This window comes from Vibrio sp. 1978 (assembly GCF_033344345.1).
The window spans coordinates 57,672-114,063 of record NZ_JAWPOP010000017.1; the positions used below are offsets into that span (position 1 = coordinate 57,672).

The following is a 56,392-nucleotide window of genomic DNA, read 5'->3' on the forward strand; positions in this document are numbered from 1 at the left end:
AGCTGATTTTACAACAGGCGCGAAAGTATCTTCGTCATCGTCCATACCCGCCATACTCATCATCGAGTGTTCCGCGTCTTCACGAATAACGTCAACCACGTCATCGATGGTGATACGACCGACCAAATGCAAGTTTTCATCAACAACAGGTGCAGATACCCAATTACGGCGTTCGAACAGACTCGCAACATCTGAGTCGCTAGTATCGACGGTGATGGCCTCGTCCGCGTCTTCCATTACATCAATGATTTTTACGTCTGGCTGAGTGGTAATAAGCGTCGTGATCGGCAGTTCACCGATGAGCTTACTCTCTTCATCGATCACATACAGGGCATCCGTAGCTTCTGGAAGCTCGCCTTTCATACGTAGATAACGCAAAACTACGTCCACATCTACGTCACCACGAATTGTGATGACGTCGGTGTTCATCAGTCCACCCGCGGTGTCTTCTGGGTAGGATAGGGCGGTTTCGACCCGTAGGCGGTCAGATGAGTCCATTTGCGACAGGACTTCGCGTGACAGGTTGTCAGGCAAGCTACGCAGTACGTAAGCCACGTCATCGGTATCCATGCCTTCTGTCGCTTCTGCAAGCGCTTCTGGTGCCATTTTGGATACGAGGCTGTCTTTGACGTCTTCGTTCAGCTCGTCAAGGATTTCACCATAATCTTCAGGGTCGGTGAGTTGCCAAAGAACTTCACGGCTCTTACGTGGGGAGGCTTCTAAAAGGTGAGCGATATCCTCAGGTTCCATGTCCTGTAATTGACGACGAACATGGACGAAGCGGCCATTTTCTAGCGCTTCTGTGACTTCTTGGAGGGCTTGGTGAGCTTGGTCGAATTCAATTTGCTCTGCCATTCATTCCTCCCAATTCCTGATATTTACAATGCGTTGAATAATAACTTAATTCTAGGCGCCTTTTAATAACAACTTATGATACTAAGCAAATTTATTTATTAGGTCAGGGAAGAGAAAGATAATGGGAGGTAAGAAAAAAGCGAGTAAACTACTCGCCTTCATCAAATTTATCTTCGATCAAATGGCAAACGGCATCCAGTGCTTCTTCCGCTTGCCCACCCGTTGCGTGGATCGTGACGTATTGTCCTTGAGCGGACTCTAGCATTAACAGGCCCATTACGCTGTCTGCTGTGGCGGTTTTGTCTTCTTCATTGTCGATGGTGATGACCGCTTCAAAGCTCTGTGCCAGTTCGACCAGTTTGACTGCTGCACGAGCATGTAAGCCAAGGCGGTTTTGAATCAATACTTTACGACTTAACTCCACGGCTACTCCTTAGCGTTTTTCTCTAGTGAGGTATGGCGAATTTGTACTTGGTGTCCTTTGTTGGCGAAGTATTCACCGATTTGCTGAGTTAAGTACACCGAGCGGTGCTTACCACCAGTACAACCGATTGCAACGGTCAGGTAGCTGCGGTTGTTTTTCTCAAGCAGAGGTAACCAATTCTCTATAAAGCTTTCAATTTGATATTTCAAACTTAACACCGATTGGTGTTGCTCTAAAAATGCGGCGATAGGAGCATCCAGACCTGTAAGCGGGCGTAGTGCTGGTTCCCAATGTGGGTTAGGTAAGAAGCGAACGTCGAATACGTAATCGGCATCGGAAGGCAGGCCGTATTTAAAACCAAAAGACTCAAATACCATAACGAGCCCTTTGCGATCTCTGCCTTCAACGCGCATACGCACGGTTTCACTCAATTCATGCAAAGACTGCCCACTACTATTTAGGACCAGATCTGCATGCGCTTTGAGTGGCGTCAAAATTTGCTTCTCACGCTCGATGGCTTGATCGAGCGAGAGGGAGGTGCCACCTAAAGATAACGGGTGAATTCGGCGTGTTTCGCTGTAGCGTTTGAGTAGCGTTTCTTTATTGGCGTCCAAGAAAAGCACGGTCACATCAAGCTCAGTTTTTAACTGTTCTAGTGTACTCGTCAGTTCTTTTAGCTTTTTAGGAATATTACGAATATCAATGCTGACTGCAACATTCTGTTTGCTGTCAGCAACAGAATGAACAAATGCGTCCAGCAAGTTAACTGGCAGGTTATCAACACAGTAGTAACCTAAGTCTTCCAGTACACGAAGCGCAATACTTTTACCGGCACCTGAGTGCCCGCTAACAACGATTAGTCGCATGGAGTTAGTCCTGCTTATTGGTGAATCATGATGTCGTAAAGTTCTTCATCACTCTGAGCATTACGCAGTAGTTTTAATACTTGCTTATCGCTCAGACGTTCTGCCATAGAGGATAGAGTCTTGAGGTGCTCTTTGCACTGTTCTTCTGGTACAAGGAGCGCAAAAAGAAGATCGACAGGTCGATTGTCAATCGCATCAAATTCGATTGCTTCATCACATTGCAGTAAGACAGCAATGGCCTTGTCGCTTGATTGCATTCTCGCGTGAGGGATCGCAATACCGTTTCCGATACCGGTACTGCCCATTTTTTCTCTATTGAGCATGCATTCGAACAGCTCGGTAGAATCTTGGCCCGTTTGATCAGCCACGATACGGCTGATCATTTCAAGGGCGCGTTTTTTACTCGTGCAGTGGACCGCACTTTTGGTGCAGTCCAATGACAGTATTTCGCTCAGTTGCATGATTAATGACTGTTTAGTTTTTCTTTGTGCTTATTAAGTTGGCGAACCAATTTATCTACCAGCGAATCGATCGCGGCATACATATTTTCGTCATCGGCTGATGCGTGGATTTCGCCTTGATTTATGTGAAGCGTAGCTTCCGCGATTTGAGTAATTTTTTCAACTTTTAGTACAACATGCACTTGATTGATATGGTCGAAGAACCTTTCGAGCTTCTGAAACTTAGAATTTACATAGTCTTGCATTGAATCGGTAAGATCAACGTGATGGCCTTGAATATTGATTTGCATAGACTTTCCTTTTCAGTTAGTGCCTTATAATAGGCGTTTACGCTGACTTGAAGGGGCAATTCCCAAGGATTCGCGATATTTGGCTATCGTACGTCTTGCGACCTGAATCCCTTGGTCAGCCAGAAGAGCAGCAATCTTGCTATCACTCAGTGGTTTGGCAGTATTCTCTGCTGCGACCAGTTTTTTAATGAGTGCACGAATTGCTGTTGACGAACATTCTCCGCCGTTGTCAGTACTAACATGGCTAGAGAAGAAGTACTTCAATTCAAAAATACCACGTGGTGTATGCATAAACTTTTGCGTTGTTACACGAGAAATCGTGGATTCATGCATGTCCACAGCCAAAGCGACATCATTGAGTACCATTGGCTTCATGGCTTCCTCACCATACTCGAAGAAATCTTGTTGATGTTCAACAATACATCTTGCAACTTTGAGTAGCGTCTCGTTTCTACTCTCTAAGCTCTTAATTAACCATTTTGCCTCTTGCAAATTGCTGCGGATGTACTGGCTATCCGCGCTATTACCTTTGCCTAATTGAGCATATTGTTGATTTACTTTTAATTTTGGCACGCTATCCGGGTTTATAGAAACGGTCCATTTGCCATTGTCTTTAAAAACGGATACGTCTGGGATTACGTACTCGGTATCATCAGGAGTGATGCGACTACCTGGACGAGGATCTAACTGTTGGATAAGCTTTAAGACTTCACGAAGATCTGCTTCTTTCAGCTTAGTCTCTTTGATGACGAGCTTGTAGTCTCGGTTGCCTAGGTGATCAATGTGATCCGCAAGTATCATTTTGGCTTCAGCAAGCCACGGCGTGTCTTCTGGGAAGGTCGTCAATTGCAGTAACAAACATTCTTGTAAGTTACGCGATGCTACGCCAAGAGGATCGAATTGTTGAATGCGTTTACGAACGGCTTCTACTTCGTCTAACTCTATCTCTTCATTATCGAAGCTCTCATGAATCTCTTCAGGCGACAAAGTTAAATAGCCGTAGTCGTCAACAGCGTCAATAATCGCTAATGCAATCGTGCGGTCGGTTTCACTGAATGGTGTTAGGTCAAGCTGCCACATGAGGTAATCATGTAATGATTCAGTGGTTTCGCCCTGGTAGACGGGCATATCATCATCAAGAGCTAAGCCGGTGCTACCAGTATTCGCGCTGTAGACGTCATCCCAAGTCGTGTCGATTTCAAGTTCAGAGCTAATTTCTGATTTCTCTATCACATCGGAGCTATCTGGAACGTCAATTTCTGTTGGTTCGCTAGCACTGTTGCTATCAGCTGCCTCGACCGCTGACTTATCTTCACCGTTTGCTAGAGGCTCGTCTTGGCCTTCTTCAACTTCCAATAATGGGTTTGAGTCCAACGCTTCTTGGATTTCTTGTTGAAGATCGAGTGTCGACAATTGCAATAAGCGAATCGCTTGCTGCAACTGTGGCGTCATGGCTAACTGCTGACCTAGCTTGAGTTGTAATGAAGGTTTCATTCAGTGTTACTTACCTTGTAATGCTCAGAATCTTACCGTTCCTAATATAATCATAGACGGAATTGTTCGCCGAGATAAACTTGTTTCACCTGTTCATTATTGAGAACTTCTGCCGGAGTTCCCGATGCAATTAGGTGCCCTTGGCTCACGATATAGGCTTTTTCACATACGTCCAGTGTTTCACGTACATTATGGTCAGTGATTAACACTCCGAGACCACGATCGCGCAGATGCTCAATGATTTTCTTGATGTCATTAACCGAAATTGGGTCAACACCAGCGAAAGGTTCATCCAATAAAATGAACTGAGGGTTGGCCGCTAAAGCTCGAGCGATTTCCACCCTGCGTCGCTCACCCCCTGATAGTGCCATACCAGCACTGGTTCTGATGTGCTGGATGTGGAATTCTTCCAACAAATCTTCCAGTTTATCTTGGCGCTCTTCCCTCGTCATTTCTTGACGAGTTTCAAGTACGGCCATGATGTTATCTTCTACTGAAAGCTTACGGAAAATCGACGCTTCTTGCGGAAGATAGCCAATGCCAAGTCGTGAACGGCTATGCATCGGCAAAATACTGATGTCATTGTCGTCAATGGTAATGGTGCCTTCATCGCGAGGTACTAAGCCGACAATCATGTAAAACGAGGTGGTTTTACCCGCACCGTTTGGACCGAGCAGCCCAACAATCTGACCAGATTCAACTTCTAAGCTAACATCAGTGACGACTTTGCGTTTTTTGTAGCTTTTCGCCAAGTTTTTCGCACTCAGTACTGCCATATTAGTTCTCTATCTGATTGGGTTGCAAAATGGTCGTAACGCGCTCTTCCTTAGAGCTATCTGCGACTAGCTTTTGTTTACCAATTTGGTAACGAATCGAAGAACCTTTAATGGTGTTGTTGTCTTGCGCCAGCTGCGCTTGACCTTTCATGGTCAGTTCGTCTGTAGAAATACGGTAATCCAACTCCGTAGCTTGACCGCTAAGTGTTTTACCATCGTCCATCAGCTGAGAAAACTTCGCAGGTTTACCAAATGCTTGAATCTGTTTAATTGCTTCGGTTTTAGGATCGCGAGTTACCACGATTCTATCAGCATCGATATTGATGCTCCCTTGCTTAAGAGATACATCGCCTTCAAAAACAACCTGGTTACTCTTCATGTCCACCTGTTGGGTGTCAGAGTTTATGTAAACCGGCTGTTGAGTATCCGACTTGAGTGCCAGCGCTTGAGGCGCCGCCAATACCAGTGCCAGTAGGCTAAGGTGTAACGGTTTCATATCGACCTTGAACTTCATCTGTCAGAGTCGCAGTATGCTGTTTTAAGTTGCCTTGCATTGCGCCTCCAGTAGTTTCAAATTGTGGTCCAACCAACATCACTTGTTGGTCAGCTTTAAAATCACGATTGGTTAGATTAATGACCAATTTGTCTGTTGCCATGGTATCAAAACTCGCACCAGGCAGAAGGTTTTGCATTAAGACTTTGTCATATAAAGTCAAAACTTGGTCTTCATCTAACACTGCTCTTGTGGCAGTCACCTTCCATTCAATGACGCTACCTTCACGGTAAACCATCAAAGTCGGGTTATTAAAAATAGTATCTCCACTCTTAGCATAATGGTCTAAGTTAGTGGAGCGAATGATGTAACTGCGGACACCATCTTCACCGTAGGTGATGTTTTCTAATCCAGAACCACTGAACATGGGCAGTTCAGAATCTGGTGCTACTTGAATTGCGTCGTTGCCTTTAGGGGTTAGTAGGTAATAACCGCACCACGCTACAACGAAGATCAAGAGCAAATAAATAAGGCGAGTAAAACTCATATAATGAAGGCCTATCGTTTAGCTCAGTACTTCCCTGACCATTGCCTTTATTCGTCTAATAAATGATTTAAATGTTTGTGCTGATATTACATCACGCCAGCTTTTAGTAAATCGTGCATGTTCAGTGCACCCACAATTTTTTCGTCTTTACATAAAATCAGAGCGTTAATGTTTTTATTCTGCATCAAGTTCAAACCTTCAACCGCCAGCATATCAGGGTGTGCTGTGGTTGGGTTTGTCGTCATGACCTCGCCAATTGCCGTCGTATGAATATCGATACGCTTGTCTAAGGTACGACGTAAATCACCATCGGTGAATATACCAAGCATAGCATCGTGCTCATCGACGATGGCTGTCATGCCTAACCCCTTTTCTGAAATTTCAAGCAGGGCATCACGAATTAATGCGTCAGGAGAAACTTTAGGTAACGCTTCTCCAAAGTGCATAATATCAGACAACTTAAGTAGCAGTTTTCTCCCCAGTGCACCACCTGGGTGAGATAGGGCAAAATCTTCGGCAGAAAAACCACGAGCTTGAAGCAGAGCTACGGCTAATGCATCTCCCATCACTAATGTGGCAGTCGTACTGCTAGTTGGCGCCAGGCCTAACGGACAAGCTTCTTGAGGTACCGTAATTTGCAGGTGTAAGTCAGACAGCTTGGCCATATTTGATTCTGGCTTACCTGTCATGCTGATGATCTTAATATTCAGGCGCTTTAATACTGGAAATAGAGACAGAATTTCGTTTGATTCACCAGAGTTAGAAATTGCCAGCACAATGTCACCAGGGCTAATCATACCCAAGTCACCATGTGCGGCTTCGCCTGGATGAACGAAAAACGCCGAAGTCCCAGTGCTTGCCAGAGTGGCGGCAATCTTGTTACCAATATGGCCTGACTTGCCAATACCCATAACGACAACTTTGCCGTTGTTGGAAAGGATAAGTTCACACGCTTTTTCAAATTGATCATCAAAGTAGGTATCTAGCTCTTGCAGAGCAGCAACTTCGATATCAAGAACTTGTTTAGCAGCAGCGCGAAAATCAAATTGATTGGACATATCAGATCTCTACTTATTGATCGTGGTAATTAAGCGGTCATGTTTGCGAATAAGTACACTTGGTAACCTAAGAAGCACACAAACAAGATGGCACCTTCAATACGGTTAATACTGCGTGATTTACCCAAACACATCGCGACAAGTAACAATGAAACGCCTAACATGACCCAGAAGTCACGTCCCATCGCGTACTCACTGAGCACCGATGGATTAATGATGCCAGGAATCCCCATTACCGCCAGAATGTTAAACACATTCGAACCGATAATGTTACCGACAGCCATGTCGTCTTCACCCTTTAAAACTCCCGCAAGTGATGCGGCTAGTTCTGGCAGGCTAGTGCCAATGGCGATAATAGTTAGACCGATAACAAGGTCGCTCATACCAAAGTGTTTAGCAATAATTACCGCGTTATCAACCAGCATGCTGGCTGCCAAAGGAAGCAGTATCAAGCCAATAACCACCCACATGATTGCTTTAGGGTTACTGACGCCTTCTGGGATCTCTGACTCTTGGTCATCAAGAAAAACATCACCTGATTTTTGCTCTTTGCGGCTGATTTGCAACATAGCAAATAAAAATGCCCCAAAGAGTACAAACAATAAGACACCCTCATAAAAACCGAGATGGCTATTCCAAAGCAGAATACCAGCGAGTACGGTTACGGCTATCATGAGTGGAAGTTCTCGGCGGATGACGGCGGAGCTAATCGACAAAGGCTTGATCAGCGCTGTAATACCTAGGATTAACGCAATGTTCGCTATGTTTGAGCCTAATACGTTACCCACCGCTGTATCTGTTTTGCCATCCCAAGCAGCGGTTGCAGATACCATCATCTCAGGGGCGGATGAGCCCATCGCGAGGATTGTCATGCCAATGACAAGCGGGGAAATACCGACGTTGCGGGCTATCGCTGCAGAGCCAAAAACAAGTTTATCTGCACTCCAAACAAGCAAAACAAGACCGACTATAAGCAACGCAACGGCTTCGAGCATGAGAATTCCTAAGTATTAAATAAGTAAAATGAATAACCGCTAATTTTGACCTTTTGCGGCCTAAAATGGAAGATAAACGAAGAATAAATTAAAGGTTAGTAACGAAAATGTATGTAAATCTCACTCATTTAAATGAGCAATTCTGGTCTAGGATTTAAACACTTCGTGCTAATTCGGTCATAAACCATGAGAAATTGCAGGGATATACTCGACTTTATTTAATTGAACAGTGCTTTAAATTCAACGCCAATGTGCTTATGATTGCAGCCTAATAAATGTACCGACGTTACTTTATTAAACGTAGAATTCAACTCCGATGAGTATCTGCTTGATGATTCCGTGAGTTGCAACGCTCCTACAGTAGAAGAGATGATATGTCGAACAACGATTTAGTCACCGTGAACAACCTCACTTTTTCACGGGGAGAACGCATGATCTTTGATGATATTGATCTGCATGTTCCTGAGGGCAAAGTGACGGCCATTATGGGACCATCGGGAATTGGTAAAACAACACTGCTGCGTTTGATTGGTGGTCAGTTGTATCCCGAGCAAGGAGAGATCTGGTTTGATGGCGACAATATTCCCTCTCTCTCGCGTAAAAAACTCTACCATGCTCGAAAGAAAATGAGCATGTTGTTCCAGTCAGGGGCTTTATTCACTGATTTGAATGTTTTTGATAATGTCGCCTTTCCATTGAGAGAGCATACCGATTTATCGGAAGATTTGATTCGCACCATGGTGTTACTCAAGCTCGAAGCTGTCGGTCTGCGCGGCGCGGCGCAATTAATGCCGAGTGAGCTTTCAGGTGGTATGGCAAGACGCGCTGCTTTGGCTCGTGCAATCGCACTTGATCCTGACCTGATCATGTACGATGAGCCGTTTGTGGGGCAAGACCCAATCACTATGGGCGTTTTGGTTGAGCTAATTAGCAATCTAAACCAAGCGTTAGGTTTGACCTCTATTGTGGTTTCTCACGACGTACCTGAAGTCATGAGTATTGCTGACTGGGTATACCTGATGGCCGATGGAAAAATCATCGCCTATGGTACGCCAGAAGAGCTGACTCAAAACTCTGATCCTCGTGTCCAGCAGTTCTTACAAGGTGATGCCGACGGTCCTGTACCGTTTCGTTTCCCTTCTCAAAGTATCGAAAAGGACTTATTTGATGGTCGATAACTTCATTCACTTTGTCGCCTCGCTGGGTCGACGCACGCTTTCTATTTGCGGAGCATTTGGTCGTGCGACTTTCATGTTGATTGGGGCGCTATTTTCTAAGCCACAACCGATCAGAAGCTTTCCTCTGCTTGTTAAGCAACTTTATTCTGTTGGTGTTCAGTCGCTGGCGATCATCGTCGTATCTGGTCTGTTCATTGGAATGGTTTTGAGTCTACAAGGCTATGTTGTGTTGGTGGATTACGGCGCAGAAGGCAGTTTGGGGCAAATGGTAGCGCTTTCGTTACTCCGTGAATTAGGACCCGTTGTTACTGCACTTTTGTTTGCTGGTCGTGCCGGTTCTGCGTTAACCGCAGAGATAGGTCTAATGAAAGCAACGGAACAACTGTCTAGCCTTGAAATGATGGCGGTAGACCCATTGAAACGAGTGATTGCACCACGGTTTTGGGCTGGGGTTATCTCAATGCCTTTACTGGCTATGATTTTCATGGCTGTGGGAATTTGGGGCGCTCAGCTTGTTGGTGTTGACTGGAAAGGCGTTGATCACGGCAGTTTTTGGTCAGCGATGCAGTCCTCTGTTGAGCTAGGGCAAGACATTGGTAACAGTATGATCAAATGTTTTGCGTTTGCAATTACGGTTACTTGGGTCGCTCTATTTAACGGTTATGATGCTATTCCAACATCGGAAGGGATCAGCCGAGCAACTACGCGCACTGTTGTGCATTCTTCTTTAGCAGTACTAGGATTAGACTTTGTACTGACCGCATTGATGTTTGGGAATTAATCATGCAACAAACACGTAAAACTGAATTATGGGTTGGCAGCTTTGTATTAGCGGGAATTTGCGCGATTCTTGTGATGATTTTTCAAGTTGCTGACGTAAAAAGCATTGGCTCTGGTGATACTTATACCCTCAAAGCCGAGTTCGATAATATTGGCAGTTTAAAAGTTCGTTCGCCCGTAAAAGTGGGGGGCGTTGTGATTGGTCGAGTAAGTAGTATTTCGCTTAACCCAGACAACTTATTGCCAGTTGTAACACTATCTATCAATAGCAAATACAATCAGTTCCCAGAAACGTCGAGCGTACAAATTTTGACATCTGGCCTGATTGGTGAGCAATACATTGGTTTAGTACCTGGCTTCGTTTTTGATGATGAAGTCATGCTGGTGGATGGTGATACCATCGAAGACACCAAATCGGCGCTTGTGCTTGAAGACTTAATTGGTCAAGTACTATACAGCGTAGGTGGTTCAGACGACTCAAGTAAGGAATAACTATGTTAGCGAGATTACTACTTTCAGTTTGTGCTGTGTTTAGCGTCTTTGGAACAACAGCAGCAGAGGTGGATAAAACTGAACCTTATAAGATGATGAAGCAGGTAGCTGAAGTCACGTTCGAAAGATTGAAAGCCGAACAGCCGAAAATCAAACAAGATCCAAATTTACTTAAAGTGATCGTTGAAGAAGAGCTAATGCCTTACGTCAACTACCGCTATGCAGGGTTAAAACTTCTTGGTCCAAACTTAAAAGGTGCTAAGCGTGAAGATGTACTTGAGTTTATCGATGCATTTCGTGCGTACCTAATTGCGTCTTATGCACAAGTGTTGACGCAATACTCTGACCAAAAAATTGAGTTTGGTCCTGAGCCTAGCATTGATGACTCTAAGCGTATTACAAGCATTAAAGTTGATATCATCGATACTCCGCGTCCAAACATCAAACTTGAGTTTAAACTGCGTAAAGACAACCAGTCTGGTGAGTGGGAAGCATTCGATATGATTGCAGAGGGCATTAGTTTGCTTTCTAGTAAACAATCCGAATGGAACAGTAAAATTCGTCAAGAAGGTATTCTATCTGTTGCTAAAGACCTAGAAAAATTGGCCGCAGAACCGATCCGCTTCGAGGCGAAGAAATAATGGCCCAGACTCCCGCTCAGTGGCAATTGGATCAAAACATTCTTAAGCTAACAGGGGCACTTGATAGAGATACAGTGCCTTCATTGTGGGCGTATGCACAGCAATGGCAACCTGCTCAATCGGAGCTGGAATGCTCGCTAAAAGAGATAGAGCGCGTCGACTCTGCAGGAATGGTGATGTTAATCCACTTATTAGAGCATGCAAAAAAGCAAAACTGTCATATAATGCTCAGTTTCGTGCCGGCGCAACTGCGCACTTTGTTTCAACTGAGCAATGTTGAATCTTTAGTGGCCAAACACATACAGAATTATCAGGGGTAAATTGTGGATAGCGCAAAAGTACAACAGTTATTAGAAGAAGCACTAAACCTTCAAGAAGTGCATGTGAAAGGTGAAGGTAGCCACTATGAAGTGGTTGCTGTTGATGCTTGTTTCGATGGAATGAGCCGCGTTAAGAAGCAGCAGCTAATTTATGCTCCTCTGATGGAATACATCCAGCGTAACGACATTCACGCATTATCAATCAAAGCGTTCACACCAGAAGAGTGGGCTCGTGATAAGAAATTGATGTCGCTTTAAGGTTTATTGATGGAAAAGTTTCGAGTTATTGGGTCAGATAAACCACTAGTTGGTGAAGTGACCATTTCAGGTGCAAAAAACGCAGCACTGCCGATTTTATTTGCGTCTATCTTGGCGGAAGAGCCAGTAGAAGTGGCAAACGTACCACACCTTCGTGATATCGATACAACCATGGAATTGCTTAAGCGTTTAGGCGCGAAAGTAAGCCGCAATGGCTCTGTTCATGTTGATCCAAGCAGTATTACAGAATACTGTGCGCCTTATGACTTGGTGAAAACCATGCGTGCTTCTATTTGGGCTTTGGGTCCTTTGGTGGCGCGCTTTGGTCAAGGTCAGGTTTCTTTACCAGGCGGTTGTGCTATTGGCGCTCGTCCTGTGGATCTGCATATTTCTGGTTTAGAGCAGCTTGGCGCAACCATTACATTAGAAGATGGTTATGTGAAAGCAGAAGTGGATGGTCGTCTAAAAGGCGCGCACATCGTGATGGATAAAGTCAGCGTAGGCGCGACGATCACCATCATGTGTGCCGCTGCGCTGGCGGAAGGCACAACAACACTAGATAACGCTGCGCGTGAGCCTGAAATCGTCGATACCGCTGATTTCCTAAATAAGCTTGGCGCAAAAATCTCTGGCGCTGGCACAGATACCATTACGATTGAAGGTGTTGAGCGCCTAGGCGGTTGTAAACACAACGTGGTTGCTGACCGTATTGAGACGGGAACATTCCTTGTCGCAGCAGCAGTATCTGGCGGTAAAGTGGTATGTCGCAACACTAATGCTCATTTGCTTGAAGCGGTTCTCGCCAAGCTGGAAGAAGCTGGCGCGCTTGTCGAAACGGGTGAAGATTGGATCTCCGTTGATATGACCGACCGCGAGCTAAAAGCGGTAAGTGTACGTACTGCGCCACATCCTGGTTTCCCGACGGATATGCAAGCTCAATTTACGCTACTGAACATGATGGCGAAAGGTGGCGGCGTAATCACTGAGACTATCTTTGAAAACCGCTTTATGCACGTACCAGAACTCATGCGTATGGGCGCTAAAGCTGAGATCGAAGGCAATACGGTTATCTGTGGTGATGTTGAGTCACTCAGCGGTGCGCAAGTGATGGCAACCGATCTACGAGCTTCGGCTAGTTTGGTTATTGCAGGTTGCATTGCTAAAGGCGAAACCGTCGTTGATCGTATTTACCATATCGACCGTGGTTACGACAAAATCGAAAATAAACTGGCTGCACTTGGCGCAAATATTGAGCGAGTGAGCTAGGCAAGTTAAACTGCACCGCAGGTAACTTGGATATCAAGAGAGCCGAAACCTGAGTTTCGGCTTTTTTATATCACTCTCATGACCATATTTTCCCTTTATGGAAAGAGAGATATTAATAGCTGTATCTGGCAAAAGCCGGTTCCTGGAGAACAAGAATGATTGCACTGTTACGTGTATTTGCTGTCGCTATCTTTGCGATTGTTATGTTTATTGGTGGTTGTGGTTACTGCCTATTAAGCCCTAGAAACCCTAAGCACGTTTTCACTTTTGGCCGTTTGTTTGCCAAGATGTCTCGTGTGTTTGGGATTAAGTTAGAGTTGCGTATCCCTGAAGATGCGTATTCACGCGGTCAACATGTTTACATTGCTAACCACCAGAACAACTGGGACATGTTTACTGTTTCTGCGGCTGTGACTCCGAAAGTTGTGACAGTAGGTAAAAAGAGCTTGGCTTGGATGCCACTGTTTGGTCAGCTTTACTGGCTTACGGGTAACATTCTGATTGACCGAGCGAATCGTTCTAAAGCAAAAGGTACTATCGATCAGGTCGTGAGCAGCATGAAAGAAAGTGATGTTTCGGTGTGGATGTTCCCAGAAGGCACGCGTTCTCGTGGGCGTGGTTTGCTTCCATTCAAAACAGGTGCTTTTCATGCGGCAATTGGTGCAGGTGTGCCAATCATTCCTATCGTATGTAGCTCGACGAATAAAATTAAGCTGAACCGTTGGAACAATGGTCATGTGATTGTTGAAATGCTACCTCCAATCAGCACTGAAGGCTATGGTAAAGAGGGCATTCGCGAGTTAGCGAATATCTGTCGTGAACAGATGAAAGAGAAGCTTGAATCGTTAGATGAAGAAGTCAAACAGCGCAACGCTGCTTAAGTTTTACTGCGATATCATCACGAAAAGACAATAAAAAACGGGTAGCCTGAGCTACCCGTTTTTTTATGTTTGTCAGCAAGTGCAATTATTTGCGAACAGCGATTGCTTCAATCTCGATGCCAACATCTTTTGGTAGGCGAGCCACTTCTACACAAGAGCGTGCAGGGTAGTTTGCTACGCCGTGCTCATCAAAGAACTTGCCGTAAACTTCGTTCACTGTGCCAAAGTCATTTAGGTCTTTAACAAAAACCGTTAGCTTTACAATATCAGATACTTTAAGACCTGAAGATTCAACTACAGCCTTTACGTTTTCTAGAGACTGACGAGCTTGTTCTGCGATATCAGCAGACACTTCACCTGTCGCTGGGTTTACTGGGATTTGGCCTGAAGTAAGAACCATGTTACCTAGATCTACGCCTTGAACGTAAGGACCGATTGCTGCTGGTGCAGACTCAGTGTGAAGTACTTTCGTCATTTGATTTTTTCCATCAGTTGTAGGGAATAAAGATTCTCAGTTTGCCTCTAAACCCTCGGTAGGTAAAGAGCAAAATACCCTGACATTACAGGGTATTTTAAACGTATCACAGCCTAGTCGTGCGGCGTGTTTATCGCTCGGTTACGATCTCGCGTGAGAACACTTTCTCGCAGTATTTACACTTTAGGCGGATTTCTTGTTTCTTCTCGAACACGCTAAAGCTGCTTTCTACTGGTTCATTATGAGAAATACAGTTTGAATTCGGGCATTCAAATACATCATTGATGCGCTCAGGAAGCTCTAATGCGAGCTTTTTCACCACTTCATAATTCTCGATTTGATTCACGGTCGCGTGAGGAGCATACAACGCTAGCTTGCTCGCTTGCTCTTCATTGATAAACACATTTTCGATTTTGAGTAGATCTTTATGACCGAGTGCTGATGATGGCAAGTTCAGTCCAATCGTTACGCGTTGTGATGAATTGTGCATATCGAACAGTCTTAATACTTTGATGCCGATTTGCGCAGGGATGTGGTCGATGACCGTACCATTTTTGATTGCTTCTACCTGCAATTGAGTTTCTTTAGCCATGATTTCTCCCCTCGATTACAGTGTTTCGTTTAGAACAAGCGCCAGCAGTGCTTGGCGAGCATACACGCCATTTTGAGCTTGCTGGAAGAAGTAAGCATGAGGCGTTTTATCAACATCAGTTGTAATTTCATCCACACGTGGTAGTGGGTGCAGTACTTTCAAGTTCTCACGCGCGCCTTCTAGTAGTGCCGCCGTTAGGATGTAAGCCGACTTAATATGTGCGTATTCCGATTCGTCAAAGCGTTCTTTCTGTACGCGTGTCATGTACAGAATATCCAGTTCAGGAATCACACTTTCCATGTCTGTGTGTAGGCTATATTGAATGCCAGCTTCGTCTAGTTCTTCGCAGATGTAATCTGGCATTGCCAGCGCATCTGGTGCAACAAAGAAGAAGCGGATGTTGTTAAACTTTGCTAAGGCTTGAGTCAGTGAGTGCACTGTGCGGCCATATTTTAGGTCACCTACGAATGCGACGTTCAGGTTGTCTAGACGCCCTTGTGTTTCCGCGATGGTGTATAGGTCGAGTAGCGTTTGAGTTGGGTGTTGGTTTGCACCGTCGCCCGCGTTGATCACTGGCACGCCATTTGAAAATTCAGATGCCAAGCGAGCGGCGCCTTCTTGTGGATGACGCATCACAAAGGCATCGACGTAAGAAGAGATGACTTGTACTGAATCTGCGAGTGTTTCGCCTTTCTTCGCCAGAGAGGTATTACCATCATTATCAAAGCCAATCACGTCACCACCAATGCGCTGAATCGCTGTTTCAAACGATAAACGTGTACGTGTTGATGGTTCAAAGAAACAACTTGCAACGACTTTGTTTTTAATCAGTTCTGGTCGAGGTGCTTTTTTAAGGCTACCTGCTGTTTCTACGATAAGTTCCAGTTCTTCGCGTGAAAGCTCTGGAATAGAGATGATGTGCTTCTGGTAAAGCGAGTTCGCCATGATCTTCTTCCCTATAACATTGATGACTACATCCAAATAACCGAAAGGAATTTTGGACATAAAAAAACCTCCCCAATGGGGAGGTTTTAAAATTCAATAGAATTAACGAAAATAACACCACGTAAGCGTAGTCGCTTAGCGAGAGCAAATCGCGTTTTTACGTCAGCAATCAGCGTGGTCATTTCTTAATCCTCAGACAAATTGCCGAGCATTATACGCTTAACTTTCGTGAGCGCAAGCGATTACATCATGGTTTTTATCGGCTGTTTTTGCGCACTGGTTTAGCTTCCTAGCGTCGCAACCATCACGGCTTTGATGGTATGCATACGGTTTTCAGCTTCGTCGAATACGATGGAGTATTCCGATTCAAATACCTCTTCTGTTACTTCAAGGCCTTTCATACCGTATTTTTCAGCGACTTCTTTGCCGACGGTGGTTTCATCATTGTGGAAAGCTGGAAGGCAGTGCATGAATTTCACATGTGGATTACCCGTTTGCTCAATCACGTCCATATTGATTTGATAAGGTGTCATTAACGCTACACGTTCATCCCATGCCTCGGCAGACTCACCCATAGACACCCAAACGTCGGTGTATAGGAAGTCACAACCTTTCACACCTTCCTCAACGCTTTCTGTTAACGTGATTTTTGCACCGGTTTGTTGCGCGATAGTTTGACAAGTTGCCACGAGCTCTTCTTCAGGCCAGAACGCTTTTGGCGCGACAAGGCGAATATCCATGCCCATTTTCGCTGCGCCCACCATAAGTGAGTTACCCATGTTGTTGCGCGCATCACCTAGGTAAGCGAAGGTTATTTCATGCAGCTGTTTACCACGGCCGTGCTCTTGCATGGTCAGGAAGTCAGCAAGGATCTGGGTTGGGTGGAACTCATCCGTTAAACCATTCCACACTGGAACACCAGCATAAGTACCAAGCTCTTCAACAATGGATTGGCCAAAGCCTCGGTATTCAATCCCGTCGTACATACGACCAAGAACACGAGCTGTGTCTTTCATCGATTCCTTATGACCGATCTGCGAGCCAGAAGGGCCGATGTAAGAGACTTGAGCACCTTGGTCAAAGGCAGCGACTTCAAACGCACATCGGGTACGAGTCGAAGATTTCTCAAAGATTAGTGCGATGTTTTTACCTTGAAGTTTCTTCTGCTCTGTTCCTGCATATTTAGCTTTTTTCAGCTCTGCAGACAGTTCGAGCAAAAACTGGATTTCTTTGGTTGAGAAGTCCAATAGCTTCAAAAAGTTGCGGTTACGTAAATTGAAAGCCATAGCTCGTCCCTTAGTACATGTGATTAGATTAATAGAATTTATTAAAACATATAAATGCTTTTATTGTGAATAATTATTTTTAATTAAAGCTAAAAAAGGTTGATGTATTCACATCAACCTTAGTTTTGATTCACCTAATGTAAAGGGACGAGTAAGTTATATATCGTCTCGTTCTATTGGACAGCTCATACAGCGAGCGCCACCGCGACCACGACCAAGCTCGTTACCAGGTACTGTCAGTACTTTGATGCCAGCTTTATCGTATTTTTCGTTGGTGTATACGTTGCGTTCGTAACCAATTACTACGCCCGGTTTTACAGTTAGAACGTTATTGGCATCATTCCATTGTTCGCGTTCCGCTTCATAGCTGTCGCCACCAGTGGTGATGATTTTCAGCTGATCTAAGCCAAGAGCGGACTCAATCGCGTGCAGATAGTTATGTGAGGCTTCAACATGCATTTCACCGTTGCCTTTTGGTGTTAAGCGCCATGTGTCGAGATCTTTGCGCATGATCTCTGGGTAAACAGAGAAAGTATCTACATCCATATGGGTCATCACGGTGTCTAAATGCATACATGAGCGGTGTTTAGGCAGATCAATTGCAATCACCTCGGTAGCTTGGCCTGCTTTAAATAGGCTTGCTGCAAGGTTCTCTACACCTTGTGCAGTCGTACGCTCAGACATACCGATAAGAACTGCACCTTTACCAATAACCAACACATCACCGCCTTCGACATTCGCATTATCATAATGCAGATCATCGTCACCGAAGTATTTGATAAAATCTTGGCCAGCAAAAATTGGGTGCCAACGATAAATCGCACGTAAGTGGTTTGTTTCACGTTGGCGTGCAGGCATCATCATCGGGTTAAGAGAAACGCCGCCATAAACCCAGCATGAGGTATCACGAGTAAAGAGGTGATTAGGCAGTGGCTCAATAACAAAGTCGAGAGGACGCTTCATTTTTGGCAGCATAGAAGATGAGGAGATCGGTAGCTCTGAGTAAGCTAAGCCACCTAAAAAGATGCAGGCAAGGTGTTCATCATCCATTTCTGAAAAGTATTGGCGTAGGTCTCGCGCAAAGGTTGGCCCGTAACGAAAGTCAGAAATCTGAGTGTTCAGCAGCCATTGTTTTGCTTCTGGAACAGCGAGGGTTTCGACCAGTAAATCGTGGAGGAGAAGCACTTCAACGTCTTGCTCGCGCAGCGTACGTGCGAATGCATCGTGCTCTTCACCTGCCGCTTCTACAGCAAGAACGTCATCAAATAGCAACTCATGACAGTTTGACGGAGTTAAGTGGGTTAGGGCGCGTTCAGGGCGATTTAATAGAACTCGTCGAAGTTGACCAACTTCTGATCCAACGTACAGCTTGCTCATTTTGTATCCTTACAAATTTTCCAGCCATTAGTTATGACAAGCTTCCTAGAAAGATGCAAGTTATCAAGCTTTGTTTATATTCTGGTGTTTATGGTTTTGTGAGTTTTTTATTTTTATTTTTATTCTTATGAAATTTATTATTAGATATAAATGCTATTTTACTAAAATTAGAGTGCGTGCGTTTTTATTCTAATTTTCCCGTTGAGAAAGAATACATGCACAGTGCATAAAACGTGCATTTTTATTCTAAATTATGCATTATTAAAGTGAATTTATTCGTTATGCATCTTCGTTTTACACGTGAGTGTATTCAAGAAAGCATCATAAACACGCATAGAAAGAGAAAATAACCACATTAAGTGTCAATTAGGATGTTCTGAATATTAAAAAACGCCATTCTTTGTTAATTTTTTGTTTCTTTGTGTGGTCGGTTTAATATTTAGATTCAAATAACCGATAAGAATCGCAGTGGTATGATGTTTGTTTGTGGCTTTTCATCGCAATCCATGCCATATTTCACCGGATCAGCATACTCAGTATCGGGTATTGTGTTTCCATCAAGTAACTAATCTGGAGCCAAAACATGTCTCACGAAGATGAATATCTATCAGTAGAAGAATTAATTGAGATTCAAAAGGAAGAGACTCGCGATATCATTGCAGCATTGCTAGAAGATGGCAGCGATCCAGATTCGCTATACGAAATTGAGCACCACCTGTTTGCAGAAGATTTTGACACGCTAGAAAAAGCGGTAGTTGAAGCATTCAAGATGGGCTTTGAAGTTCTTGAAGCAGAAGAAACTGAAGATGAAGATGGTAACAAGTTGCTTTGCTGTGATGCGACTATGGAGTCCGCACTAGACGCAGAAGCGATTGATGCGCAAGTTGAAAAATTGATTCACTTGGCAGAAAAATACGACATCATCTATGACGGTTGGGGTACGTACTACGAAGGCGAAGATGCGCTTTACCCTGAAGAAGATGAAGACGACGAGTAATCAAAGCTCACTACTTTTGGAAAAACCAGCGTTTAACGCTGGTTTTTTTATTCCTTGAAAAACTGACGAATGTGGAGGCGATAAATAATTCACATTGAGTTTATAGGGGATTTCTCCCTATAATGCGTGAAAATTGATCTAGCTCAAGGTGTATATGCAACTCTCACTCGCCGGTTTATGGCAAGTCTCTCCACTGACGGACCTTTCTATCCCACAGGATGACATTACTTTCCCTGCTCCTTTGAGTCAGGTATTGCCAGCTGAACTGACAGAAGAAGCAATTCGTCAGCAAGAGTGGCACCTGATGCATGACATTGAAGTGGACGAATCCATGATGGCATTCCCAGCGGTAGAAATGGTGTTGGGTGGTGTGGATTACCATGCAGAAGTGCGTTTGAACGGAGTAGCATTGTTTGACTGTGACGGTTCTCAAAATGTCTACAAGAAAGACATTCGCCCGTTCATGCAGATGGGGCGCAACCGTTTTGAGATCCTATTCCTTGAGGAAGAAGAAGATCTTCTGTTGGATGAGGATAAACCGGAGTTGTGTTTACTTGCAGATCATGAATATAAAAAAAGTGATGAGCGCTTAGGGGTATGGCAAGAACCGTATCTGCAGTTCATTCGCAATGTGCGTTTAGACCGCGTGGCTACCGAACAGATTTGGCACCACGGTGGTGGTTGTGAGTTTAAAGTAGACTTGTACTATCAAACTTTTTCGCCGGGCCTGGTCTCTGCATCGGTTAAGTTTAATGGTATGACTTACCATATTCCTATTGATGTCCGAGCGGAGCATGCGAGCGCTTTATTCCAGATCGAAGCGCCAAAGTATGCCGATCTTACTGATCCTGATCCAAGTGATCTCTACCAGTTGTCTGTTGAGTTGGATGGGCAGCACCAAAACTTCACTGTTGCCTTGAGCCAGGAGCTTTGTGTTACCCATGTTGTGCTTTAACTCTTAGTAATGCTCTTTATTACAGTGTTTTAAGCATTACGACTTCACATGCATCATGCCCTGTTTGTCCAAGCGGGGCATCGAGATGCTCAAAGCCTAGCTTTTCATACAAGCTTACCGCTTCTCTCAGACATTCAGTTGTCTCTAAATAGCACTGCTGATAACCAAATTGTTTCGCCAATTGTAAGCTCAATGCGACGATGCGTTTGGCTAAACCGTGCCCTCGTGTTTGAGGTAAAAAGTACATCTTTTGTAGTTCACATACATTTGGCTCGCCAGCTAAAGGGGCAAAGCCACCGCCACCAACGATCTCTCCGCGATGTTCAATGACCCAATAGGCGGCCCTGTTTTGATTGTACACCGAATACATATCATCAAGCGTTGGATCGGCCACACCATAACCTTTGTCTGCGGTTAAGCCGTATTCTGCAGAGACTTTACGAATCACATCTGCGACTTGCGGGTTGTCTGCTTTAGTAAGAGGTCGAAGAACGTATTCCTCAGCCTGACACACTTTTGTTAGCCCTTTTAGGTAAGTCTCTAGACCAAGTTTGAGTTGCTCTTGCTCGCTGTCATCGAGTTGGGTAAGCAGTTGTTCAAAGAAGTGGTTTTGCTGTTGGTCCAGTTGTGATAACGCCTGTTGGCCTTGCTCTGTAATCGCGACGAGTTGACTACGTTTGTCTTTTGGGTTTTCGATGCTCTCGACCAAACCTAATTTAATCAAACCAGTAACGGTTCGGCTCGCGTTGGACTTGTCGACATTAAGCTGCTGTGCCAGCTGATTGATGGTCAATGGCTGCAATTGGATTTCACCCAATGCGTGCGCTTGCACTGGAGTGAGAGCGACATCGCCGCATTGTTTATCAAGCATACCAAGCAATCGGACTGCTTGACGGGAGTAGTGTCGAAGTTGACGAGCGTTCATTATCACTTACCTCTAAAAAATAAAGTTGCGCACCGCAACTAAAATAATTGCGGTGCGCAACCTTGTCAATGGTAAATGTCATTTTTCTCGTTAGGAGACGTAGTGAGCCTCCATGTTTAAGCGTGGTGATGTAAACAAAACTGCGGTGCTGGAGCTTTTTCTGATGATTTACGCATCCATACTTTCTCGTGGAAGTAGTAAGCCACCGTGTTCAAACTCGGCTCTAGCATCGCCATTACGCCGCCGACAAATGCATCACCTGTTAGTAAGTAAACCACGGTAAAAGCGACGCTGAAGTGCACGGTCGCAAAGCTTGCGGTTTTTAATTTGGTCATCCACTGACGAGCTTTAAGTGCTGGGACTTTTGCCCATGCCTTTTCATGAAAGTAGAAGGCTACGGTGTTCACTGAAGGCTCAATCATGGCAATTAAACTACCAATTAGAATGTCGCCTGTGAGTACGTAAGCGACACTAAATGCGATAGTAAAATGCAGTGCTGCGAAAGTTAGTGTCTTTTTCATGATAATTACTCAATCGTGTTTGTTTCGATGAGTTCATTATCGATAATAATTCTCATTAATGCTAATGGATGATGAGTATTGTTGCGATAGGGGAAAGCTATTGATGATGGTTTTTGGTGAAAGAGATACAAAAAAGGTTGACCATGATGGCCAACCTTTGGATTCAAAGTGAGAAGTGTGAGTTCTTCTCTTTCACTGAGGCTTAAAGTGCAGCGATCGTTGTCTTCTGCTCTTCTAGCTTAGCTAGTGTCTCTTTGTAGCCTTCAAGCTTCTCACGCTCTTTAGCAACAACAGCTTCAGGTGCTTTCGCTACAAAGCCTTCGTTGCCCAGTTTGCCTTCGATACGCTTGATTTCGCCGTGCGTCTTCTTGATTTCGCCATCTAGACGAGCAAGCTCAGCATCTTTGTCGATCAGACCTGCCATTGGGATCATTAGCTCAGACTTAGCAACCAATGCTGTTGCACACGCTGGCGTTTCTTCGTCAGCAGCAAGTACGCGTACAGATTCTAGTTTCGCTAGAGACATTAGTACTTGTTTGTTTGCTTCTAGACGCGCAGCGTCTTCTGCGTTTGCTGCTTTCAGCATAACGTCAAGCGGCTTACCTGGGTTGATGTCGTATTCAGCACGTAGGTTACGGATGCTGGTAATAAACGCTTTCACCCATTCAATGTCGTCTAGCGCTTCTTGGTTGAAGTTTGCTTCGTCGAATTGAGGCAGTGCTTGAAGCATGATTGTCTCGCCTTCAACACCTTCAACTAGTGGCTTGATGCTTTGCCAGATAGTTTCAGTGATGTAAGGAATCACTGGGTGAGCTAGACGAAGAGTCTTCTCAAGAACCGTGATTAGCGTACGGCGAGTACCACGCTGTTGCGCTTCAGTACCTTTCCATAGAACGGGTTTAGTTAGCTCTAGGTACCAGTCACAGAATTGGTTCCAGATGAATTCGTAAAGCGTGTTAGACGCCATATCTAGACGGAAGTTGTCGATATGGTTGTTGAACGCTTTCGCTGCAAGTTCAAACTGAGACTCGATCCACTTGTCTGCTAGTGAGTATTCAATCTCACCACCGTTGAAGCCACAATCTTGCTCTTCTGTGTTCATCATTACGTAACGGCTTGCGTTCCATAGTTTGTTACAGAAGTTACGGTAACCCTCAAGACGCTTCATATCCCAGTTGATATCACGACCTGTTGATGCCATTGCTGCAAGAGTGAAACGCAGTGCGTCTGTACCGTATGCTTCGATACCGTTTTCAAACGTCTTACGAGTGTTCTTCTCGATCTTCTTCGCTAGTTGAGGCTGCATCATGTTGCCACAACGCTTCTCTACGAGAGACTCTAGGTCGATACCATCAATCATGTCGATTGGGTCAAGTACGTTACCTTTCGACTTGGACATCTTGTCACCGTTTTCGTCACGGATTAGACCAGTAACGTAAACCGTCTTAAATGGTACTTGTGGTTTGCCGTTTTCGTCTTTCACGAAGTGCATGGTCATCATGATCATGCGCGCAACCCAGAAGAAGATGATGTCGAAACCAGTTACTAGAACGTCTGAAGGGTGGAATACTTTCAGATCGTCAGTTTGCTCTGGCCAACCTTGAGTACCGAACGTCCATAGTGCAGAAGAGAACCACGTATCCAGTACGTCTTCGTCTTGGTGAAGTTCAATGACTGACTCTAGGTTGTTGTTCTTACGAACTTCTTCTTCAGTGCGACCTACGTAAACATTACCTTGGTTGTCGTACCAAGCTGGGATGCGGTGACCCCACCATAGCTGACGAGAGATACACCAGTCTTGAACGTCACGCATCCAAGAGAAGTACATGTTTTCGTATTGCTTAGGAACGAATTGGATGTCGCCGTTTTCTACTGCTTCAACTGCGGTTTTCGCTAGAGGCGCAGTACGTACGTACCATTGGTCAGTTAGCATTGGTTCGATAACCACGCCACCACGGTCGCCGTAAGGAACTTGTAGATCGTGATCTTTCACTTCTTCAAGTAGGCCTAGCTCGTCGAATTCAGCAACGATAGCTTTACGAGCGGCAAAACGCTCCATACCGTGGTATTTAGCTGGTAGCTCAGTGCTGTAAGCGTCGCTTGCTTCGCCGTTAGTGTTGAATACTTCTGCTGAGTCGCGGATGTTCGCGTCGAAAGTCAGAATGTTGATCATTGGTAGCTGGTGGCGCTTACCTACTTCGTAGTCGTTGAAGTCGTGCGCAGGTGTGATTTTCACACAGCCAGTACCTTTTTCCATATCTGCGTGCTCATCGCCCACGATTGGGATGCGACGATCAACGATAGGAAGGATGATTTCTTTACCGATAAGATCTTTGTAACGTGGATCTTCTGGGTTAACTGCAACACCTGTATCGCCTAGCACGGTCTCTGGACGAGTCGTTGCAACAACGATGTAGTCTTTGCCATCCGCTGTTTTTGCGCCATCTGCTAGTGGGTAGCGGAAGTGCCACATGTTGCCTTTAGTGTCTTTGTTCTCTACTTCTAGATCTGAAATCGCTGTGTGTAGCTTTGGATCCCAGTTAACTAGACGCTTACCGCGGTAGATTAGATCGTCTTCGTATAGACGTACGAACACTTCTTGAACGGCGTTAGATAGACCATCGTCCATCGTGAAGCGTTCACGATCCCAGTCTACAGATGCGCCAAGACGACGAAGCTGCTTAGTGATAGTGCCGCCAGATTCGCCTTTCCATTCCCAGATTTTGTCGATAAAAGCTTCACGACCGTAATCGTGTTTTGTTTTGCCTTCTTCTGCAGCGATCTTACGCTCAACAACCATCTGAGTTGCGATACCAGCGTGGTCAGTACCTACTTGCCAAAGGGTGTTTTTACCCTTCATACGTTCACAACGGATAAGCGTATCCATGATCGTATCTTGGAACGCGTGGCCCATGTGTAGGCTACCAGTGACGTTCGGTGGCGGGATCATGATGCTGTATGATTCTTTAGTAGTGTCACCGTGTGGCTTAAAGTAGCCTTTCTCTTCCCAAGTCTGATACAGAGCTTGTTCGATTGAAGTTGGGTTGTATGTCTTTTCCATAGCGCTCTTTTAATGGATACGTTGATGGTTGAATCTTAGTCAATCTTTATAAGTGAGGGATCTTAACAAGATCGCCTTAACTATAAGGATTGACCGTTAAGGATATTGAATTTCGATCGTTTGCAGCTGGTAACCTGCTTGACGGTAAATTTTATATCTTTCTCTTGCGAGTTGTTTAGCTTTTTCTTCGCAGGGCACGAAGTCTACCACTTGAGCAAACTTGTTCGCAAAGGTTGTCTCATTTTCCGCCAAATTAATTACCAGCTGACGGTTCCAATTAGGTTTTACACCTTCATGGCCGATTTCAATGTTGGTGGCGTATTTCGGTCCCTCGCCTACGAGGTTATGTGCCATGAACTTGTCTGCATCAACTTGCCAAAAGGCTTCAGCGAGCTGCTCGGCGTGTGGTTTGTCTTGGCAGTTTAAATACACTTTAGCGCCTTGGCGAGCAAAGTGCTGAGCCAAAAACACGATGTATTCTTCAAAGCCAGCCACCGTTGCTTGCGGGCTCTCTTCGTTAATGATGTAGAAGGTTGCAGTTTGCATCATTCTCTCACTTGCCTTGGGTCTCTTCCTAAGACCATCTTAAGTCCCACTTTCATTTTAGAAAATTAGGATAATAAAAAAGGGCCTTGCGGCCCTTTTAGATTCTGTTCAGAAATTACTCTTCTGTCTCTTGGCCGCTGCGGTTCAAAAGGAATTGGACAAGCATTGAGACAGGACGGCCCGTTGAGCCTTTCGCTGCGCCTGATTTCCACGCGGTACCTGCGATATCGACGTGTGCCCAGTTGTACTTCTTCGCGAACTTAGATAAGAAGCAACCCGCAGTAATTGTGCCACCAGGGCGACCACCAATGTTTGCCATATCCGCAAACGGGCTCTTCAACTGTTCGTGGTACTCGTCTGCCATTGGTAGACGCCATGCACGGTCACTCGCTTGCTCAGAAGCGTTTACTAGCTCATGAGAAAGAGGGTTGTGGTTAGAGATTACGCCGCTGATATGGTGGCCTAGTGCGATAACACAAGCACCAGTTAGCGTTGCAACGTCAACCACGCAGTCTGGTTCGAAACGCTCTACGTAAGTCAGTGCGTCACAAAGAACAAGACGGCCTTCAGCATCCGTGTTCAGAACTTCTACAGTTTGACCAGACATGGTCGTTAGGATGTCACCTGGACGGTAAGCGTTGCTGCCAGGCATGTTTTCACAGCCCGCTAGAACACCAATAACGTTGATTGGTAGGTTTAGCTTCGCTAGCGCTTTCATTGTACCGAATACCGATGCCGCACCACACATGTCGTACTTCATCTCATCCATACCTTCACCCGGCTTTAGAGAGATACCGCCTGAGTCGAAGGTTAGACCTTTACCTACGAGCACAATCGGTTTTGCATCTGAGTCAGGGTTACCTTTGTACTCGATGATAGACATCATAGATTCGTTTTTAGAACCACGGCCTACTGCTAGGTAAGAGGTCATACCCAGTTTTTCCATCTCTTGCTCACCAATAATTTTGGTGGTTACGGTTTCGTAATCGTCCGCTAGACGACGAGCTTGAGAAGCAAGGTAAGCTGGATTAGCTACGTTTGGCGGCATGTTGCCAAGGTCTTTTGAGGCTTTGACACCTGATGCGATAGCAAGGCCATGAGTGATTGCTTTTTCACCCAAGTTCAATTCACGACGCGTTGGTACGTTGAAAACAAGCTTGCGCAGTGGGCGGCGAGTCTCAGGTTTCACGCTCTTGAATTGATTAAATGTGTATAGACCATCTTTAGTCGCTTCTACAGCCTGGCGCACTTTCCAGTATGTATCACGACCCTTAACATGCAGTTCAGTTAGGAAACATACCGCTTCCATTGAGCCTGTCTCGTTAAGTGTGCTGATCGTCTTTTGAATGATTTCCTTGTACTGGCGCTCGCCAAGTTCACGCTCTTTGCCGCAACCGACAAGTAAAACGCGCTCTGACAAAACACCTGGTACTTGATGCAGTAGCAGCATCTGACCAGGTTTACCCTCTAGATCACCACGGCGAAGTAGTGAACTGATGTAACCGTCACTGATTTTATCAAGTTGTTCGGCTACTGGAGAAAGGCGACGTGGTTCAAACACACCAACAACGATACATGCGCTACGTTGTTTCTCTGGACTGCCACTTTTTACACTGAACTCCATGCGTACTCCTACATCCTGAAGACAAATTGCTCTAAATGTTAGATAATGATCGCTTACTTGTTGAATTTTAGCTCCAGACTTACATGCAGAGCTGATTAAGCGACTAACATCTAGTTTATAATTTTTAAAAAAATAAATGGTTCAACGGGAAACTATAGTGATTCGACCAAAAAAACAAGTTTTGTATAGGTAATTTCAGCGTGATTATTGTTAGATATTTGATCCGCGAAACACTCAAGAGCCAATTTGCGATTTTTTTCGTACTTTTTTTGGTGTTTGTAAGCCAGAAATTCATAAGTGTTCTTGCTGATGCTTCTGATGGGGATATTCCTGCTGGATTGATTTTCTCTATTGTTGGTTTGAACATGCCAGCAATGGGTCTGTTAATGCTGCCTTTAAGTCTGTATATCGGCATATTGATCACATTTGGTCGTCTGTATGCAGAGAGCGAAATTGTCGTAATGAACGCGACAGGTATTGGTAATAAATTCTTAGTTCAAGCGGCCTTATACCTAGCGTTGATTACTTCAGCGGTGGCGGCTTTCAATGCGTTGTGGCTATCTCCGTGGTCTCAAGACCGCGTTGAGCAGCTTTATGAGCAGGTAGCGTCAGAAAACAGCGTTGACCTACTTAAAAAAGGTCAGTTCCAAGGTACACCAGACGGTTCATCGGTTGTGTTCATCGATGACATTAAAGACAATACCTTGAGCAACGTTTTTGTTGCGCAGATGCGCCCTCGAGATTCGGTGTTACCGAGTGTGATGTTCTCATCTTCTGGTGAAGTAAAAGAGCTTTCGGACGGTCGTCAGATCATCACTATGAAAGAAGGTACGCGTTATGAAGGTGTGCCTACTCGCGTTGAATATATGATCACGAAATTCGATGAATACGAAGGTGTTATCGGCCAACGTGAGGTCAAAAAGAAAGGGCGAGACTGGGAAGCATACCCAACGGTTGACTTGATAGGTCACCCAGATCCAGAGGCGCAAGCGGAGCTACAATGGCGAATTTCGTTATTTGTGTGTATTCCACTCTTAACGATGCTCGTTATTCCTTTGTCTGCGGTGAATCCGCGTCAGGGACGGTTTGCCAAAATGGGGCCTGCGATTCTGATCTACCTAGCGTATTTCTTGGCGATCAGTGCAACCAAATCTGCATTAGAAGATGGTGACATCCCGGCTGCTATTGGTATGTGGCCAATCAATGCGATGTTGCTGATTGTTGCTATCATGGCGAATATGATGGACAGCGTTGCTGCTAGACGAATAAAAGACAAATTCCGCAAGAAGAGGCTCGCGTAAGCTGTGTTCAAAATATTAGACCTTTACATCGGTAGAACCATCATCTCTACCACTGCCTTGGTTTTAGCGACGTTTGTTGGCTTATCGGGCATCATCAAATATGTAGAACAGCTACGTAAAGTTGGGCGAGGTGTGTACGACCTCACTCATGCGTTGTACTTTGTGTTACTCAGTGTGCCGCGTGATATCGAAATGTTCTTTCCAATGGCGGCATTACTCGGTGCCCTGATCGGCTTAGGTATGTTGGCTTCAAGCTCTGAGCTTGTGGTGATGCAAGCTGCTGGTTTCTCTAAGCTGGATATCGGGTTATCGGTACTCAAAACGGCCGTCCCGCTCATGATTGTTGTTATGGCGTTAGGTCAATGGGGCGCTCCTGAGGCCCAGAAGATGGCCCGTGACTTACGTGCGTTTGCGATATCAGGTGGTAGCATTGTGTCTGTGCGCTCAGGTGTGTGGGCTCGTGATGCAAACGACTTTATCTTTATCGGTAAAGTCGAAGACGACAAACTTTATGCTTTAAATATGTGGCGTTTTGATGATGATAAGAATCTACAAAAAGTTATTTTCGCCGAAGAAGTCGACTACCAACAAGATAACAACTGGCTGATGCGTTACGTACAAATTACGGACATGGAAAATGAAAACGTAATTTCAAAGCAAGACATCGAACAGATGGAGTGGCACACCTCTTTGGCACCAGATAAGCTAGCTGTGGTGACCGTGAAGCCAGAAGAACTGTCACTGAGCGGTTTGTATGATTATGTGACTTACCTAAAAGCATCGGAACAAGATGCATCTCGCTATGAGTTGGCGTTTTGGCGTAAGTTGACTCAGCCGCTTTCAATTGCTGTGATGATGTTAATGGCGCTATCTTTTGTTTTCGGTCCACTCAGAAGCGTGACCATGGGGGCAAGGGTATTGTCGGGCGTGGTTGCCGGGTTTACTTTTTACATATCCAGTGAGTTCTTTGGCCCATTAAGCTTGGTGTATGGCATATCCCCAGTGTTTGGTGCTTTGGCCCCGAGTTTGGTGTTCTTAGCTATTGCGATTGCACTGCTACGAAGAAAGCTATAACTGAAGCATCATCGAATAAACCAAGTTTTACCGAACCAAATGTAAAAGGAAGGCATTACGCCTTCCTTTTTTGTGTTCCTAGACAAGTTAGTTTGCCTTCGGTAATACAACAACCTCTGTTTTGGCCCAAATGTCGTGGAAACCACGTTTCTTCGGATCAATCGGTACAGTCAGATTTGCCAAGCCAAAGCCAGATGTCGAAATACGAATTAGAGCTTGAGTTACCGTAATTGGTGCACCGTCTTTGGCATTGCGAACTCGAAGCTTCCAAGCGCGCATCCCAAGAGTTTGTCCTGCTCGCGTCCAGAAGAACACAAAGAAATATATCCACACACCCGCAAGATAAAGTGTAAATAGAGGGCTCAATACAGGGTGCTTTCCGAGCATATCTGCGGCATCAGCGTACTCGCCATAGCTCAACAATCCTGCTGCATTTAGTGCAAACACAACGGCCATAACAATACCAGCGGCCATCATTTCAATTGCGATAATAATCAATGTGTCGTAAATCAACGCTGCAAGTCGACGAAAGAGACCTGCAGGTGGAAGAGTTGTAGACGTTGTCATTATTCCATCACTTACCTTAAAAATTGTGCGTCAGAATATAGATTCCCTCACCAAGAGAAAAGAGACCTAACGCACAGAGTCTTTAATTGTGTATAAACGAAGAGACTTTTCTGCCCTACGTTATCAGCACATGTCATGATACACGAGGCCGTGCAGCAATATGTTTCAACTGAATTCGACTCTCTTAACCATTGGCTTTTTGGTCTGTGACCAGATTAGATAGCTGAGAGAGTTGGTGTTTCTCATCTTCGGTATAATGTTGGCTTAATGAAAGCTCTAAAGCTTTTTCTGACAGCTTGATTGCTGGTGACAAAAATAACTTAGGGTGCATACTAGAGAGAGCTAGCAAGGCCTTTTGTAGGCGAATCTGTATTTGGAGTTGCGCTGCACCATCGTGTGCTATCGGCAAAAAGACATCATCAAACAAATCCTGGTAGCTCAATGCGGGCACAAATAGTCTAGGATATCGAGTTTTGGCTGGCGGCTCACTGAGTAGGTCTCCCCATAATGAAAGTGCTCGTACAGAACGCCCAAGAACGTCAATCGCGGTGCCATTATCATTTACAGCCGGAGATAGTGCTCGTGAGGCGATTTCCGCCATAACGACTAAACCAAAGCGAGGGTCCTGATCATATGAACGCTCCGTTCGAATCGTGAAGGCTGCCGTTACTTCGCTTTCGTCTGGCAATTCTCCACAAACCCAAGCCAATGGTTGACCTACGTACACAAAACTTCCCGGTTGTCGCTCAAGGTAGATGGTGCATTGGTTTGCTTCAGCAATACTATCGAGGTGATGCATATCAACATGCTGTAAGTAGCCAATTTCTTGGCTCAAAATAGGTTTACTTCCTCTGGGCTTATGCTCTGGGTGGCTCCATGGGTGAGCACCTAGCCAGCGCTCTTTGCCCCGTTTTCTTATCGCATCTAACAAGGCTTGCTCTACGTATGAAGTGGTTTCACTGACCCTTCCTAGTACGGAAAGGTGCTGAATCCAACGTAGCAGAGTGAGTATGATCATCACGATTACGGCGATAGTCACGATGAATAGATAAATTTGTGCTTGTTGATGATAGGCCCCAATACCTAGCGCGATAATTCCTACCAAACTAAATAGAAAAGAGCCAAGAAAGGTTGCTAAGGCATTTTGTGTTGTGCTGTCTTCCATCAACAGTTTTGTCGCTCGCGGCGTTACCCCTGCACTAGCGGCACTGTACGCTGAGACCATAATATTGAGAGAGAATGTAGTCACTGCAAGCATGGAGGTTGCGAGGATATTTAATATGTTGTTCAACAAATCCTTGCTGACGTTGATGGCAGGGGGCAGAGTAATGAACTGGTTTAAAACAATCGACATTAAGGCGGTAGCAACAGCTAGTAATGCGTAGAGTGACGTCCGGACCCACAGTTTTCGTGTCATCTGTTTCAGTAACCACTGCCATTTTGACCCAGTCATTCTTTGCTCCTATTCAGTTCTCACTAGAAAGTCGATAGAAAATTCAGAAAGTTATTCTTGCTTAAGCATAGGTTAAATGCCCGTCGTTCTGCTTGATATTTCATGCATCACGAAAGTAAGAAAGCTGCTTGCTTCAAAGAATGGTGCTCTTGAGGTGTGAATTACCACGATTCTGTTACCTTAATTGATAGATGAATTAAAAGTATGTGATTGAAAAGAGGTAGCGCATGATTGTAATTACAGGTGCAAGTAGCGGCTTAGGGGCGGAACTAGCAAAGCGTTATGATGCGGAAGGCAAAGAGACGTATGTAATAGGAAGAAATACAGAAAAACTATCCGCACTAGCAAAACAACTCTCTCATAACGTTGGTTATCAAGCTTGCAACCTCTCATTGCACCAAAATGTGAAACAGCTCTTTGATGGGGTGAAACAGTCCCCTGAAATGGTCATTCATAGTGCGGGAAGTGGTTATTTTGGCTTACTGGAAGAGCAGGAGCCGAAAGAGATTCAAAAGTTGATTGATAACAACCTGAATTCTGCGATTCATGTGCTAAGAGAGTTAGTAAAGCGTTACAAAGATCATCCAATAAAAGTGGTCATGATCATGTCCACAGCCGCGCAACAACCTAAAGCGCAAGAGTCTACGTATTGTGCAGTGAAATGGGCCATCAAAGGATTAATTGAGTCGGTTCGTTTGGAGCTAAAAGGAAAACCTATGAAAATTATCGCGGTTTATCCTGGTGGAATGGATACGGAATTCTGGAAAACAAGTGGCAATACGATGGACACGAGTCACTTCATGCAAGCAGAAGATGCCGCAGAGATGCTCCATAATGCGTTGTCGAGCATTGGGAATGGTTATGTTTCTGATATTACAGTGAATAGAACTTAAAAAGAGTTTCGTATACTCATTTTCATCTGGAAGAGTAGTAGAAAATGGAGCGTACGTTTCTTATGAGTACAGCTTTGTCACACTTTGTGGCGAAATTATCAGCAAACGATAGTTATTTAAGGTATTTCTGCTTGCGCAGGTCAAAAGCTTACGTATAATGCCAACCATCAAAGGGCAATAGCCCAAAGATGCCGGTGTGGTGAAATTGGTATACACGACGGATTCAAAATCCGTTGCCTTCGGGCGTGGCGGTTCGAGTCCGCCTACCGGCACCATATAAAGAAAGGTCGCTTTTATAGCGGCCTTTCGTCGTTTATAAGCTTTGAAAATATTCAAGAAATCAGAAGCTTAGCTCGTTTCTCCCTTCCTTGTTATCGAAGCTTTTCTCGCTCCAATAAACTCCCTTTACCCGCCTTAAAATTTCTCCCATGGTCCATATATGGTTCATCGCATGACGATTCTGTGCGCAAGGGAATCCTAGTAAATCCAACAAATGCAAACTTCTGTAATCTCGCAAGCCAGTATTATCAAGGGCTTCGAGCGAGAAGAGCCATGGTACGACCATGGTGACTTTACGGTGCTATGCGGTTTTGGTTTTGCCCTTATGGAACAACGGATCGTTTCGATGGATAGTCGAAAAGCCAGTTTGAGTTAGGCGGTTTTGCGGTGTGTGTTGGAAGCGCGTTGGGGTAATACACCTACAATCAATCACACAGATGAATTAACTCCAAGTTGATATCGATATGCAACTGTGTAATCTTCTTTATAGTGGTGAACAAATGGAGCTTGGCCAACTATGAAGATGATTTTCGTCGATGCTGAAAATGTAGGACTGAAGGAGCTAGAAAAAATTAATGCTTCGGTCGTTGATAAAGTCTTTGTTTTTTCTAAGTCAGATTCAGTCAAGCTTGTTTGTGAAAAGTCGTTGTATCTGTTCTTATCTGACTATCCGACAGGTCAGAACCAAGCCGATTTCTATATCATTGCATATCTGTCTAGGGTGCTACTTGCTTTAGATAAAAAGCAGTTGGGCTCTGTTCATTTTGAGCTATACAGTAACGATGAAAGTTTGATTTCAGCATTTGAGTTTCAGTGCAAGCAATTAGGCGCACCTTGTCAAAGCATCAGAACTAGAGACAACACCGTTGTTCCAATTATTAAGTCACAACAGACACCCCAAAAATCCCCTGAAGACAAGCTTCTTCATGCTTTGAAGTCTCCTCGTGCTTTAGATCCTAGCTTTCAAAAGCAGCTAGGGCTGTCAAAGTCAGATTTTACCAAGGCAATCAATGAGCTTTCCAAAAATAACCAAATCAAGCGTAGTCCTCAGTCCAAGAAAAAATGGGTTAGGTGTTAGTCGGCTGACTTACCGACCTCATTAAAGAGTAATAAATGGCGGTATTCTCCATCGCTACTACTAACCATCAGTGTGTGAATATTGCTGTCCTAAGCTTGCTGAGTGATGATCTCGGTACTCTCTGATGAGTTGCGTGCGAGATTAGTGTTGATGTGGCTTGATAGATGAGGTCTAGATCTTGGATGGGATTTTTATATTTAATATATAATAACCAGTACAACAGCTTGCCATAGGCTGCTGTTGTACTGGTTATTATTAATACTATGTTAGTGGCTCTGGTGGCGAAATCTGTAGGTAATACAGTGGTAGTTTCCATTTTAAGCTATGACATTTTCCACTCATTCGTCCAAAATCACTGAATATCACTAAGAATCACTGAACAATCACCGTCCCATCATCGTCGCTACTAAACCACCTCTCATACAATGTCATCGTTCATTCAACAAAGGAGATAGAACGATGAGCAACAAACAGAACAACCATAAAGCAAATCAAGCTAACAGCAACAAAGGTACATCTGGACATAACACCACGTACCAAAAGGCTCAAGATAATCGAGCAAATCAACTAAACCCAAACAACTCACGTTATCAAGGAAAGAAATAATTATGATGGATCCTTCAGATATGTCACAAGACGAGCTAGACCTGTGGTCTGATATTAATAACCCTAATAATGATTCTGATATGGATGACTGGGCGGATGCTCACAATCCAAATAATGATGACTACTTAGGGGATGACTAAGTCTAAAGCCGATGGTTTAATGCCATCGGCTTTCTATTAAATAACAGTTGGTTAGCATGACAAAAGTGACGGTAAAAAATACAAATATACAAGGCAGTTGTTGAAAATTGCTAAGCAATTAGCTGCCCCCCCCCCACATTTAGGGCAGTTATATGCAGAAGTACTAACTTCTGTATAGCATTCAGGACATTTGATCAGAGCCATAGCTACCACCTTATACTAGGTGTGTTATTGAAATTAGGCCAAAGACTAACCTATACAATTGTTGAAAATTGAAGCTCTAGCAAAAAGTTTCTATTGATTTCTTTGACACTTAACCTTCAGCTCAATAAAACTCTTTGTCCCTCACATTCTGCAAGTAGCGATAAATGTCAATATGTAAACAAACGCAGTGCTAGAACTACCTAGTCCTCAAGCTCATATTCGTTCAACATTTCTTCAAAAACTCTTATAACATACCCATCCATAATGAGCTTATCGCGCAATGATGTATAGTAGGATTCATCCGACAATTCATCTACAGAAACAATAGCAGTACCCAACGGTGGGTTTGACTTGAATGTAGTCTTGGTTGGCTGAGGCAACTCATCACAAAAGATAGTGCATTGAGTCTCAAGTGGCTTATCAGTTTTAATTAGTACATACCCATCTGCTTCTAAATTGGTTTGCGCTTGCAGGCGGTTTACACTCCAATTGATGTAGTAGTTTTTAGTATCAGATGACACACTCAAGTCTGGTAGATTATTAAGACTATGAATACCTTTAATTTTTAATCTATCGTAAGGTTCGTATTCTGCTTTAGGCTCTTCTGGATACTTATTCTTGGGTACGTGAAGTGATGACCCTTTGTGGCGTGGAATTATTAGCTCTACAGACACGCCATTTGCCAAGATACTACTATCGTTAAATATGGTTAGGTAAAGAATCTCTGCACCAGCCCACTCTCTGAGCACATCGGCTCGCTCTCGGTATAAATCTTTATTAAGCTGTTTTCCAGTATTCTCCCCATGCTCCCACGGGGCGGATACGCTCAATATCGCCAATAGACAAGAAATTGCAGAAAATATTTAGCCTAGCCTGTGTAAAAATCCTACATAAATCTACCTTCAACCTACCGCTGCCAACTTTATCCAACCGCCTATTTAACATTAAATTATGCGGCAAAGATCACACCAAAAAACAAAAACTTGAAGTAATATCATGCATATAACTAAGTTTCATATCAATTTGGGTATGAATAAAATATTGTCCGTTCGTCAGTAGGCTAATTTATATGCAACTTTATGGGGTGTGCCCTTCGTGTAATAAGAGTACGGTGTTTAATCGAATACACCGCTCATTCATAGAAAAAGTATTCCGCAAAAAATACTTCAAATATGAGTGTGTAAATTGTTCAGCAGAAGTTTTTTCTCATCAAACTCAAATAGATATAGTTCTTCATCGAAATGGGAGATTAAATGAACAATGACATCAGATCTATGGATCAAGCTGATGGTTTGCGTCGTCTTGCGAAACCTCCAACTGGCTTAGATAAATTGAAGGCTCTACAGGTCGAATTACGCAGTGCCATCATCGCAGGGAAATACAAAGATGCAGACAGACTAATGGCGTTGCTAGATAAAGCTCAAAAAGAGCTAGAAGAAACACATTGGAGGTAAACTGTCTTTCGATCTGGTAAGCAAAACTCTGATCTGCTCCAGCTAGACTGGACACTTCATTAAGCGACATTTTGCTGTTCAAAGTTAACTGGGCTTAGATACCCAAGAGCACTGTGCCTTCTCGTCCGATTATATACTCGCTCAACTTGAAGATGCAGGTTTCAAAATCTGAAAATTATCCGTAATTCGGGATACCAGTGAGCCTGCAACTTCTGGCAACGTTACATTGAAAAATTCATTAATAGCCGTTGTAAATTCAGCCTTCGAGGAGAAGTAAATATTGTTCCTCGCATGCTCATTCATCACTTTCCATAACCGCTCGATTGGATTTAAATTTGCCTTCCCATTTTTTTAATCTCAAGCATACTTCACCGATGAGATTTTCTTTTTATCAAAAGCTAATGAAACTTGGTTTGCATAGCGATCTGTTGCCGTTTTAAGATGTAGCCGAAAACCCAATAGCCAAAGAGGGGCTTAATCCTCAAAGCAGAACTGGATGTCAGTTCAACAACAAGTACCTTTCATCATGAGCACCACCTTAGCTTTAAAGTTGAGGTCGTGTATAGGTATTCGGATAACCTTGTAACCTGTCACTGACTAAGTGAAAACGCTGAGGCAAGTAGCTGAAACGGTTCAAGGTTTATTAGGGATAGGGGTGGGTAAAGCCGAACCATATAACTTCATGTTGTATCGTTCGGCTTTTATTTAGCTGTAACAAACACCCATTCAAACACATATTAACTAATTGAATATCTAGTTAATGGAGGTTTGAATGAGTAAATCACAGCGACTCACCACCACTTTCCTCAACAACCTTAAACCCAACCCTAGAACTGCAAAATCCGCTGATTACGAAGTCAATTTATCTGCTATGAGAGATAGTGGCTTACCTACTGGCGTACGTTGCTTAGTGGGTAAATCTGGCGGGAAACGCTTCTTGCTTAGGTATATTAGCCCTCAGGTTCCGGGTAAAAAATCTGCGATTGGTCTTGGCCGTCACCCTGAGACAGATCTTGTAACCTTGAGAAAGATCGCTAAGGAATACCGCCAGAAGATCCTGGAAGGCATTGATCCCAAGCTTGAGCGTGACAATCAGACTACCGAGAAGACGATGACTCTGGAACGGTTCTTTGATGAAGTGTACCTGCCACTGGCAAAACAGAAACGTAGTTGGAAGGATGATGTAGCGCGATTTCGTTTAGCAAAGTCGATACACCATATCTCGATTCATGACCTAACCGCCGCCGATATCATCAAAGTCCAAATGGAGATGCAGAACGCAGTTACGATTAAGGGTAAACCGTATGCTCCTGCTTCGATTAATCGCGTTTTAGCTCTATTGAAAACGATCAATCGTCAAGCATACAAGTTGATGGACGCTCCGCTCATTGCTGACAAGGTGAGCTTGTTAAAAGAAGATAATGTTCGCACTGGCTACTTATCGGAAGCGCAGCTAAAGGAGTTTATAGGTCACGCTCTGAACCATGAAGATAAGAGCATTAGTGCGTACCTAATTATTCTGTTTTTGACCGGATTACGCGATAAGGAACTGCGTTTGCGCTTGAAATCCGATGTGAATTGGGAGGAGAAAACACTCACTATTCCGCATACGAAAAACGGTAGTAGTCACGTTATTTATCTAAGTGATTACATGCTTGATATTTTGAAGTCGGTGCCTCATGTGGCGAATAATCCGTATCTCTTTCCTGGACGCAAAAAGGGTAAACCAGTAGGACAACCTAGGCATGCTTTCAAGGCTATCAAAGCCAAGATGGGACTGCCCGACATACCCGGTGATAAAGCGAACCTAACCCTGCACAGTGCTCGCCATACCGTTGGGTCGCTTTTGGCGTCACAAGGAGTCTCGTTACACGACATAGCCAAGCAGTTGAATCACGCTGACCTGTCATCAACAAGACGCTACTCGAAGCTGACTGTAGGGCGTCGGAGGGAGATTGGTTCTCGTTTATCGGATATGGTGACTGCGAAGCCAGAGATACGTTGGGAATGAAGAAGTTAGGTTTAACCAGTTAATTTAGAAATGACATTAGAAAAGCCCCTGTTTAGCGATGAGCTAAACAGGGGCTTTTTCATTATTAGAAGGAAAATCATCTGACATGTCTCGATAGAGAGTGGAAAGCTGGTTTTCGTTAGTTATAAGGAAATTCACGATGAAAACAGTAAACAAGTTTGAAGACATTCAATCACTGCCAATGCCTGATGGTGTGAAAGCAAAACTACTCGAACACCTGATTGAGCCATTCGGTGATGAAGAAAATACGAAAGCGTTCTGGGATGAAGTCGGTACGACCTTGTACTTGATTGAGGAGTCCGATACCGACGAAACCTTGAGTGAAGAATCTGAGGAAGACCAGCATTTTCTAAGGTTTCTTAGTAACTTTAGCGAGTGGGTGCTAATTCTTAACTCTCCTGACTGTCCTTGGCTATTAGCGGTCGCCATAGTGACCATGGAAGGCGCTGGTGTGTACTGCTGTGCTCCTATGAACAGTCCAACGTTCCCTGTCGCCAAGCTCGCTGACCAAGCTGAATCTTAAAACCAAATTAAACCTGAACAATTCCATCTCAAAGGAGGTGTCCTATGGCACGTAAATCAAACCAACAACAAGAAACGGTTCAACCTGAAATCGTAGAGGGCAATGAACAAGTCACGGTCACTGACGATCAACCAGTAGACCATTTCGCTAATATCGTGCGCGAGGGTAAAGCTAAAAAGCTATCACCGAAAACCGAGAATCATGTGTTCTATGAAATCGCCATTCATGATGAAGAAAACGAGCTCTATATCCGCATGTCGGGTAATGAAGGCGGTGGTTTGCACAGCAAGGAATGGATCCCGCTTAAAGATATCACCGCTGTTCTGGATGTGCAGGGTGATAAGCCGTTCAAGAGTTCTGTGCTGAAGTGTGTATTTTCTGGACAGTCAGCGAACAACGCGGGTTTTATGTGCGGAGTTTGCAGGGGGCTTGGTCTTATCATCCAGTCGGAGAAATCAGTCTTCCTCCACGTTCTAGCGCCTGACTACAAGCAGTGTCGAGACGAAATCCTGTCTCTAGTGGACTCTGAAACCAAAGCGAAATAACCCCAAATCCACATCAATCCTTACTCACTAAGCCAACACTGGCTTTCATACCGAGCACTTAGCAAGAGTGCATTCCTAACAAACTAAAAGAGATTTTATTATGAACTTAACTTTTGACGTTGAGCGATTACTGCTGCCTGTCAGTATCGATCTTCAAGATACTTTAAACCGAGTGATCAGCGAATCAGGCAAATGGACACCCATGATCCAATCGGTGGTGATCAACTTCCGAGATTCATCTTACAGTTCGGAAAACGGCGGTTTTCACCCTGTTGAAATCAGGCTTGTTCGTCTCTACGACCAGTGGATTTTTGATTACATCACTGACTTTGCGTATTGCGGTGGTCCTTATCCCGAACTGGTTAAAGAGGTGGATTTTAACTTCTCATCTGGAACAGCGAGTTTTTCCTATGTTCCGGAACTGCCGATAACAAGTAGTGAGGTAATGGAGTTCTACTCGATGTGGGAATCCAACTTTCTTAGCTACGTCGAAATGGGCGTGTTCGATGAGAGAAAAGTCACTGTGGATTAGTCCATCGGTAACAAACCAAGTAGAAAGCACCATGTATGTACCATAAAATACTCGACTCACTTCCTAGTGAAACTAAGGCTTCCCATTGTCCCATGTTCGTCATGGTGTGATGGGAAGCCTTTTTCATTGGGGCAAGTTTTAGCAACGTTTACCCAATCCGTTGCCTTCGGGATTCAGAGGGGATGGCGTTGTTGGATTGCAATGGACGGTGGAAACACCAAGGAAGGGAGTCTTAATTTTAACGAGTTTGGTTGGTTTGTTCTGGTGTTTTGTTATTAAAAGCTCCCATTGCTATGTCGAAGCAATGGGAGCTGATGTTTAGGTTTTGCTATAGCGCGTAACGTATAGGGGTATTGAGAACGAGTTTCCATGAGATTTTCCATAGTCATCTGTTCTAATTACAGCGCCAAGAGCGCCCCTTAATTCAATGTTTACAGGTCGGTGTGAAAACTTGGTCACTTTCAACGTTGCCATGCGCTGTAAGCGGTAATCCACGATTCCCACACATTAGTCTCAAACCCGTTGAGTTAAAAAGGAAATTGTCACCGGGATCTATAGTGACAAGTTCATGGGTAGGACGGTCTGTAGCAGCGTAGTGAAACGACATTATGTCGGGGTTCTTTGTTGACTTGGTGCTGTGCTTCTAGAGAGAACGCTAGGGCGTCATTTATTAACGTGGCAACTACTTGTAACGATCCAATGTGGCGTGGAGATCGCGTATCAGTTCAAGCTTGAGACTGACTGGGGAGAGAACCTCGACTTGAGGGATCCAGGACTTCAACAAGGGCAAGATATCGCTCAATCTTGATACTCGACTGCTAACTAGCAAACTACCGTCACTCAGTTCTTTCAATAGCTGCTGGTGGGGGAGAATCGTCCGTTCAAGAAAGCGAGGGGCTACTTCCCTATCAACCTGTACAAGCACCTCAGCATCATCCGGAGTTAGCCACTCCATCCCCTGTTTATGTATTTCCTCGTGGACCTTTTGATTCGGTTTGTATTTATCTTCCCGGCGGTGAATCCGTGAAATATTCGGTAATCGGTACGAATGTAACTGGTCACAGTGGGTCGCAGCGAGGAACCAGATACCACGGTCATTCACCAAGCGATAGGGATGGACAGATTCGAACGTTTTGCCATTGTACGTAAGGTCAATCACAGAGTGAGTGGTAATAACTTCGGTCAACTGCCTAAACTGCGCATCGAACTTCTCGATAGGTTCGGAGCGTGGATTCTTAAACAGAACGGGAGTGTGACCGTTGAACTTGTAGTGATTAGGTAGTAGCGCAGACAAACCCGTATCGTGCAGTACCTTGTTGGTATTCGCATTACCATTATTTCGAGTTACTGGATCTAACCGATAACCCTCATTGGTGCGGATAATCGGAGCGTTGACGAGCCTTTCATTGAAATCGCGTCTCAGGGTTTTCTCGCTTACCTGATAATCCGCTACCAACTGCTCAGGGGAGAGCACCTCTCCCATAAACAATCTCGTCAATATGTCACCTAGCCTTAATGCTAGCTTTTCACTCTTATCGCTCATGCTACTAGCGTACGGTTTCCTCCGGACAGGTTGAGGGCAAAACATTTTTAAATGTTTCAAACCGTCGCGCACTGAGATTTGGCATAGCTTTCATCGGATAAGGCAGGGCAATAACGATGACTATTTTCACACTCATTCTGCGATCTTGGACATATCCTGTCCGAGCGCAGTGGGATACTACACAACGTAGATTTACTACAACGTCAATTAAAGGAAACAAGTAATGCAAGTGACATTCATTAAGCCGCTTATGGCATCAGGTTACTCATGCCGCTCTTTAGGTTGTCCCGGTTGGGTCACCAAGGGTGGGTCATGCGATACATGTGGCGCAATGGATTACAGTTAAGAAGGAGTATTCGTTATGGGCGGTTGGACAGAAGACCAAGGTGACTATGATGATGGTACAGAAGACTCTGGCTTCAGTCAGGACTTCGACATGGAACCGGGCGACGATGGTTGGCTTGGCGGTGACTTCATGGCTGATGATGACGATGATTAAGTCCCATCACTAAATTAGGCTTATCAACAAGGGCGGTATCGAAAGGTATCGCCCTTTTCTGTATCTATAGAAAAGGAAAACATTATGACGAAAACACATTTTCACTCTAACCCTCAACAGCGCTGGTTTAAGCCTAGCTCGTCAACAGGTGTTCGATTCGCGAAGTACGGTGCCACACTCGGTACCCGCTATGGTCCCCAGGGCGTCGTGATTGGCGGGGCGATCGGGTTTGTCGCAGGTGCATTAATCGGAGGGGCGTTAGATGAGCTAGATGTTATCTAGTGAAAAAAGTAGAGGCGGTTGCGCCTCTACTTTTTTCTTTGTCGTAACTGATGAGAAGTGGTTTCCCTTTGTCTCGTTGGACTTTTTCCTCTGTGTTCATTTAGTCCGTTGGGGAATTAATACCATTCTTAATTTCACACGGCCATGTGAGCAAGATAGGTTTCGTTTTATATGCTTGAGGTCTTTCAATGAACATTTTGGGTGTAACGATATCGTGAAACTCTGTCAGCGAGAGCGATTGGTGCATACGTTGCAAGATATACCTTATGCTGCGTTTGCCGATATGTCCCTCCGATGTTGAGAGCTTTACGTTACATGTGTGAATTTTTCTTTGTCTAACAATTGTGTGTTTTTTGTCAGGTAACGATGGATCCCAAAAGTTGAACTTATTGAATAATATCTGACCAGTAAACGGGTTAGGTACGTCTTGCTGAAAGTCTTGCTCGATGGTGGCTTTATATTTTATTCGACTTTTGTCACTAATAACGAGTTCGAGCGTTAATTGATTACGGTTTTTAATTGCATACACTGAGTAAGTGCTGTCTCTACTACCAAGATATTTGTAGAGCGGATTTAGGTTGGTAATTTTGAACGGGATGTATTTGATACTTTTGCTTGGCTTAACCAAGAGATAGATGAGGTACGTGCTCTGTTCGTCGTCTTTCTCGTCAGTTTCGCCACGCGTATCGTCATAATAATCTAAGTAATTATGAGTGGTTGTCTCAATCTCTTTGCTTTCTTTGGTATCAGCTTTACTATCTTTGTTATCAACCTCGTCGTTAATGGTGTTAAAGATAACGAGTTTGGCATCTAAGAGCTGTTTGTTAGCTACTTTATTGGTACTTGGTTGACCAATATGTTTTTTGTAGAACTTGAGATTCGTTTCTATTAGGTGCTTTTCTGCTGGTGGTGATGCTCTGCGTACGGCTTCAAGAAGCAGCTGATGGCTTTCTTCTTCGTACTTTCGCTCGGTTGAAATGAAGTTTCCCAAGAGCTGGATAAATTCTCGGTTTTGTTTATACCAGGGTGGGAAGTCTAGAATATCTACCGTGATTGGCATCTCTATATCTTGGTATGTCTCGTCTTTACTGCTGTCCAATTCTACAATGCTGCTCTCGATTAAAGTGAGCGCAATTCTTTTCTTGTTTGACAATTCTTTCAATGGCTTGAGCGTTTTAATGTGCTTAGTTTTATAAGTGGAATGTGCGGAACGCTTTGGGAACGACTGGTGTACCCTTGCTTTCTTAAAGGCACTTTCCAATGCTGCGGTAGCTTTATCAGGACTTAAGCCAAATAGCCGCTGTAGGGTGATGATGAGCAAGTGCTTGTTATGAATTGATAACGGTTTAGCTTTTGGCGTGAAAAGGTAAACCGTTTTTTCATAGAGTACGGGTTTTCTTCTAGGCATATTAAATCAAACAAAATGGTTCCTTAATCTGTGCATACTAACGAGTTAATCTCTTTGTATGAACTCTTTTTTCTTACGGTGCATCATATTTTATGGTCTGTAGAGGGAGTCGTGTGGTCGGCACTCTTCAGTCAGTGTCACCTTAATCTTTGCTCACGATTTACTTATACGGAGTGAGATATTGTGAGCACTACACCGATAGAAATGAACCAGAAGGTACTCAATGCGTTGCCTCGTCCTGCTAAGGGCGAGCAAGGTGTTGAGTATCCTTGGAAGAAAAACCCCCGATTGCGCGTACTTGTGACCGCGAAGAGTATGCGCTGGATAGTTCGCCTTGGCTGGAAAGGAAAGCGTTACTACGAGTCGTTTGGGACTTACCCCGAAATGAAGTTTGCTGAATTCAATCAGTTGGCTTACCAATTTATCGCTGATGTTCAGTCTGGGGCATACCAGAAGGGATCGCGTTTGACGGTTCAGCAGTTCTTTGATGACGTTGTACTTCCATACAGTCGTAATCATCACCGCGATTCTAAGACCTTTTTATCCCGCTCTAAGCGCGTAATGGCTGCGTTTGGTAAAGAGCGCGTTACGGACGTGACTCGCCGTGATGTTGAGCGGTTTCTCAATTCACTTACTGACTTAAGTCATGCGTCTATTAACCGCTATCACGCCTTCTTATCGAAACTTTTTTCGATGGCGGTCGAGCACGAGATTATCGATAAAAGTCCAGTAAAGGGCGTTAAAAAGCGGTTGGAGAACAATGCGAAAGACCGAGTGTTGTCCTCGAAAGAAGCGGAAAGCTTTTGTCGGAATGCGTGTGTTGAGCCTAACTTTCTACATGCGAGTGCGCTGATGTTGAGTTTGTTGACAGGTATGCGCATTGGTAATGTGATTAGCCTGACTCGCTCCATGCTTGCCGATGATCTTTCTTCTGCGCTCCTGCCGATGACTAAGTCTGGTAAATCGCAGCGCATTTATTTCTCCGAGCCTGCAAAACGCCTGATCCGTAAATGTCTCAAAGTGTCGTTCAATGATTGGGTGTTCCCCTCGTTAAAGAACCAAGGCGAGCACATTGCCTACCCACGCGCTTGTATGGAGCGCATTCAGCTTGCCATGAAGCAAGAAGGCTGTCTGGACGCACCTTTTACTATCCACGATCTTCGCCGCACTTACGCAACCCAAATGTTGATTGCGACGAACGATATCCGTCTCGCGCAGCAAAGCCTTGGTCATTCCAATGTGAATGTCACCGAGCGTTACGCCTACTATCAAAATACCCATTTAGCGCAAGCCTCTCAGCAGACCGTTGACGCTATACTACCTAACTTACAAATCGATTAAGGAGTTCGACATGTCCAGAGTACTAACTATTGAAGAATTTGCGGAAATGTACGGCTTAAACCCGGCAACCGTGCGAACCAATGTAACTCGCAACCCTAGAAGCTTACCGCCAGTGATGCGCATAGGTCGCAGTGTGCGCTTCTTGCGTAGTGAGGTTGAGCGTTGGGAAAAAGAGATGACAATGCATTAACACAGTAATATCTCTTAATACAGATAAAAGCCCAAAGGCGTCCGTTAGGACGTCTTTGGGCTTTTTAGTATCTGCCTATAAAAATCAAACAAAAGTGTACCTAATCTTGATCTTTTTACTATCACAGCCTTGACGATTGATATTTCTTCTAGCGCCTTTCGTGACTTAGGTTCTGCGCTAAATCTTAGCTGGACTTTGAGCGACGAGTTAATTGTTTTGTGGCTTGTCGACTCGATTCCCTTCTTAGTTGAGTGCTTTCTTTCATCCCTAATATGAACCTCAGCAACGCAGCGATTCTCTCGCTTAGTTGTTTTCGAGGGGGCAGCGAGCTTCTTCGCTGCTCTTTAACAATTAAATGATTTGAGGTATCAAAATGAGTAACTCTATTTTTGTGCGTACTAACTCTGGTGTAGCAAATGTGTTTGGTGGTAAAACTGTTCTTCCGTCTGAAGATCTACTGCTTATTCTGGGTGCAAGAGGCAATCTAATCGTTGCTGAAACTGGTGAAGAGGCTGATGCATTGTTTAAACAGGTATCGAAGAAGATGAAGCCTGAGAAAAACAAATGTTTCATGCTAGAAAGCGGTGGCTGGATCCATGCGGATACGGTCGGCGGTGCTTTCATCTCTCCAAAGTCGGGTGCATTGTTGATGACGGTGGTAAACAGCGACAATTTGCTTGCTATGTTTACGCCTGAAGAATTCAGTGACCTCGAAGGTTTGCGTGACGCGATTACTGAAGCCTTGCTGACGTACAGCGAGGGTAATGATCTGCCTAAGATTGCTTGGTCAGACTTTAAATAATCATCATTGTAAACCTTGCAAAAAGACGCTTAGAGCGTCTTTTTGCGTTTCTAGAGAGTAGTATTATGAATGAAACATATGATTGGTTAGAGCAGTCTTCTGACTTAAGCATGGACAACCTAGCAACATCCGGTTGGACTGAAGAAGCGGTAAGTGCTTGGGGTGACGCTCAACCTAGTGAGCCCACTTCTTTTGATAGCGTTAAGCGCAAAGCGAAACCACTGGTGGGTCGTAAGCCCAAAAAGAAGAAGCAAACTAAGCGAAAGCGACGAGAGGCAACACCGTTCTTTGAGCGCCCCGTGATAGCGATGGATACTGAGTATGTAGAGTCTGAATGCGGAACCTACAATCGTATCTTGAGCTACCAATTCGCCGTTCTGTTCCAGGGCAAGTTATCAACGATTATCTTGTTTCCTGAATCGACCAAAAAATCGGGACGGCTGGCACTGGACAAATGCTTGGTTCAGGCTATCGAAAAAGCGATGGAAGATGAAGTACTTGATAAGTGGCCGACTGACATCATTTTGTGTGCTCATTGGCTATCGGCTGATTTGTTTAACTTCAGCCAAGCTTTTAACCAACTGAAGACACATGTCAAAGGTTTACGTAAGACGGTGGCGAGTCTTGATGACGTATACGGACTGGAACTTGATAAAGTCATGTCTCGACGTATCGACAAAGAACCACTACACGCTTACTCGAAGTCTGGTAACAAGAAAACTCTGTTCATCACCTTTTATGATACGCTTTTATTAGCGCCCAATGGCTCATCTCTTTCATCAGTAGGCGACCTACTGTCTATACCCAAAGTTGAAATTCCAGAGCCTTACTCTATCTCTCGAATGGATGAGTTTCTGGAAGCACAACCTGAGAAATTCGCTGAGTATGCAATTACTGATTCAATTATCAGTGCTCGTCATTTCGAGCGGGTTTCTTCCTTCTGTCAAAATACACTCGGTCTAAATTCGGTTCCTTTTACTATTGGTGGTATCGCCGTTAAAGCCTTTGTGAATAGTTTGGAGGATAAGCGCGGTTACCGTGGTTTGTTTGGCTTTGAGAAAGTGACCAAGGAGGTTTGGCCTTCTGACCGAAGTAAACCTCTGACCATTACACGGGATGTGCCTGTAACAGCTCGTATGACGTTGGAAAACTTTTCGACTCAGTGTTATCACGGTGGTCGCAATGAGTCATTCATCGCTGGCCCCACGGGTATAGATACATGGCGTGATTACGATGTTCCATCATGTTATTCGGCGATTACGCTTGGTTTACGTGAGTTAGATTACGACCAGATGTACATGACCAGAGATCTGAAAGAGCTGTTTGGAGACAAATGTGCTTTGGCTTGGGTCGAGTTTAAGTTCCCTGATATTGCCTACCCGTCCTTAGCCGTACGATCTGAATATGGATTGATATTTCCGCTATCAGGTGAAACGCACTGCACTGGTCATGAACTTGAAGTTGCGTATAACCAAGGTGCTGAAATCACCATCAAGCAAGCGTTTGTAGTGCCCTGGAAGAATGATAAACGAATCTTCGAAGACTTCATGCGTTGGGGTCGAGAACGGCGTAAATCATTCGTTAAAGGTAGCTTTGACGAGAAACTGACCAAGGAAATGTTGAATAGTTGCTATGGAAAGCTAGCTCAATCGTTACGCCCAAAGAGGTCGTTCGATATCCAAGCTGGTTACTCTACGCAACTACCACCATCGACTTTGACCAACCCATTTTTCGCCGCTTACACGACTGGCTTAGCTAGAGCCTTGTTGGGGGAAATGCTTCATAGCATCCCCGATAATAAGGTTGTTGTTTCAGTGACGACAGATGGCTTTCTGACTAATGCTGAACTGGATGAGATAGACCTAAGTGGCTCTATTTGTCAGCGGTTCCGAGAGCTCTACCATCGTATAGACCCAACTGGTGGTGAAGTATTGGAACTCAAGCATCAAGCGAAGCAACTGATCGGTGCTAAAACTCGTGCTCAGTACACGGTTATCGGAAGTGAAGGTTTTGAGCCGATACTGGCTAAAGGTGGCGTTAAGGTCGATCCGATGGTCACTGACCAAAGTGCTTATATGGTGAACAAGTATCTCACCCGAAAGCCCGGTGACAAAGTTGATGGTAGCTACTTAACACCGAACCGGATGCGCTTTTTAGAGCATAAGGATTTGATGCTTGAGAAGCGGTCCATCTTCCTGAATATGGAATATGATCAAAAGCGACAGCTCCTAAATCCGGTAATGGTTGACGTGAAAGGACGGAAGCATATTGCGCTTGAAACCAAGCCACACAAGTCGCTGGATGAGATGCTGTTTACAAGATTGCGCTTTGATCGATGGCGGAAGACGCATTGTCTTAAAACGTTTGAGGATTGGTGTTCATGGCAAGACCGTTTAGTAATGGCAGAAAGCACGAGTCACAAGGACCTGCGTTTAAAGGCTGATGAGACTTCGGATAGCTTAATGGCACGCTTATTCTTGCGTTTCTACGCGCATGAACAAGGTGGTATGAGCAAGAAGCAGATTAGCGCTAAAGCATTAGCTGAGTGGATGACCGATATTGGCTATCCAACCAAAGCGACCGCTGTACGTAGTGCTAAGAATACCAAATTGATTGAAGGCGCTGTACCGATGACAGAGCTGACCATCAACTTAGCTCGCTTAATAGTCTCGAAGTTTCCTGACTTCGAAGTTGAAATCCTCTTCAACCCTGAATCTCGTTCCTCACTGCGAGAAGCTCTCAACGCCCGTTGAGATCGTAAATATTGACCTATCGAAAGCCCTTATCTCAAAGGGCTTTTTTACATATCAACCATTGCACCGTTGGGGATATAAGAAACCCAACCTCACACGCAATGACATTTATTCAAATCCACAGCCGTCATTCCGGCGGCTAACTCTATAAAATTTTAAGGAGCATTATTATGGCTAATAAAAAATTTAACTTTTACGCATCGGTAAACAACAACATAGCTCGTATCGTAAAAACATGGACTGAATGTGAGAAAATTATTGCTAACCCCGGTGGTAAGAAGAAGGGGGCTTACACCTACAAACAAGCCGAAGAATACTTGCAGGAGTTGGTGGTTGAACGTGATGCTCGCCTTGTGCGCAGTAAGCCCAAGAGAAATCGATACAGCAATTCTCGACCAAAAGAAGATTTAAGCTTTTTGAGTGCTTTCACAGCAAGACCTACGAAAAAGACCATTATCTGTAAGCTTGGTGTTGGCGGTAAGGGTTCGACGGTTTCGGTTGTAGGTGGTGACACGCAAGTATTTGAAGTTAAGAAGTCTACAGTTTCAGCAATGCGCTACCAGCTCAGTATGCACACACTAAACATCACTAAAAGTTTGCTAGATCAGGAGGTGAGTTCTATCGATATTATAGGGATGGATGCCGCGACGATAAAAACCCTCACTGAATGGGCACCGAAGTGGAAGCTACAGAACTGGGTGAAACCTAATGGACAGCCACGACCGAACGCTGAACTCGTGCGCGATATGCTGGCGTTGTATGAGCAGATTAAATCCAAGGTCAGCTTCGGCGAGGGTGTAGCTCAAAAAGCTCCTGTAGACGATGATGCCCCGTTTTAAGGTCTATTTAGAGTAGTTGACCATGCAGAGGTCGTCTGGCTTGTCCAGGCGACCTCTGTGTGGTTTTATGCTTAGCAAATTGAAAAGTGATAACTATATGAAAAATATCTATGAAATTGAGGGAATTGAGTTCCCTTCCCGCACTGCTGCTGCGCGTCACTATGGCTTGACCCCTAAACTGGTGAATGAGCGCATTACCAAGTTCGGCTGGACGTTGGAGCAAGCCCTTGAGCTGGAAGCGCGCCCTAAAGGTGACTACCGCAAGAAAGTTGTTATAGACGGCACCGAGTACTCAAGTATGCGCCAAGCGGCTAGAGAGCTAGGTGTGGCGCAAAGTACGCTGATGAACCGCATAAAGGCTGGCATATCTGTAGAGGAAGCGCTGTCTGCTGCACACACCGAGCGTGAGAAGTTAAAGGGTCAGTCCAAACCTATGTTCTACCAAGGTAAGCTCTATCCGTCTGCGCGCCATTTGTTGCTGGCTAATCCCGCGCTGGTTGCTGGTGGCGATTTGGGTAAAGCCGTTACCTCGCTGAATGACAAGGCTCGCCGAGCTAAGAATCAGGGTAAGGTTCTCAATCTATCACTGGATCAAGTTGCCGCTGAGTTTGGTTTGGCGAAAATTGGGTTTTCTGATGAGTTTGATGGTTTTGTTGCTCAGTTAGCGGAACAAGTTGGTGAAGCGGCTTTAACTGAGTTGTTCTATGAGCTGAAGTAGTCTGGATTTGCGTTTTGAAGGGGGTAGTTGCGTTGAGTGACTGCTCCCTTTTTTTGTTTGGGGCGTTTTGTGCTGGTGAGCCTGTTGCCGGAAGAACTGTGCGGTAACCATTGCTGTTGGTATTTATAGTTGTGGGGTGAATGCGGTTGAAAGTTCGGTTTTCTGTGGCTGCAGGGAGGCTTCTAGTTGAAATTGATAACCAACTATCTGCTCTACAAAAAATCTTTGAGTCAGTGGTAATGTTTTTGATAAATAATAGAAATTTTGCATTAGGTTTTTGCTACCCTGAAACCTACTATTAAACAAGTATTCATGGATAGGTCAATGTCTACTATTAACACTCAGTTGCTAGCAATCAAAAAAGCACCGTATTATGAGACTCAAGGCTTTATAACTCCGATTTTGCAAGTTACGCCAGATGGGGACTACGTTCCACTAGATCGAACTTTATATCCGGTAGATATATTTATATCAAAGGGTTACGGTGCTATTGATAAACAGTATGAGCAAAGTGAATTGTTCATTTTAAAGTCCCATGTAAAAGACGAGCAGAAGTCGCGAGAGGTGGGAGAGCCTAGGTATTGGGCTGACGACGGCATGGTTTCTCCACTTGCTGCAAATACTTTGCTGCCTGTGTTATCAACTTCTCTACCGAGTAAAGAAACGGGTACTCTAGAAAGAGGTGTAGAGCCCCCTAAAGGTGCTTTTTTTATACTTGATAGTGAATATCTTTACGGTCCACTGAAGTCTAGTTACACCGATGATGATCAATATGTAGTTGAGCCCAACGTTAACCCGTTGTTGTCTTACGGACGGGGGAACTTAGGGCGTTGGTTGCTCTCAGATGTACAAAGCTGCTTAGTCAAAACTGAGGTTGACGGGGAGCAGTGCATATATGTTAAGTCTTTCAAACATCTATCTAATTTTAGAGGTAGGAATGGAAACTCAGCTGACTTTATTGATTACCTTAGTGATGATCAGCTAATTAAGGTTGCGAACCAGACTCACTTTGGAAAAAAAGGTCTGAGTAAGAAGGAGGCCGAGAAACTTCAACAAATCATCACGAGTTTCGAAAAAGAAAATAAAAACTTACATGATGAACGCTTAGAACGTTTGAAATCTATGCTCGATAAGTACCTAATGAATGGCTCGAATGGGTACAATCTGATCAAAGAATATTTAGAAGCTCCAACTGGTCAGAAGTTTCTGAAAGATTATGTTCAACAAAACGAATCGCGACTTCTTCAAGGTGTCCTAGATGAATTCGAAAAGGATGCAAATGAAAAGAAAGAAGAGATTGAGATAGAGCTAGATCGTCAGCGAGCACTGCTTGATAAGTACCAAGATGATATCGTAAAGCTCCAAGACAAAGTGCTTCAGAAAAGAAAGTGGGCTCAAGACGAACTCGATCGTATAGCTCAAGAAACTGAAGAAGAGCGTCAGAGAAAGCTAGAAGAAAACCAAGCTGAATTAGGTGAGAAGATCGCTCAAATGGAAACTGAACTTGAGGCTCGTGGTCGTGAGTTGGCAAGTGTCTGTGACCGATTAGAAATAGCAAACGATATTAAAGAGCTCAAGGCTGAGAGTGATTACTACGAGCGATATCATGAAAAGCAACAAACTAAGGTTAATAACTTAATTGCAGGTTATAACAAGGCTATAAGGGAAGAGGATGATGCGCTCTATAAACGTATCGGTGACATGCAAGCTTTTAACAAACTCCTGAATGGTAAAAGTAGCACGAGGGTTGAAACGGCCGCTCCGGTTGTAGAGCAACTGCCGATGAGTAGTGTTCAACCGGATAGTGCAGCTGACCTTGTTGATTACCTGTGCAGCCAGTTTTCAGATAGTGGTAGAGGTTTTAGCTTTGACGAAATGAGTAACTTGGTTGTTTGTTTGCAGCAATCATTTTTGACTGTACTTGCTGGTGGTCCTGGTACGGGTAAAACTTCAACTGTCACTCGTCTGGCTAAAGCTATGAATTTAGGTACTGGTCAATTGGGAGATCATTTTTTGAATGTTCCTGTTGGCCGTGGTTGGGTTTCATCCAGAGATATTTTGGGTTTTTACAACTCATTAAAAGACACTTACCAAGAGTCTAGAAGCGGGCTATATTCATTTTTATCACATCACCAAATGCATCCTAGTGATACAACGAAAATTATCCTACTAGATGAGGCTAACCTATCTAGTATCGAACACTATTGGTCTGACTTCCTAATTTACTGTGATCGTGAAAACTTATTACGTTCTATTGATACTGGTATTCCAAACACTGACCAGAGATATTTAAAATTGGATGACATGACGCGGTTTATAGCTACTATTAACTTTGACTCTACTACAGAACCATTGTCACCGCGTTTAATTGACCGAGTCCCTGTCATCACCTTGGATAATCCTGAAGCGAACATTGGTGGTGAGACAAGCTCATTAAATTTAGATGGTATGTTGAGTGCATCGAAAATCAAAGAAATGTTTACTGTTGAAGATAACGCCTTGCTTCGCTCTGAACAGATTTTATTACAAGATACTGTAGATATTTTAAGTAAAGCTGACCGAAGTAAAGGTCCTGCGATAGTCGTTAGTCAACGTAAACTTAATGCTATAGCGAATTACGTTAGTTCTTCTCGTGATCTAATGGGTTCAGAGACAGCTATGGACTTTGCTATATCTCAATTTATTCTACCTCACATTGATGGTTACGGATCTGCGTTTAAGTGTCGCCTAGAAGAATTAGCCGATAAAGTCTCCAAACATAGTCGTACAGAAGGCCATTTAGAACGTATTTTGACGTCTGGAGATTACCTATCGGGTTCATACTCGTTCTTTGGTTAGAGGATTGCCTGTGGAGTTTCTGAAAGCTACTATTTTGAATGGAAGCAGACGTGACCTTGTTTTGTCTTTACCCTTACAAAGCTCTGCTGGTTCTACGTCTCAGTGGGTTCAAGAAGATGAAGCGATAACCTTTGAGCTTACACTTTCCGATGGGAGTTCGGGGGTCGTGCTAAACCTCTATGATCATTCGATCGAACCGAGTGATTCTTTTAGGTTGCCAAACGGTAATGTTCGTTATGTCTGGAAGCCTAAAAGTAGAGGTCGATGGACCTATGAGTGCTTGTTTTTTAATTACTTTGGTATCGCTGAGCTAAATGTTGTATATCGTGACGACACTGGCGAGCTGAACGTTCTTGAGTTTGAACCTTTAGAAGTACTATCTTCTAAGGCGAAAGCTCAAAATGTTGAGTCAATGGTTATGTACTTGTCTTCTCTCGGGGAGGACAAACTTCACTCATTATTCCAAACTACTAAGTTTAGTGCTGGATATCGTGAAGGTTTGGGAACTCCCGTAAGTTATTTGGAGAGACTGGAAGGTAGTGTAGAAAAGGTTTCTCATCATATTCAACAGATTATTCGAAAGCCTATAAGTAGGCTCTCCCCTAAACCTTCAATAGTTCAACCTCACGGTGATGAACAATTGGACGGCTCTTCAATTTCATGGCTCATGGACAATCTTTCGGTTTTGGAGGCTGTTGATAGCCCGCGCGATGCACATTTGGTATACGACGAGAATTACTATCGAGCTAGTTCACTGGAAGTATCTAGTATAAGGGAAGATACTAATCTTTATGAAAACGAAGTTGTATATGCTGCCGTGCTTTTTATGAAGCAAAAAACGTCAGAACAGATGGAATCTTACAAAGGAATTGCTAACAACATTAAAAATGAGCGAAGCTTTCCTCTTGGGTATGTTTCATTTTTCTCACAAATATCGAAGCTCAAAGCTCATCTTTTAGGTAATCAACTAAACCGTTGCTCTGCTTTGTTAGAGAAACTAAATCATTTACAGATAATCCTTGAAAGAAACTTACCCGTTAAGAAAGTGACTATTGCTCGTCCGATGTTGACAGCAAAAGCTGCATCGAATATCTCATATCGAGTGGTCTTCGTTGAATTTATATATTGGCTAGAATGTAATAAGCCTGATTGGTCTTTATATCGAAGCTTGATGGCGATAACATCTATCCCTAAGCTTTTTGAACTGTATACATATTATAGAATTGAAGAAACACTCCATGATCTGATGTATAGAGATAATTCAACAAGATGGACTGTGAATGGTATAGGTGTATCTTTACATTATGAACCAACATATTGGATGAAGGGGAACTCCCGTGATGGAGAAACCGAATTCGTTAATTCGGAAGGAAAAAGGATCGATAAAGAAGGAATTATAGTTAGACGTAATATAACTCATAAATACTCTCATCGGTCTCCAGACTACGTTATTGAAGTCGGATCGAGAGATTCCGGTTTCAAATTGATAGTTTTAGATGCTAAATATACATATGCGTCTAAGGCTTTTTCATATTATTTACCGGATTGTACGATGAAGTATGTTCATGGTATTTCTCTAAGAGATAATGGTAGAGCACCTGTAGAATCAATGACCATTCTTTATCCAAGTGAAGAGAGAAGCTTAGATAGCTTTCACACTTTTGAATATAGTATCGAAGGTCCATACTCTGTAGTCCCAGCTCTTCAGTGTGTGGGGGTGGCTCTTGGTGATACTAGGGGGCAAGATGCATTGAAATTAACACTGGAGCGATTGTTACATCTTAGTGGAGTAACCTTGAATCTAGATTGAACGGTGTGAATAAGGTACTTATGTCGAAGCAAAGCCCTTCATTGCACTCTCATAGTAGTTTTCTCTTTTGCCCCTCGCAGTTATAAGGCGGATCACTCAGTTTTAACACCTCTGAAGTTATTTATGGGTTGCTAATATAACATTTGCAAAAATGAGCTGAAACCGTATTTCAAATCTGTGCTCGACGTGTGCTAAAAAGATCTAATGAAATCCTATTTCATGGTCCTTGATATCCAAAGAAATCCTCTTAAATGCAAATAATTACAAGTGCTTAAGAGGAATTCAAAATCCGTTGCCTTCGGGCGTGGCGGTTCAAGTCCGCCCACCGGTACCATATTAGAAAGGTCGCTTTTATAGCGGCCTTTCGTCGTTTTAGGTGTTCGTAAATATCAAAAGAAAGTTAGCGTTGCCTTCGCGGTGGCGGCAGGAATGCCAGTCCAATCAACTCCGTCCACCGGTACCATATTTTAAGACAGAGCCTCGATGAAAGTCGGGGCTTTGTTGTATCTGGATCTTCAAAACAAAAAAGCGCGAGGGGTATGCCTCGCGCAAACTACTACATGGTGATAGTAAGAACAGCCTATAGAGCTGTGAACAAGGTATTCTGAGTGTTCGGAGTCCAGTCTGCTTGGGACACGTGCGGTACATCAACTAGATAACGCAAACCTTGATAAGTCACCACATCACCTTGTTTATAGGAAACATTCTGAGTCCAGTTAGTGGCTGGGTCTGCATTTGTCCAAAGGCTAGAGGTTGGAGATGGTGCCCAATCTTGTTGCGCAGTATGGTTTGTTACAGCCTGGTATACAGTACCTAGGTGTAAGACGTAATCGCCAGCGTCGTAGTTATGACCAACTTGCCAGTTCGGTGTGTAGTTATCCATTGTGTCGAAGTCATAACCCGCTTGTTTTGCTAACTGTATAAACTTAGCGAGCTTAGGTAGGTTTTGCGTTGCACCCATGCCACGCTTACCATCTTCAAATAGGAACTCGTGAGTTAATACGATAACTTTATCGGCGTGTAAGGGTGTACCACATGGGAACTCTTGAGCTTTGGAGTTGATCGGGTTAATCGTTGTTGGTGCACAAGTGTTTAACGCGGAATCCACATATCCAAGAAATGCTTCTGCTTCTGTAAGGCTGTTTGCTGGCATTTCAATGCCCCAATTTTCGGGTGCCCAGTCCACATCCCAACCGTGAGTTTGATAGCCGTTATTCGCTAGGATATTTTGAACCTCGATAGCTGCTTTTACACTGTTGGATGGGTTGGATGTATCGCATACATATCCTGGTTCCCAAGGTTTCAGGTC

General features: G+C 44.1%; 60 protein-coding genes, 1 tRNA gene and 2 pseudogenes (2 of these 63 only partly in view). 34 read left to right on the forward strand and 29 right to left on the reverse strand.

Annotated features, from left to right (window positions below; translation table 11 throughout):
- The 11 genes from mgtE to R8N49_RS16640 all read right to left on the reverse strand — a co-directional run.
- Window positions 1-855, reverse strand: partial view of a magnesium transporter gene (gene mgtE / locus R8N49_RS16590; RefSeq protein WP_005381121.1) — the 5' portion only. The gene continues 504 nt to the left of window position 1, outside the view; 855 of the gene's 1,359 nt are visible here — the first part of the coding sequence; the start codon lies at window positions 853-855; its stop codon lies off the left edge, out of view.
- A 148-nt stretch (window positions 856-1,003) separates the two neighbouring features.
- A complete protein-coding gene (locus R8N49_RS16595) occupies window positions 1,004-1,279 on the reverse strand; it encodes an HPr family phosphocarrier protein (RefSeq protein ID WP_005381120.1) in 276 nt (91 codons plus the stop codon).
- A 2-nt stretch (window positions 1,280-1,281) separates the two neighbouring features.
- Window positions 1,282-2,145, reverse strand: coding sequence for an RNase adapter RapZ (gene rapZ / locus R8N49_RS16600; RefSeq protein ID WP_005381118.1), 864 nt, complete (start codon window positions 2,143-2,145; stop codon window positions 1,282-1,284).
- 14 nt (window positions 2,146-2,159) lie between these two features.
- Window positions 2,160-2,606: a PTS IIA-like nitrogen regulatory protein PtsN gene (gene ptsN, locus R8N49_RS16605; RefSeq protein ID WP_005381116.1), complete on the reverse strand. Its 447-nt coding sequence runs from the start codon at window positions 2,604-2,606 to the stop codon at window positions 2,160-2,162.
- Between the two features lie 2 nt (window positions 2,607-2,608).
- On the reverse strand, window positions 2,609-2,896 hold the full coding sequence (gene hpf / locus R8N49_RS16610) for a ribosome hibernation promoting factor (protein ID WP_005381114.1): 288 nt from the start codon (window positions 2,894-2,896) through the stop codon (window positions 2,609-2,611).
- Between the two features lie 24 nt (window positions 2,897-2,920).
- Window positions 2,921-4,390: an RNA polymerase factor sigma-54 gene (locus R8N49_RS16615; RefSeq protein WP_005381112.1), complete on the reverse strand. Its 1,470-nt coding sequence runs from the start codon at window positions 4,388-4,390 to the stop codon at window positions 2,921-2,923.
- Window positions 4,391-4,440: 50 nt separating this feature from the next.
- Window positions 4,441-5,166, reverse strand: coding sequence for an LPS export ABC transporter ATP-binding protein (gene lptB / locus R8N49_RS16620; protein WP_005381111.1), 726 nt, complete (start codon window positions 5,164-5,166; stop codon window positions 4,441-4,443).
- A gap of 1 nt (window position 5,167) precedes the next feature.
- Window positions 5,168-5,662, reverse strand: coding sequence for a lipopolysaccharide transport periplasmic protein LptA (lptA, locus tag R8N49_RS16625; RefSeq protein ID WP_005381109.1), 495 nt, complete (start codon window positions 5,660-5,662; stop codon window positions 5,168-5,170).
- Window positions 5,643-6,206 (reverse strand): LPS export ABC transporter periplasmic protein LptC, encoded by a 564-nt coding sequence (gene lptC, locus R8N49_RS16630; RefSeq protein WP_005381106.1) that lies wholly within the window; start codon window positions 6,204-6,206, stop codon window positions 5,643-5,645. Before lptC ends, lptA begins: the two co-directional genes overlap by 20 nt.
- Window positions 6,207-6,292: 86 nt before the next feature.
- Window positions 6,293-7,264, reverse strand: a complete 972-nt coding sequence (gene kdsD / locus R8N49_RS16635) for an arabinose-5-phosphate isomerase KdsD (protein ID WP_005381104.1) — start codon at window positions 7,262-7,264, stop codon at window positions 6,293-6,295.
- A 29-nt stretch (window positions 7,265-7,293) separates the two neighbouring features.
- On the reverse strand, window positions 7,294-8,259 hold the full coding sequence (locus R8N49_RS16640; RefSeq protein ID WP_005381102.1) for a calcium/sodium antiporter: 966 nt from the start codon (window positions 8,257-8,259) through the stop codon (window positions 7,294-7,296).
- A gap of 374 nt (window positions 8,260-8,633) precedes the next feature.
- Between R8N49_RS16640 and mlaF the strand changes: the two genes are divergently transcribed.
- From mlaF to R8N49_RS16680, 8 genes are all read left to right on the forward strand, one after another.
- A complete protein-coding gene (gene mlaF / locus R8N49_RS16645; RefSeq protein ID WP_005388422.1) occupies window positions 8,634-9,437 on the forward strand; it encodes a phospholipid ABC transporter ATP-binding protein MlaF in 804 nt (267 codons plus the stop codon).
- Window positions 9,427-10,218, forward strand: coding sequence for a lipid asymmetry maintenance ABC transporter permease subunit MlaE (mlaE, locus tag R8N49_RS16650; protein ID WP_005381100.1), 792 nt, complete (start codon window positions 9,427-9,429; stop codon window positions 10,216-10,218). The genes mlaF and mlaE overlap by 11 nt, the downstream gene beginning before the upstream one ends.
- Before the next feature lie 2 nt (window positions 10,219-10,220).
- Window positions 10,221-10,709 carry an outer membrane lipid asymmetry maintenance protein MlaD gene (gene mlaD / locus R8N49_RS16655; RefSeq protein WP_005381099.1) on the forward strand — a complete coding sequence of 163 codons (489 nt, stop codon included), beginning with the start codon at window positions 10,221-10,223 and terminating at the stop codon, window positions 10,707-10,709.
- A gap of 2 nt (window positions 10,710-10,711) precedes the next feature.
- Window positions 10,712-11,350 carry a phospholipid-binding protein MlaC gene (gene mlaC, locus R8N49_RS16660; protein WP_033907408.1) on the forward strand — a complete coding sequence of 213 codons (639 nt, stop codon included), beginning with the start codon at window positions 10,712-10,714 and terminating at the stop codon, window positions 11,348-11,350.
- Window positions 11,350-11,670: a lipid asymmetry maintenance protein MlaB gene (locus R8N49_RS16665; protein ID WP_005381093.1), complete on the forward strand. Its 321-nt coding sequence runs from the start codon at window positions 11,350-11,352 to the stop codon at window positions 11,668-11,670. Before mlaC ends, R8N49_RS16665 begins: the two co-directional genes overlap by 1 nt.
- A gap of 3 nt (window positions 11,671-11,673) precedes the next feature.
- Window positions 11,674-11,928: a BolA family iron metabolism protein IbaG gene (gene ibaG, locus R8N49_RS16670; RefSeq protein WP_005381092.1), complete on the forward strand. Its 255-nt coding sequence runs from the start codon at window positions 11,674-11,676 to the stop codon at window positions 11,926-11,928.
- Between the two features lie 9 nt (window positions 11,929-11,937).
- On the forward strand, window positions 11,938-13,194 hold the full coding sequence (gene murA / locus R8N49_RS16675) for a UDP-N-acetylglucosamine 1-carboxyvinyltransferase (RefSeq protein WP_005388419.1): 1,257 nt from the start codon (window positions 11,938-11,940) through the stop codon (window positions 13,192-13,194).
- 155 nt (window positions 13,195-13,349) lie between these two features.
- Window positions 13,350-14,075, forward strand: a complete 726-nt coding sequence (locus R8N49_RS16680) for a 1-acylglycerol-3-phosphate O-acyltransferase (protein WP_005381088.1) — start codon at window positions 13,350-13,352, stop codon at window positions 14,073-14,075.
- 85 nt (window positions 14,076-14,160) lie between these two features.
- On the opposite strand, the gene R8N49_RS16685 is transcribed toward R8N49_RS16680, so the two are convergent.
- The 5 genes from R8N49_RS16685 to arcA form a co-directional block, all read right to left on the reverse strand.
- Window positions 14,161-14,550, reverse strand: coding sequence for a RidA family protein (locus R8N49_RS16685; RefSeq protein WP_005381087.1), 390 nt, complete (start codon window positions 14,548-14,550; stop codon window positions 14,161-14,163).
- Between the two features lie 130 nt (window positions 14,551-14,680).
- The gene (pyrI, locus tag R8N49_RS16690; RefSeq protein ID WP_005381086.1) at window positions 14,681-15,142 is read right to left on the reverse strand and encodes an aspartate carbamoyltransferase regulatory subunit; all 462 of its coding nucleotides are present in this window, start codon (window positions 15,140-15,142) and stop codon (window positions 14,681-14,683) included.
- 15 nt (window positions 15,143-15,157) lie between these two features.
- Complete coding sequence (pyrB, locus tag R8N49_RS16695) at window positions 15,158-16,087, reverse strand: aspartate carbamoyltransferase (protein WP_005381085.1); 930 nt, start codon at window positions 16,085-16,087, stop codon at window positions 15,158-15,160.
- 281 nt (window positions 16,088-16,368) lie between these two features.
- Entirely contained in the window at window positions 16,369-17,373 is a 1,005-nt protein-coding gene (locus tag R8N49_RS16700; RefSeq protein ID WP_005385520.1) for an ornithine carbamoyltransferase, read from the reverse strand.
- 156 nt (window positions 17,374-17,529) lie between these two features.
- A complete protein-coding gene (gene arcA, locus R8N49_RS16705; protein ID WP_005381082.1) occupies window positions 17,530-18,750 on the reverse strand; it encodes an arginine deiminase in 1,221 nt (406 codons plus the stop codon).
- Between the two features lie 583 nt (window positions 18,751-19,333).
- Here arcA and rraB point away from each other — a divergent pair.
- The gene (gene rraB, locus R8N49_RS16710; RefSeq protein ID WP_005381081.1) at window positions 19,334-19,747 is read left to right on the forward strand and encodes a ribonuclease E inhibitor RraB; all 414 of its coding nucleotides are present in this window, start codon (window positions 19,334-19,336) and stop codon (window positions 19,745-19,747) included.
- Between the two features lie 154 nt (window positions 19,748-19,901).
- Window positions 19,902-20,702, forward strand: a complete 801-nt coding sequence (locus tag R8N49_RS16715) for a glycosyl hydrolase 2 galactose-binding domain-containing protein (protein ID WP_042523476.1) — start codon at window positions 19,902-19,904, stop codon at window positions 20,700-20,702.
- 19 nt (window positions 20,703-20,721) lie between these two features.
- Here R8N49_RS16715 and R8N49_RS16720 read toward each other — a convergent pair whose 3' ends face one another.
- The 5 genes from R8N49_RS16720 to pepA all read right to left on the reverse strand — a co-directional run bounded on the left by R8N49_RS16720 (window position 20,722) and on the right by pepA (window position 27,379).
- Entirely contained in the window at window positions 20,722-21,627 is a 906-nt protein-coding gene (locus R8N49_RS16720) for a bifunctional helix-turn-helix transcriptional regulator/GNAT family N-acetyltransferase (protein WP_186584636.1), read from the reverse strand.
- A 116-nt stretch (window positions 21,628-21,743) separates the two neighbouring features.
- Complete coding sequence (locus R8N49_RS16725; RefSeq protein WP_005381078.1) at window positions 21,744-22,148, reverse strand: DUF2061 domain-containing protein; 405 nt, start codon at window positions 22,146-22,148, stop codon at window positions 21,744-21,746.
- A gap of 202 nt (window positions 22,149-22,350) precedes the next feature.
- The gene (locus R8N49_RS16730; RefSeq protein ID WP_186584637.1) at window positions 22,351-25,209 is read right to left on the reverse strand and encodes a valine--tRNA ligase; all 2,859 of its coding nucleotides are present in this window, start codon (window positions 25,207-25,209) and stop codon (window positions 22,351-22,353) included.
- 96 nt (window positions 25,210-25,305) lie between these two features.
- Window positions 25,306-25,755 (reverse strand): DNA polymerase III subunit chi, encoded by a 450-nt coding sequence (locus R8N49_RS16735; RefSeq protein ID WP_031777270.1) that lies wholly within the window; start codon window positions 25,753-25,755, stop codon window positions 25,306-25,308.
- Between the two features lie 115 nt (window positions 25,756-25,870).
- A complete protein-coding gene (pepA, locus tag R8N49_RS16740) occupies window positions 25,871-27,379 on the reverse strand; it encodes a leucyl aminopeptidase (protein ID WP_005381073.1) in 1,509 nt (502 codons plus the stop codon).
- Between the two features lie 200 nt (window positions 27,380-27,579).
- Between pepA and lptF the strand changes: the two genes are divergently transcribed.
- Window positions 27,580-28,680, forward strand: coding sequence for an LPS export ABC transporter permease LptF (gene lptF / locus R8N49_RS16745; protein WP_005381072.1), 1,101 nt, complete (start codon window positions 27,580-27,582; stop codon window positions 28,678-28,680).
- Window positions 28,681-28,683: 3 nt separating this feature from the next.
- Window positions 28,684-29,754 carry an LPS export ABC transporter permease LptG gene (gene lptG / locus R8N49_RS16750; protein WP_005381071.1) on the forward strand — a complete coding sequence of 357 codons (1,071 nt, stop codon included), beginning with the start codon at window positions 28,684-28,686 and terminating at the stop codon, window positions 29,752-29,754.
- Between the two features lie 87 nt (window positions 29,755-29,841).
- Here lptG and R8N49_RS16755 read toward each other — a convergent pair whose 3' ends face one another.
- Entirely contained in the window at window positions 29,842-30,321 is a 480-nt protein-coding gene (locus R8N49_RS16755; RefSeq protein ID WP_005381070.1) for an RDD family protein, read from the reverse strand.
- Between the two features lie 184 nt (window positions 30,322-30,505).
- Window positions 30,506-31,774, reverse strand: a complete 1,269-nt coding sequence (locus tag R8N49_RS16760; RefSeq protein WP_053303445.1) for a DUF2254 domain-containing protein — start codon at window positions 31,772-31,774, stop codon at window positions 30,506-30,508.
- Window positions 31,775-32,001: 227 nt separating this feature from the next.
- On the opposite strand from R8N49_RS16760, the gene R8N49_RS16765 reads away from it, so the two are divergent.
- The 6 genes from R8N49_RS16765 (at window position 32,002) to R8N49_RS16790 (ending at window position 34,770) form a co-directional block, all read left to right on the forward strand.
- Window positions 32,002-32,667, forward strand: coding sequence for an SDR family NAD(P)-dependent oxidoreductase (locus R8N49_RS16765; protein ID WP_053303444.1), 666 nt, complete (start codon window positions 32,002-32,004; stop codon window positions 32,665-32,667).
- Window positions 32,668-32,857: 190 nt separating this feature from the next.
- Window positions 32,858-32,942: transfer RNA gene (locus tag R8N49_RS16770), tRNA-Leu, on the forward strand.
- A gap of 218 nt (window positions 32,943-33,160) precedes the next feature.
- Window positions 33,161-33,322, forward strand: a complete 162-nt coding sequence (locus R8N49_RS16775; protein WP_158156911.1) for a hypothetical protein — start codon at window positions 33,161-33,163, stop codon at window positions 33,320-33,322.
- 141 nt (window positions 33,323-33,463) lie between these two features.
- The gene (locus R8N49_RS16780) at window positions 33,464-34,024 is read left to right on the forward strand and encodes a hypothetical protein (protein ID WP_023585695.1); all 561 of its coding nucleotides are present in this window, start codon (window positions 33,464-33,466) and stop codon (window positions 34,022-34,024) included.
- Window positions 34,025-34,483: 459 nt separating this feature from the next.
- Window positions 34,484-34,630 carry a hypothetical protein gene (locus tag R8N49_RS16785; RefSeq protein WP_023585697.1) on the forward strand — a complete coding sequence of 49 codons (147 nt, stop codon included), beginning with the start codon at window positions 34,484-34,486 and terminating at the stop codon, window positions 34,628-34,630.
- Window positions 34,631-34,632: 2 nt separating this feature from the next.
- Window positions 34,633-34,770 carry a hypothetical protein gene (locus R8N49_RS16790; protein WP_023585698.1) on the forward strand — a complete coding sequence of 46 codons (138 nt, stop codon included), beginning with the start codon at window positions 34,633-34,635 and terminating at the stop codon, window positions 34,768-34,770.
- Between the two features lie 404 nt (window positions 34,771-35,174).
- Here the strand turns inward: R8N49_RS16790 and R8N49_RS16795 are convergent, their stop codons facing one another.
- Window positions 35,175-35,723: a hypothetical protein gene (locus tag R8N49_RS16795; protein WP_155007066.1), complete on the reverse strand. Its 549-nt coding sequence runs from the start codon at window positions 35,721-35,723 to the stop codon at window positions 35,175-35,177.
- A gap of 504 nt (window positions 35,724-36,227) precedes the next feature.
- On the opposite strand from R8N49_RS16795, the gene R8N49_RS16800 reads away from it, so the two are divergent.
- Complete coding sequence (locus R8N49_RS16800; protein WP_023585700.1) at window positions 36,228-36,428, forward strand: hypothetical protein; 201 nt, start codon at window positions 36,228-36,230, stop codon at window positions 36,426-36,428.
- 59 nt (window positions 36,429-36,487) lie between these two features.
- On the opposite strand, the pseudogene R8N49_RS31020 reads toward R8N49_RS16800, so the two are convergent.
- Window positions 36,488-36,574 (reverse strand): annotated as a pseudogene (locus tag R8N49_RS31020) (IS3 family transposase); the annotation flags it as partial.
- A pseudogene (locus R8N49_RS16805) lies at window positions 36,570-36,764 on the reverse strand (IS630 family transposase); the annotation flags it as partial. The pseudogenes R8N49_RS16805 and R8N49_RS31020, both read right to left, overlap by 5 nt.
- Window positions 36,765-37,200: 436 nt before the next feature.
- Between R8N49_RS16805 and R8N49_RS16810 the strand changes: the two are divergent.
- From R8N49_RS16810 to R8N49_RS16825, 4 genes are all read left to right on the forward strand, one after another.
- Window positions 37,201-38,439 (forward strand): tyrosine-type recombinase/integrase, encoded by a 1,239-nt coding sequence (locus R8N49_RS16810; protein WP_023585701.1) that lies wholly within the window; start codon window positions 37,201-37,203, stop codon window positions 38,437-38,439.
- 160 nt (window positions 38,440-38,599) lie between these two features.
- A complete protein-coding gene (locus R8N49_RS16815) occupies window positions 38,600-38,983 on the forward strand; it encodes a hypothetical protein (protein ID WP_023585702.1) in 384 nt (127 codons plus the stop codon).
- A gap of 44 nt (window positions 38,984-39,027) precedes the next feature.
- Window positions 39,028-39,528, forward strand: a complete 501-nt coding sequence (locus R8N49_RS16820; protein ID WP_023585703.1) for a hypothetical protein — start codon at window positions 39,028-39,030, stop codon at window positions 39,526-39,528.
- A 100-nt stretch (window positions 39,529-39,628) separates the two neighbouring features.
- Window positions 39,629-40,060, forward strand: coding sequence for a DUF2787 domain-containing protein (locus tag R8N49_RS16825; RefSeq protein WP_023585704.1), 432 nt, complete (start codon window positions 39,629-39,631; stop codon window positions 40,058-40,060).
- A gap of 682 nt (window positions 40,061-40,742) precedes the next feature.
- Here R8N49_RS16825 and R8N49_RS16830 read toward each other — a convergent pair.
- Window positions 40,743-41,648 carry a helix-turn-helix transcriptional regulator gene (locus R8N49_RS16830; protein WP_080102011.1) on the reverse strand — a complete coding sequence of 302 codons (906 nt, stop codon included), beginning with the start codon at window positions 41,646-41,648 and terminating at the stop codon, window positions 40,743-40,745.
- Window positions 41,649-41,826: 178 nt separating this feature from the next.
- Here R8N49_RS16830 and R8N49_RS16835 point away from each other — a divergent pair, with 178 nt between their 5' ends.
- The 3 genes from R8N49_RS16835 to R8N49_RS16845 all read left to right on the forward strand — a co-directional run bounded on the left by R8N49_RS16835 (window position 41,827) and on the right by R8N49_RS16845 (window position 42,384).
- Entirely contained in the window at window positions 41,827-41,949 is a 123-nt protein-coding gene (locus tag R8N49_RS16835) for a hypothetical protein (RefSeq protein ID WP_254901957.1), read from the forward strand.
- Window positions 41,950-41,964: 15 nt separating this feature from the next.
- Window positions 41,965-42,102 (forward strand): hypothetical protein, encoded by a 138-nt coding sequence (locus R8N49_RS16840; protein WP_023585706.1) that lies wholly within the window; start codon window positions 41,965-41,967, stop codon window positions 42,100-42,102.
- An 84-nt stretch (window positions 42,103-42,186) separates the two neighbouring features.
- Entirely contained in the window at window positions 42,187-42,384 is a 198-nt protein-coding gene (locus R8N49_RS16845) for a glycine zipper domain-containing protein (protein WP_023585707.1), read from the forward strand.
- A gap of 100 nt (window positions 42,385-42,484) precedes the next feature.
- Here the strand turns inward: R8N49_RS16845 and R8N49_RS16850 are convergent, their stop codons facing one another.
- Window positions 42,485-43,792 carry a hypothetical protein gene (locus R8N49_RS16850; RefSeq protein WP_023585708.1) on the reverse strand — a complete coding sequence of 436 codons (1,308 nt, stop codon included), beginning with the start codon at window positions 43,790-43,792 and terminating at the stop codon, window positions 42,485-42,487.
- 183 nt (window positions 43,793-43,975) lie between these two features.
- On the opposite strand from R8N49_RS16850, the gene R8N49_RS16855 reads away from it, so the two are divergent.
- From R8N49_RS16855 to R8N49_RS16890, 8 genes are all read left to right on the forward strand, one after another.
- Window positions 43,976-45,133 carry a tyrosine-type recombinase/integrase gene (locus tag R8N49_RS16855; protein ID WP_318190019.1) on the forward strand — a complete coding sequence of 386 codons (1,158 nt, stop codon included), beginning with the start codon at window positions 43,976-43,978 and terminating at the stop codon, window positions 45,131-45,133.
- Between the two features lie 10 nt (window positions 45,134-45,143).
- Complete coding sequence (locus tag R8N49_RS16860; RefSeq protein ID WP_023585710.1) at window positions 45,144-45,323, forward strand: helix-turn-helix domain-containing protein; 180 nt, start codon at window positions 45,144-45,146, stop codon at window positions 45,321-45,323.
- A gap of 373 nt (window positions 45,324-45,696) precedes the next feature.
- On the forward strand, window positions 45,697-46,125 hold the full coding sequence (locus R8N49_RS16865) for a hypothetical protein (RefSeq protein ID WP_024103869.1): 429 nt from the start codon (window positions 45,697-45,699) through the stop codon (window positions 46,123-46,125).
- A gap of 65 nt (window positions 46,126-46,190) precedes the next feature.
- A complete protein-coding gene (locus R8N49_RS16870) occupies window positions 46,191-48,878 on the forward strand; it encodes a DNA-directed DNA polymerase (RefSeq protein ID WP_023585712.1) in 2,688 nt (895 codons plus the stop codon).
- Between the two features lie 170 nt (window positions 48,879-49,048).
- Complete coding sequence (locus R8N49_RS16875) at window positions 49,049-49,717, forward strand: hypothetical protein (RefSeq protein ID WP_023585713.1); 669 nt, start codon at window positions 49,049-49,051, stop codon at window positions 49,715-49,717.
- 97 nt (window positions 49,718-49,814) lie between these two features.
- Window positions 49,815-50,435, forward strand: coding sequence for a hypothetical protein (locus R8N49_RS16880; RefSeq protein WP_023585714.1), 621 nt, complete (start codon window positions 49,815-49,817; stop codon window positions 50,433-50,435).
- A gap of 345 nt (window positions 50,436-50,780) precedes the next feature.
- Window positions 50,781-53,273: an AAA family ATPase gene (locus R8N49_RS16885; RefSeq protein ID WP_318190020.1), complete on the forward strand. Its 2,493-nt coding sequence runs from the start codon at window positions 50,781-50,783 to the stop codon at window positions 53,271-53,273.
- A 10-nt stretch (window positions 53,274-53,283) separates the two neighbouring features.
- Window positions 53,284-55,083, forward strand: coding sequence for a hypothetical protein (locus R8N49_RS16890; protein ID WP_023585716.1), 1,800 nt, complete (start codon window positions 53,284-53,286; stop codon window positions 55,081-55,083).
- Between the two features lie 580 nt (window positions 55,084-55,663).
- Here R8N49_RS16890 and R8N49_RS16895 read toward each other — a convergent pair.
- Window positions 55,664-56,392: the 3' portion of a carbohydrate-binding protein gene (locus tag R8N49_RS16895; protein WP_053303443.1), read on the reverse strand. 555 nt of this gene lie beyond the right edge of the window; 729 of the gene's 1,284 nt are visible here — the last part of the coding sequence; the start codon falls outside the window, past its right edge; the stop codon is at window positions 55,664-55,666.

What these genes read in the sequence shown, in the direction of transcription:
- arcA (WP_005381082.1), bottom strand. Translation starts at nt 18,750, where the DNA reads ATGAGCAAGCTGTACGTTGGATCAGAAGTTGGTCAACTTCGACGAGTT.
- R8N49_RS16830 (WP_080102011.1), bottom strand. Translation starts at nt 41,648, where the DNA reads ATGTTTTGCCCTCAACCTGTCCGGAGGAAACCGTACGCTAGTAGCATG.
- mlaF (WP_005388422.1), top strand. Translation starts at nt 8,634, where the DNA reads ATGTCGAACAACGATTTAGTCACCGTGAACAACCTCACTTTTTCACGG.
- R8N49_RS16775 (WP_158156911.1), top strand. Translation starts at nt 33,161, where the DNA reads ATGCAAACTTCTGTAATCTCGCAAGCCAGTATTATCAAGGGCTTCGAG.
- R8N49_RS16790 (WP_023585698.1), top strand. Translation starts at nt 34,633, where the DNA reads ATGATGGATCCTTCAGATATGTCACAAGACGAGCTAGACCTGTGGTCT.
- R8N49_RS16730 (WP_186584637.1), bottom strand. Translation starts at nt 25,209, where the DNA reads ATGGAAAAGACATACAACCCAACTTCAATCGAACAAGCTCTGTATCAG.
- R8N49_RS16765 (WP_053303444.1), top strand. Translation starts at nt 32,002, where the DNA reads ATGATTGTAATTACAGGTGCAAGTAGCGGCTTAGGGGCGGAACTAGCA.
- R8N49_RS16835 (WP_254901957.1), top strand. Translation starts at nt 41,827, where the DNA reads ATGCAAGTGACATTCATTAAGCCGCTTATGGCATCAGGTTACTCATGC.
- R8N49_RS16875 (WP_023585713.1), top strand. Translation starts at nt 49,049, where the DNA reads ATGGCTAATAAAAAATTTAACTTTTACGCATCGGTAAACAACAACATA.
- kdsD (WP_005381104.1), bottom strand. Translation starts at nt 7,264, where the DNA reads ATGTCCAATCAATTTGATTTTCGCGCTGCTGCTAAACAAGTTCTTGAT.
- pepA (WP_005381073.1), bottom strand. Translation starts at nt 27,379, where the DNA reads ATGGAGTTCAGTGTAAAAAGTGGCAGTCCAGAGAAACAACGTAGCGCA.
- R8N49_RS16840 (WP_023585706.1), top strand. Translation starts at nt 41,965, where the DNA reads ATGGGCGGTTGGACAGAAGACCAAGGTGACTATGATGATGGTACAGAA.
- R8N49_RS16845 (WP_023585707.1), top strand. Translation starts at nt 42,187, where the DNA reads ATGACGAAAACACATTTTCACTCTAACCCTCAACAGCGCTGGTTTAAG.
- R8N49_RS16800 (WP_023585700.1), top strand. Translation starts at nt 36,228, where the DNA reads ATGAACAATGACATCAGATCTATGGATCAAGCTGATGGTTTGCGTCGT.
- R8N49_RS16735 (WP_031777270.1), bottom strand. Translation starts at nt 25,755, where the DNA reads ATGCAAACTGCAACCTTCTACATCATTAACGAAGAGAGCCCGCAAGCA.
- rapZ (WP_005381118.1), bottom strand. Translation starts at nt 2,145, where the DNA reads ATGCGACTAATCGTTGTTAGCGGGCACTCAGGTGCCGGTAAAAGTATT.
- R8N49_RS16665 (WP_005381093.1), top strand. Translation starts at nt 11,350, where the DNA reads ATGGCCCAGACTCCCGCTCAGTGGCAATTGGATCAAAACATTCTTAAG.
- R8N49_RS16680 (WP_005381088.1), top strand. Translation starts at nt 13,350, where the DNA reads ATGATTGCACTGTTACGTGTATTTGCTGTCGCTATCTTTGCGATTGTT.
- mlaD (WP_005381099.1), top strand. Translation starts at nt 10,221, where the DNA reads ATGCAACAAACACGTAAAACTGAATTATGGGTTGGCAGCTTTGTATTA.
- R8N49_RS16760 (WP_053303445.1), bottom strand. Translation starts at nt 31,774, where the DNA reads ATGACTGGGTCAAAATGGCAGTGGTTACTGAAACAGATGACACGAAAA.
- R8N49_RS16720 (WP_186584636.1), bottom strand. Translation starts at nt 21,627, where the DNA reads ATGAACGCTCGTCAACTTCGACACTACTCCCGTCAAGCAGTCCGATTG.
- R8N49_RS16825 (WP_023585704.1), top strand. Translation starts at nt 39,629, where the DNA reads ATGAACTTAACTTTTGACGTTGAGCGATTACTGCTGCCTGTCAGTATC.
- ptsN (WP_005381116.1), bottom strand. Translation starts at nt 2,606, where the DNA reads ATGCAACTGAGCGAAATACTGTCATTGGACTGCACCAAAAGTGCGGTC.
- R8N49_RS16865 (WP_024103869.1), top strand. Translation starts at nt 45,697, where the DNA reads ATGAGTAACTCTATTTTTGTGCGTACTAACTCTGGTGTAGCAAATGTG.
- pyrB (WP_005381085.1), bottom strand. Translation starts at nt 16,087, where the DNA reads ATGGCGAACTCGCTTTACCAGAAGCACATCATCTCTATTCCAGAGCTT.
- lptB (WP_005381111.1), bottom strand. Translation starts at nt 5,166, where the DNA reads ATGGCAGTACTGAGTGCGAAAAACTTGGCGAAAAGCTACAAAAAACGC.
- R8N49_RS16640 (WP_005381102.1), bottom strand. Translation starts at nt 8,259, where the DNA reads ATGCTCGAAGCCGTTGCGTTGCTTATAGTCGGTCTTGTTTTGCTTGTT.
- R8N49_RS16850 (WP_023585708.1), bottom strand. Translation starts at nt 43,792, where the DNA reads ATGCCTAGAAGAAAACCCGTACTCTATGAAAAAACGGTTTACCTTTTC.
- R8N49_RS16820 (WP_023585703.1), top strand. Translation starts at nt 39,028, where the DNA reads ATGGCACGTAAATCAAACCAACAACAAGAAACGGTTCAACCTGAAATC.
- murA (WP_005388419.1), top strand. Translation starts at nt 11,938, where the DNA reads ATGGAAAAGTTTCGAGTTATTGGGTCAGATAAACCACTAGTTGGTGAA.
- R8N49_RS16755 (WP_005381070.1), bottom strand. Translation starts at nt 30,321, where the DNA reads ATGACAACGTCTACAACTCTTCCACCTGCAGGTCTCTTTCGTCGACTT.
- R8N49_RS16880 (WP_023585714.1), top strand. Translation starts at nt 49,815, where the DNA reads ATGAAAAATATCTATGAAATTGAGGGAATTGAGTTCCCTTCCCGCACT.
- R8N49_RS16685 (WP_005381087.1), bottom strand. Translation starts at nt 14,550, where the DNA reads ATGACGAAAGTACTTCACACTGAGTCTGCACCAGCAGCAATCGGTCCT.
- mlaE (WP_005381100.1), top strand. Translation starts at nt 9,427, where the DNA reads ATGGTCGATAACTTCATTCACTTTGTCGCCTCGCTGGGTCGACGCACG.
- R8N49_RS16615 (WP_005381112.1), bottom strand. Translation starts at nt 4,390, where the DNA reads ATGAAACCTTCATTACAACTCAAGCTAGGTCAGCAGTTAGCCATGACG.
- R8N49_RS16780 (WP_023585695.1), top strand. Translation starts at nt 33,464, where the DNA reads ATGAAGATGATTTTCGTCGATGCTGAAAATGTAGGACTGAAGGAGCTA.
- R8N49_RS16870 (WP_023585712.1), top strand. Translation starts at nt 46,191, where the DNA reads ATGAATGAAACATATGATTGGTTAGAGCAGTCTTCTGACTTAAGCATG.
- R8N49_RS16700 (WP_005385520.1), bottom strand. Translation starts at nt 17,373, where the DNA reads ATGGCTTTCAATTTACGTAACCGCAACTTTTTGAAGCTATTGGACTTC.
- R8N49_RS16860 (WP_023585710.1), top strand. Translation starts at nt 45,144, where the DNA reads ATGTCCAGAGTACTAACTATTGAAGAATTTGCGGAAATGTACGGCTTA.
- R8N49_RS16785 (WP_023585697.1), top strand. Translation starts at nt 34,484, where the DNA reads ATGAGCAACAAACAGAACAACCATAAAGCAAATCAAGCTAACAGCAAC.
- pyrI (WP_005381086.1), bottom strand. Translation starts at nt 15,142, where the DNA reads ATGGCTAAAGAAACTCAATTGCAGGTAGAAGCAATCAAAAATGGTACG.
- mlaC (WP_033907408.1), top strand. Translation starts at nt 10,712, where the DNA reads ATGTTAGCGAGATTACTACTTTCAGTTTGTGCTGTGTTTAGCGTCTTT.
- lptC (WP_005381106.1), bottom strand. Translation starts at nt 6,206, where the DNA reads ATGAGTTTTACTCGCCTTATTTATTTGCTCTTGATCTTCGTTGTAGCG.
- R8N49_RS16810 (WP_023585701.1), top strand. Translation starts at nt 37,201, where the DNA reads ATGAGTAAATCACAGCGACTCACCACCACTTTCCTCAACAACCTTAAA.
- R8N49_RS16725 (WP_005381078.1), bottom strand. Translation starts at nt 22,148, where the DNA reads ATGAAAAAGACACTAACTTTCGCAGCACTGCATTTTACTATCGCATTT.
- R8N49_RS16715 (WP_042523476.1), top strand. Translation starts at nt 19,902, where the DNA reads ATGCAACTCTCACTCGCCGGTTTATGGCAAGTCTCTCCACTGACGGAC.
- rraB (WP_005381081.1), top strand. Translation starts at nt 19,334, where the DNA reads ATGTCTCACGAAGATGAATATCTATCAGTAGAAGAATTAATTGAGATT.
- hpf (WP_005381114.1), bottom strand. Translation starts at nt 2,896, where the DNA reads ATGCAAATCAATATTCAAGGCCATCACGTTGATCTTACCGATTCAATG.
- R8N49_RS16815 (WP_023585702.1), top strand. Translation starts at nt 38,600, where the DNA reads ATGAAAACAGTAAACAAGTTTGAAGACATTCAATCACTGCCAATGCCT.
- lptA (WP_005381109.1), bottom strand. Translation starts at nt 5,662, where the DNA reads ATGAAACCGTTACACCTTAGCCTACTGGCACTGGTATTGGCGGCGCCT.